This is a genomic window from Shinella sp., assembly GCF_052438155.1.
In the GTDB taxonomy this organism is placed as follows: domain Bacteria; phylum Pseudomonadota; class Alphaproteobacteria; order Rhizobiales; family Rhizobiaceae; genus Shinella.
The window spans coordinates 913153-968924 of record NZ_JBQVPI010000001.1; the positions used below are offsets into that span (position 1 = coordinate 913153).

The following is a 55772-nucleotide window of genomic DNA, read 5'->3' on the forward strand; positions in this document are numbered from 1 at the left end:
ATTTTTTTTTTTTCGCTAATTCCCGGCCCCAAATCCGCTACCCATTTTTGCTTTAATTGATCTTGAGGCGGTGCGCTGCTGTTGCAGCGCACGGCCTTGTCGTATCAGGCGTTTTGTACGCCCTGGATGGCCGAAACCTTCCACTCGCCGCCATCGCGGCGCACGAAGGTCCAGATCTCGACGGCTTCCGTGAGATTGTCCGGATCGCCGGAAACGACCTGGCCGGTAGAGCGCTCGCGCATCACGTCGATGCTTTCGTAGCGCATGGCGACGGTGGCGTATTCGTCCGCACCCTCGCGCCAGGCTTCGGCGACGTCGCCCTGCACGAGATGGATGTCGCGCACTTCGTTTCTCAGGCCCTGCGTGGCGTTGTCGCTGAGCTCTTCCGCGAGATAGGACATGGCCTCCGGCGTGGTGATCTGGCGCAGCGTGCGGAAATCTTCCGTCGCATAGGCCGCCTGTACTTCCTTGAGCATGCTTTCGAACTGCTCGAGATCGGCCTGCTTGATGCCGATCTCGTCGCCGGCCTTCGGCTGTTGCGTTGCCTGGCGGCTACCGCCGCCGATGCGCGGGATTTCGAAATCCGAGCCACCGTTCTGCGGATGGGCGTTGCGCTGGGCACCAGCGCCGGCATAGGCGGGTGCGTTCCTCTGCGCGAACATGCGGCGCAGCAACAGGAAGGCACCGGCGATCAGCAGGACCTGCAGGATCAGGCCGAGGAAGCCGATGCCACCGCCGAGCCCGGAGCCAAGCAGCATACCGACGAGGCCGCCGAGCATGAGGCCACCGAGGAGCCTTCCGCCGAAGCCGCCGAAGAGGCCCGGACGCGGATTGGTGGCATTCGTGTTGCGGCCGGCGGACGGCTGGGCCGACTGCTGGCGGGTCATCGTGCGGTCGATCGGCTGGGCATCGGTCGGCGCGGCGCGCGTGGTCGACGGCGTGGAGAATGTGCGGGTTCCCCGGCTGCCGAAACCACTGCCGGCACGGCGGGCTTCTGCCACGTCCACCAGCGTCATCATCACCATCAGCGCCATTGCCAGCATGGCCAGCCCGCGCCCAAATCCCTGTATCAAAATCATTTTTGTCACTCTCTCCCATGCGTGTTCCGGCATATCGAACCGCATATAGAGGGTAACAGGGCGGATTATAAGGTTTGGGACGTCGAAAAAAGGAAAGTGGGACAATGTGCGCCGCTGCCAGGCCGGATTGGCCCGGCAACGAGGCCTGCCTCTCTCCTTGCGTCTCCATTCCCTTGGCTTGCGAGCCCCCAAAGCAAAACGGCCGCCTTGTCGGCGGCCGTCTTCTGTTCTGTTTCCTATCCGCTTAGCTGAAGCGGCCTGCGGCATGCGCCAGCATGGTGTAGACCTTGCCGGTATCCGAGGTGAGGTAGGTCTGTGTCATCGCCTTGTCGCGATCATTGCGGGCGACGTCGGCGAGCAGCTTCTCGAAGTCCGCGATGTAGCGGTCGACGGCGGTCCGGAATTCCGGCTCGCGCTCGTACTTGCGCTTGATTTCGTCAAACGTCTGCTGGCCCTTCAGCGTGTAGAGGCGGCGGGTGAAGACGTCGCGCTCACCGCGCTGGTAGCGCCGCCACAGGTCGACCGAGGCGTCGTGATCGATTGCCCGGGCGATATCGACCGAGAGGGAGTTCAGCGATTCGACGACATGGCGCGGATTGCGGTTGTCGGCGGGACGGGCAGCCTGGGTATCGCCGCGCGGCTGGGCGAACTGGGCTTCCTCACGCGAGACGGCGCCGCGCAGGAGGTCGCGCATCCAGCCGCCTTCGCCGGCCGTCTTGCTGTCGGCTTCGGCGGGCAGGGGCTGCGCGCGCTGCGGCACGGTGGCCGTTGCGGCTCGCTCAAGGCCTAGGCTTCCGCGCAGCGGCGGTGTTGCCTCTTCGCGGGCGGGTGACACGCGAGGCTGCTGCACCGGTGTCTGGACAACGGTCGCCTGCACGGCCGGGCGGGAGACTTCCAGAGCCGAGGAAGACTTGCCGATGATGTCGGAAAGATCCTGCAGGGCCTTGATCTGCTCGCTGACGGCGCGACGCATCTGGGCGGCGTTTTCCTTGGCTTCTTCCGGCAGATCGAACGCACCGCGCTTCAGTTCGCCACGGGTCTGGTCGAGTTCCTTGCGGATCTCGGTGGCGGCGCGACGGATTTCCTCGGTTGCACCGGAGAATTTGCCGACGGCTTCCTCAACCGCTTCGCGCATCGCATCGCGCATGACGGCCGTGGCGGTTTCGGACTTCTTGCCGGATTCGGTGAGCAGGCGGTCGACATCGGAGAGCGAGGCGCCGACGCTGCCGCGCAGACGGTTTGCCACTTCCTTTGTCCGCTCCTCGGCGCGCACGAAGGCGCCCTCGACGGACTGGCCTGCTTCTTCACCGGCCTTGACCAGCGAATCACGCAGCGTGTTTGCGGCCGCTTCGGCGCGCTTCTCCGTGTCGCCGAGGATGCGGCCGACTTCGGCGAACGAACTCTGGATGCCGCCGCGCAGATTGCCGGCGATCAGGTTCGAGCGTTCTTCAGCGCGGCTGAAGGCACCTTCGACCATGCCTTCGAGCGACTGCATCGTCTTCTCGATCTCTTCCGAGCGCTGCACCAGGCCGATGGACAGCGAGCGCAGTGCATCCTGACGCTCTTCCAGCGTCGAGACGAGGTTCGACTGGGCGGCGGCGAGCAGGTCGGAGGCCTGGGCCAGGATCTTCGAATGATCCTCGAAGCGTCCGACGATACCGCCGATCTGCGAGAGCGTGCCGGCCGAAATATCGGAAAGGCGATCGACCTTGCCTTCCAGCAAGCGCGAGGTGGTGGAGACCATGTCGGAGGCGCGCTCGGCGGAGGCATTGAAGTGCTCGGCCGTGCTCGTCAGGCGGCCGTCGATGGCGCCGAGCGTCTGGCTGGCGGCATCGACCAGGCCGGAGATCGCGCCGTTGCTTTCCGAAAGGCGGGCGATCAGGCTTTCGACATTTGCCTGAAGGCCGTCTTCGATCGCACGCATCGTGCCGGCAGCTTCTTCCGTCCGTGCCGAGATTGCGGCGAGCGTATCGGAGGTGCGGGCCGAGATTGCGTTGATGAGCGCAGCATTCTCGTTGCGCAGGCGATCGGCGCTTTCGCGGGCGACGCCGCTGATGCGTTCGGCGGCTTCCCGGCCGGCAGCAGCATAGTCGTCGATGACCGGGCGGGCTTCCTCGTTGATCAGGCGCGACAGTTCTTCCGTGCGGCTGGCGAGCATCGAGTTGAGTTCGCGGGTACGATCGTCGAGCGTCGAGCGAATGGAGGCGCCACGCGCTTCCAGCGCCTTTTCGGCGTCACCCAGGCCCGCGCGCAGCGACTGCGCCTGGTTGGCGAGACGGCCTTCCGTTTCTTCGAAGCGGGCGACGGCAGAGGTGGTGGTTTCCTCGACGGCGCGGGTAAACGCTTCGTTGCGGGCGGACAGGTTGTCGGCGAATTCCTCGCCGGTGCGGGCGATGTTTTCGGCGACACGCTGGGCTTCCACGCCCATGTCCTGTGCCGCACGGGAGACGGCACCGCGCAGCGACGTGCTGAGATGTGCGAATTCCTCACCGGTTTTGGCGAGCGACTGGGCCGAGCGGATCGCTTCGGCATCCATGTCCTGGGCGGCCTGCGTGACGGCATCGCGCAGCGTTTGGGCGAGCCCGGCAGCCTTGCCGTCGATGGTGCGGTTGACGCTGTCGAGACCGATCGTCAGTGCCCGGTCCATCGTGCCGAGGCGTTCCTCGATGCGGCCGGTCTTCTCGTCGATGGTTGCGGCGATACGGTCGGCGGCCTCGCCGGAAACCCGCTCGATATCGCCGGTCCGGCTGGCAAGCGTTCCGTCGATGCGGTCTGCCGCTTCGCCGGTGACACGAGCAATCTGACCGGCGCCCTCCGTAAGAGTGCCACCGATGCGGTCTGCGGCTTCACCGGTGACACGGGCGATCTGGCCGGCGCCCTCCGCAAGAGTGCCGCCGATGCGGTCTGTGGCTTCGCCGGTGACACGGGCGATCTGGCTGGCGCGCTCAGCAAGGGTGCTGCCGATGCGTTCCACGGCTTCTCCAGAGACACGGGCGAACTGGCCCGCATGCTCTGTGAGCGTGCCATCAATGCGTTCTGCGGCTTCGCCGGAGATGCGGGAGATCTGGCCCGCGTGCTCTGTGAGGGTACCATCGATGCGTTCCGCAGCTTCGCTGGCAACACGGGCGATCTGGCCGGCACGCTTTGCAAGCGTGCCGTCGATGCGCTCGGCGGCTTCGCTGGCAATGCGTTCGATCTGGGTGGCGCGTTCGGCAAGCGTGCCATCAATGCGCTGGGCGGCTTCGCCCGTCACCCGTTCGATATCATCGAGGCGGCCGGAGAGGGCGCCTTCGATGCGATCTGCGGCGCTGGTGCTGACGCGTTCGATATCGGTGATTCGGCCCGAAAGCGCACCTTCGATACGCTCGGCCGCATCCGCGCTGACGCGTTCGATGTCGCCGACACGGCCGGCAAGCGCCGCGGCGATGCGGGCCGTCGTCTCGTCACCGATACGTTCGACTTCGGCGATCGGGCGGGAGAGGGCGTCGGAGACGCGCAGCGACACGTCGCTGCCCACGCGATCGAGATCGGCAAGGCGATCCGACAGGGTATCGGAGATGCGTGCTGCCGCGGTGTCGACGATACCGGAAACGTTCTCGACGCTGTGTTCGATGCGGGCTTCCAGCTTGCCGAGATTTTCCTCGAGCTTGCTGCCGGTCGTGTCGAAACGGGTCGCGACGCTGTCGACCGTCTGTTCCATGCGCGCGCCGAAGGCATTGGCGGCCTCGGCGATCTTGGACGAGGTCTCGCCGAGACGTTCGGCAACGGCACCCGCACTTTCCCGCACGCGGTGGTCGAGCAGGGCGGCGCTGCCGTCGATCGTGCGGCGCAGCGTTTCCTCGTGCTGTTCCAGTGTCATTTCCAGCATGCCGGCACTGGTGGCGATCGAGGTGCCGATGTTGGTCGCCTGATCGTTGAGCGTTTCGGTGAGCTGGTTGCGGCCGTCGGTGATCGCCACGTTGATGGCGTTGATGCGATCGTCGAGCGTGGCGCGGATCTGCTCGTGGGTCGAGACGAGCGAGCCGGCAAGCTCCGAGGCGCGGCCCGACAGGGCTTCGGCGATTTCGGCAGCGCGGCCGGAGAAGGCATCGGCAAATTCCGTGGCCTGACCGTGCAGGACGCCACCAAGCTGCTGGCTGCCTTCGGTGAGCACGTTTTCAACGCGGTTCGCGGCGGTATCGATGGCCGACAGCATGGAGCCGGCGCTGTTGGAGAGCACGGAGGCGAGGTTCGCCGTGCGGCCGGTGATCACTTCGTCGATCTGGCGGGCAGCACCCGTCAGAGCAGTCTCGACGCGGTTTGCGGCCGAGCCGACCGATTCTTCCAACTGGCTGCCGGTCTCGTTCAGCATGGACGACAGGGCGGCCGTGCGCTGGGACAGCGCATTGTCGATGCGGTTATGGCTCGCGGCAATCGTCGAGGTGATCTCGTCGGTACGTGCGCCGAGTGTCTCTTCCATGCGGGCCTGCGCGGCCTGGATATCGCCGGCGATCGTTGCGCCACGGGATTCAAGCGCCTGCGTCAGGCGGCGTTCGCTGTCGGAGATGCTTTCGACCAATGCCTGGCTGCGGGCACCAAGCGCATCTTCCATGCGCGTCTGTGCGGCTTCGATATCGGTGGCGATGGCCGTGCCACGGGAATCGAGCGCTTCCGTCAGGCGGCGTTCGCTGCCCGAAATGCTCTCGGCCAACGCATCGGCGCGCACGCCAAAACCGCTTTCGATACGGTTCTGCACGTCGGCGAGACCGCCGAGAAGAGTGGAGGACTTTTCCGAAAGGATGGAGCTCATGCGCTCATGCGCGCTGCTCGCCGCATGGGTGATCGCGTCGGCATGGCCGGTGACGGCGCTCTCGAAGAGTTCCTGGCCGGTGCCAAGGCTGGTGGCGAGCGCGAAGGACTGGTCGGTCAGCGTGTTGTCGAGGCGCTCGATGCTGGAGGTGAGGATGCCGTCGATCGAATCGCGGCCGCTTGCGACCGTCTCATTGATACGGGCGAGGCTTTCCATCAGCTTGGAGTCGAGCGAGCCGGCGCGCTGGTCGAAGGCCTGGGTGAATTCCTCAACGCGCTGGTCGAAGGCGCCGGCAATCTGGCCGACGGTCGTCTGCATGCGCTCGTCGAAGAAGCCCGTGCGCAGGTCAAGATCCATGACGGTATCGTCCGCCGCATTCTTGAGGCTCTGGCGGAACTGCGCGCCCTTTTCGTCGAGCGCGGCGTTCATCGACTGAATGACGTGATCGAGGCCATTGGTGACGGCGTGCTGGCCGACGGACAGGCTTTCGCTGATTTCGCGGGTGCGGGCAATCAGCGTCTCGTTCAGCTGCTTGGCGCGGTCGTTGAGCGCTGCGTTCAGTTTTTCCGTGTTGGTATCAAGCGAGCTTGCGCGGGTTTCGAACTGCTGAAGCAGATCGCGACCGCGCGAATCGAGGTTCTGGGTGAGCTGATCCAGGCGGGTGTCGAACTCGTTGGCGAGTGCGAGGCCAGACGAGCTGAGCGTCGACAGGAGGCTGTCCGTGCGGGCCGAAAGCATGGCGCCGATCGTCTGCGTGGCGCTGTCGGATTTTTCCATCAGCATGGCCGCGCGGGTATCGAGCATGGAGGCGAAAGCCTCGCCTGAGGTGGCAAGGCGCTGCGTGATGCTCTCGCCGGCACTCGCCAACTCGTCCTTGAGCTGTTCGTGTGCACCGGAAATGGAGGAGCGGACGCGCTCGGCGTGGCTGACGATCGCTTCGCGCTCGGAACCGAGTTCCTGCACCAGCGTGCGCACACGCATTTCGTTGTCCGAATAGCTGCGTTCGAGCGCGTTGACTTCGGAATGAACGAGGGTTTCGAGCTCGGTCGCACGGGCGATCGTGCGCTCGATGCCTTCGTTCATTGCCGACACTTCGCGGCGCACGGCCTGGCCGACGGACATGATGCGATCGGAGGCGACCGTTTCCGGCTCGGAGAGGCGCAGGGCGACTTCGGCCATCGAGCGGGCGGCGTTGCGCAGTTCATGGGCACGGGCGATCATGATTGCGAAAGCGAAGAACAGCATGATCGGCATGATGATGGCCACGACCATGCCGATGGCGCCGGGAAGCGCCACGAGATCGGCGATGGACCGAATCTGCCAGATCTGCGGTGCATAAAGCAGGTTCGCGACGCCGAGGCCGCCGATGACCCAGAGGATGGAGGCGAGGACCGCCATGCGGATCGGCGCGCGGCCCGAGCGTACGTCGAGCGACTTCAGGATCGCGGCCGGCGTCTTGCGGGAACCGTCATTGGCGGGGGTGAAGGCAGGCGTCTTCGGGGCAGGCTCGGGGCTCAGGTTGCGCGCCGTCTCGCCCGTTGCGGGGCGGGTTACGGGCTTTTCCTGCGTCTTGTTCGGAATGCGGCTTGCTGGCTCAGAGACATGGGCCTCCGAAGCGTCCTTCTTCGAGGGCGTCTCTGGCGTTAGATCGTCAAAGTCGATTTTCAGTGCTTCTTCGAGGGCCTGGAAGGCCTTTTCGTCGATCGACTCGATAGACTTGTTCGTCGCCATGCGGATACGCCTCGTTACCATGTCCAGGATCGGGCTTCGTGCGCGCTGCCGCTGCTCAGGCGCATTCGAACCGTCCGGTTGGTGGCCGGTCTTGCTGCATACCCTCATGGCAAGCAGCGTCCAGGCCCCCGTTCATTTCAAATTCGCTCGATAACCCCGAAGGACGAAATGGTGTACTCCGCCCACGGTTTATCCACCGGGAATATCCGGTCGTATCGTAGTGACACATTAGCCTGTATCACACAATTCATTGCCATCTCCCTTAGCCCGAAACTTAACAGGAAGTTAATTTCCAGCGAATCTGTATCGCAATGGAAAACTTGGGAAAATGGCGAATTTTCAGCCGTTAACCATAGTTTGCGATTCATGCCCACTTTGCGCCGTCTTTTAATCGGATAGGCGCGCCGGCGGCGCAGAATAGCTGTCCCATGTTCTTGCGGATACGCGGCGAAAACGCCGGACCGCATCGGCATCTGCGTGCATCACAATGAAACAAGCGTACGTAGCGTAGATAAGGATATTGGCAAATGGCAGCGCTCAACATCGCATTCGAGGCGCCCGATAATGCAGGCGGCATGTGTCCCTCAAATGGACGGCCGATCGATCTGATACACCTCGCCCGACAGACCATGGGCGACAAGGTGCTGGAACTGGAAGTGCTGCAGATGTTCGCGCGCCAGGCCCGCGAGAGCATGAAGGAAATCGCTGGCTCGGAAGGCGCTGCGCGTGCAGCTGTCGCGCACCGCCTGAAGGGCTCTGCCCAGTCCGTCGGCGCCACGGCCGTCAGCAAGGCAGCCGAGGCGCTGGAGGAAAATCCCGCCAATGCCATCGCCCTTGCGAGCGTGACCGCGGCCGTTGTCGAGGCGGAAAACTTCATCCTCAAGCTCTGCCGCTGATCGTCGCAGGCCAGTCGCCGATCGACTGGCGCGGCGGGAAAAGCCGATGCCGCGCCCGGACCAGTGAAGGCCGGGCCGGCCGGCGATGTTGACTGGGGAGGGGTTTTGTTGGAAACGTCCGCCAGAAAGCTGGCGGTGCGGCACCGTCCCTCCGCCGGTCAGCCATTCGCCCGCTCCGGGCAGCCTTGAGGATCCGGAACCCATCATGAGCAAACTCACCATCGTCGCCTTCGATGGCACGCGCCACGAACTCGATGTCGCCAAAGGCTCCACGGTCATGGAAAATGCCGTGCGCAACTCCGTGCCCGGCATCGAAGCCGAATGCGGCGGCGCCTGCGCCTGCGCGACCTGCCACGTCTATGTCGACGATGCCTGGAGCGCGATCGTCGGCCCGCCGGAAGCGATGGAAGAGGACATGCTGGACTTCGCCTATGACGTCCGCCCGACCTCGCGGCTTTCCTGTCAGATCAAGATGTCGGATGCGTTCGACGGGCTCGTGGTTCACGTGCCGGAACGCCAGGCCTGACATCATCCTTTTTTCGGAGCGTTGAATGGAGCCCGCCACTGACACCGATGTGGTTCTGGTAGGCGCGGGACCGGTTGCGCTTTTTTCCGTCTTTCAGCTCGGACTGTACGGCCTGACATGCACGCTGGTCGACAGCCTCGACCGCGCCGGCGGCCAATGCGCCGTGCTTTATCCCGACAAGCCGATCTATGACGTCCCGGGCTTCCCGAAGATCGACGGGCTGGAGCTGACCGATCGTTTGCTTGAGCAGATCGCGCCTTTTTCGCCCCGGTTTCGGTTTGCGTCGACCGTTACCGGCTTCGCGCAGCAGCCGGATGGGCGCTTTCAGGTGGCTTTGAAAGACGGTGCGTTGCTTGGTGCGAGCGTCGTGGTGGTCGCCACCGGTCTCGGCACCTTTGTGCCCAGCGCGGGAGAGCCCTCGCTTGAGGTTGGCCCGGCCCCGGCCTGGCCGCTGGAGCGTTCGGGCGATGCCTTCACCGTGGATCCGGAGCGTTTCGAGACATCGCAGCCGGGTGTCTTTGCCATCGGCGATGCCAGCCAGTATCCGGGGAAACTGCGGCTTATCCTCTCCGGCTTCCACGAGGCGGCGCTGATGACGCAGGCGGTGCGGCGCCTCTGTTTTCCGGGAGGGCGCACGACACTGGAATACACGACCTCGTCTTCACGCCTGAAGAAGAAAATCGAAGGCGCGGGCTCCGGCAAAGAATAGACGAGCAAAAAAAAGCCTCGCCGGTCGATCAAGACGAGCGAGGCCAGTAGGGCGCATCGCAACAGGAGAGGGAGGAGACACCTGCTGCTTTAATGGACGCGCCAGGAGAACCTGTTACAAACTGTTTCATGCTACTGCGGGAAGGAAAAACCCTCTTCCCGTTCACTGTTGACATGAAAATACGGTGATTTGCGGAATTGCGCTATCGCTAAAATTAACCAGTCATTTCATGCATCGAGAACGGCCCGGGCCTTGGCCCGGTCCGAATCCATTCAAACTCTTTCAAGAAGTACATGAACGGCCGCTTGGCCTTTACTGAAGTCTGCTCTTCAGCCGGTGCGTCAATAGCCGCATCATCCGGTCGTTGAAGTTCTTGGACTCGACGCGGTCGAAGCGTGCCTGGTCGGCATCATGCTTGGAAACGGCGTCGGCCGTCACCCGGTCGACGCGGGCCTGCATGCGTTCGCAGTCGGCCTCCGGACGCAGGGTCTTCAGGGTGCGTTCGAGGGTGCGGGCATGGGTGCGGGCGATTTCGGCGTGGCGTTCCTCGTGCCGCTTGATGTCACTTGCCAGCGTGTCCCAGATTAGGGCGAGCGATTCGGTGGCGCGTTTGCGGTTCTTCCAGCGGGGAAGGATGATCTGCGTGGACAGCGTCACCTTCGCCTCACCGACGGCGCAACGGTCGCCGCGGCGCACATAGGTTACCGAGCCGCCCCACTTGATCTTCGTCGCGCCGGGATGGCGTGATCCGCTGTGTTTCATCACGGGTCCGCGCTTGGACAGTTCTTCGTCGAGTTCGGCCGCCGTGCGCCCACCGACGGAAAAATAGGCAAAGGTTTTCGAGGTGATCGTCTCGGCGCGCGCCGGCTGAACGGCGAGGCAGGCGAGGGCGGCAAGGGCCATCAGGTGAGCGATGGTCTTCATTCGGATCAGCATTCCTTTCGCCATCGGGTTTCCCTGATGGTGTGCCAGCCAAACGGCCGGTTGAACTTCCTTTAAGCTTGGGGCATAGGCTCCGCAAGCGCAACACCCTTTCCGGGCGCCGCGGAAGAACCCTAGTTTCAGATCGGTTGATTAAAAACTAAGGTTGTTCACCAGATTCAAGGTGCTACGGCGTTTTTCACACGCCCGGTGCTTTTCTTAACCGTCGAGGGAAACCGCCATGTTTTCGCCGTTCGATCCCTCCCGCTGGGCGCTTGCCCATAGCCGCCACCTGGAGCTCGGGCCGCGTGGCATTCTCATGGCGATCGTCAATGTGACGCCCGATTCCTTTTCCGATGGCGGCCGGTTCGACAGCGCCGATGCTGCGGTGGCGCAGGCGATCCTCTGCCTGGAACAGGGCGCGGAAATCATCGATATCGGCGGGGAATCGACCCGCCCGGGCGCTGCATCCGTGACGGCGGCCGAGGAGCAGGACCGCATTCTTCCCGTCATCGAGGCGCTTGCCGGCACGACCGACGCCATCATCTCCGTCGATACTTACCGTGCCGAAACCGCCCGGCTTGCGGTCGCGGCCGGCGCCCATATCGTCAATGACGTGCATGGCCTGCAGCGCGAACCGGATATTGCCCGCGTCGCCGCCGAGACAGGCGCTGGCCTTTGCATCATGCATACCGGGCGTGACCGGGAAAAACGGCCGGATGTGGTGGAGGACCAGTATCTCTTCCTTGGCCGCTCGCTCGAGATCGCGCGCGAGGCGAACGTTGCCCGTGAGGCGATCGTGCTCGATCCGGGATTCGGCTTTGCCAAGGATACCGATGAAAACCTCGAACTGATGGCGCGTTTCGGCGAGCTTTACGGTTTCGAACGGCCCATTCTCGCCGGAACCTCGCGCAAGCGCTTCGTCGGCACTGTCACCGGCCGTGAGGCGGCGGACCGGGACGCCGGCACGGCCGCGACGACCGCGCTTCTGCGCATCGCCGGCGCGGCGGTATTCCGGGTGCATGATGTCGCAATCAACAGGGATGCGCTTGCCATGGCGGATGCTATGCTCGCCGCGGAGCGCAAGGTGAGGGCGCGCGAGGAGCGTGCCTGATACCCAGCCAGACAGGATGAAACCATGACCACCAGCTACACGATCACGCTCAAGAACTGTGCCTTCTTCGCCCGCCACGGCCTGCACGATGCGGAAGAGTTTTTGGGGCAACGTTTTTTCGTCGATGCCGAACTCGACGTCCGGCCTTTGCAGCCGCTTTCGGACGACGCGATCGAATCGACCGTCGACTACGGCGTCGCTTTCCAGGAGATCGAAAAGATCGTCACCGGCCAGCGCCGGTATCTGATCGAGGCGCTCGCCCAGGAGATCGCCACCGTCCTCTGTGCGCGCTTCCCGCAGATTTCCCGCGCGCGGATCACGGTGAGAAAACCGAACGCGCCGGTACCCGGCGTACTCGACTATGTCCAGGTGACGGTCGATCATGTCGTCTGAGCCCTTCCGCCGGGCCACGCTCGGCCTTGGCGGCAATATCGGCGATCCTGTCCGTGCAATGGCCGAGGCTTTGCGGGCGCTTGACGCGCGGCCGGATTGCCGTGTCGTTGCCGTATCGCGTCTCTACCGGACGCCGCCCTGGGGCAAGACGGACCAGGACTGGTTCTTCAATGCCTGTGCGCTGATCGAAACAAGGCTAGGGGCCGAGCCGCTGCTCGACACCTGCCTTGCCATCGAACGCGACATGAAGCGTGAACGCAAGGAGCGCTGGGGACCGCGCACCATCGATATCGATGTGCTGACCTATGAGGGTGTGGAGCAGGCCGGCGTACGGCTGGAACTTCCGCATCCGCGCATGACGGGGCGCGGCTTCGTGCTGATGCCGCTGGCCGACGTGGCGCCCGGACTGGAAGTGCAGGGGCGCACGGTGGAATCCTGGCTGAAGGATGCTGATGTCGCGGGTATCGAGCCGGCGAGCGCCGGCTCAGAATGGTGGAAGACGATTACTTGATCGAACCGACGGCGATGTCGTCGAGATTGCGGTCGAGCGACACGCCGATGACCGGGATCATCCTGTTTTCGACCTTCACCGAAATGGTGATGTTCAGCTTGTTGTCGCTCTCGAGGCGGGCGATCATCGCGCCGTTCAGCTTCTGGCGGTTGATGCCGACGACGACCTTGTTGCCGCTGACCTGGCCGGAGGTGATATCGAGACCCTTGCCGGAAGCGCCATCCAGGAACTTGCCGGTATAGCCGCTGCCCGCCTTGGTGATCAGCGCCGACATCGGCTGCTTGAAGACGCCGACGCGGCAGAAGCCGTCGAGCTGGATGCCGGCGCTTTTTGCCGGTGCGGTGTCGCCCGTCAGGTCACAGGAGAACTTGGTCCCCTTGTATTTTCCGGCGACGATTTCGCCCTTGCCCTGCCAGTTGCCGGTGACCTGCTCGAAAAATGCCTTGTCGCGCGATCCGGCGGAGGCCGGCAGAGCGAGAGTGGTGGCTGCGAGAAAGGCCGCTACGGAGGCGCGGGCGATCAAAGAGGTGCGCGGGTACATGAACGATCCTTGATAGGCGACGGCCTTTTGGCCTGCTTTAGTGTCACGAGATTTGCGCGAAAATGGTTAATGGACAGTTTCCAGCGGCCTTGCCCCCTGTCATTTGACAGGTTTGTCCGTCCGGGAATCCGGCGTGTTGCTCGTCGGTCACGCTTCGTCGCGACGACGTCCCGAGGCGCCAGGCGTCAGGTCGCCGATGAAATCGCCGATGCCGGGCCGTTTCAGCGAGCGGAAGGGCATGGGGCGGCACAGGTCCATGGCAGCGATGCCGATTCGCGCCGTCATCAGGCCGTTGATGACGCCTTCGCCAAGCCGTGCGGAGAGTTTTGACGCAAGCCCGTGGCCGAGCACCTGCTGCACGATACTGTCACCCATGGCAATCGAACCGGTGACGGCGAGGTGGGCGATGACGTCCCGCATCAGGCGCAGCATGCCGATCTTGCCCGGCCTGCCGCCATAGAGTTCCGCCATGCTGCGCACCAGCCGGCTGCTCTCGTAGACGACATAGCCGAGATCGACCAAAGCGCGCGGGCTGACCGCCGTGACGATGGACACGCGTTTGGCGGCACCGAGGATGAGGGCGCGCGCCTCGCGGTCGAGCGGCGTCATCAGTTCGCGCTCCGCAAGATCGATAAGATGGGCGGCGTCGATGATCTCGCCCTCAGTCTCGGCAAGCCGCGCCCGCCCGCGTGCCGTCTGGGGTCGGGCGGCGAGCAGATGCACGAGGCGGGCGACGATGGCTCGGCCGACTGACGGTGTCGGCGATAAGGCGGCTTCGGCAACGTCGTGCTTGATATCCTGAACGGCGGCGAGCCGGCGCAGGCCGATCAATTCGCGCATGACCATGCCGAGGAGCGCGAGAACGGCAATCGCCGCGGCGGTGATGGCGAGGTAGCCAAGCCAGTCGTTGCGGTTGAAGAGGTCGCGGATCAAAGCATCGACCCACAGGCCGATGGCGAGCGACAGGAGCAGGCCAAGGGCGCCGAAGGCGATCCGGCCGAGTGTGATGCGGCGCGGGCGGGGTGTGGCGACCGGTGGCAGGAGGTCCGGCAGATCTGCCGTCGTTGCGATGAAGGGATCTTCGGCGTCGGGCGTCAGCGTGACCGCATCGTCAAAGGCGGCGGGCGCGCGTGGCGCGGTGCGCTCCGGTTGTTTTGCTGTTGCATCCGGGGGAAGCGAGAAGGCGGCGGGCTTGCGCGGACGGTCGTTCATGCGAGCCGGTCTCCGATCAGGTATTGCAGCGCGCGGTCGAGACGGATGTGCGGCACCGACAATTTCAGGCCGCCGCCAGTCTCCTCGATATGCGGCGGGCGGAAGCGCACGAAGTTCAGAAGATGGGGTGCTTCACCTTCGGACTGTGATTCAAGTGCTTGAAAAAGTGAATCCGGATTCGCCGGCAAGTCGCCGGGAAATATCGCTGTTTTCCGCTCGCCGTCAAAGATTTCGCCATTGATCTTCTCGCCCGCCATCGGCACGCCGACGATGACCGGCAGGTCCTCGCCGTCATGCTTGACGGTCGCCTCGCGGGTGGCGCGCACGGAGGCGAGCGCCATCACCTCGATACCGGCACCGCTCATGCCGATGCGCTCGATGGCGCGCTCCACCAGCCGGCGGGTGACGGCTTCCAGCCGCGGATGGCTTTCATGATGCAGATGATCGGCCTTGGTGGCGGCAATCACGATGCGGTCGATGCGGCGCGTCACGAAGGAGGAGAGAAAGCTGTTCTGGCCGGCGCGGAAACAGTCGAGCACGTCGCCGAGGGCGCGTTCGAGATCATGCACCGCCTCGGCACCGCGATTGATGGCCTGCAGCGCATCGATGAGCACGATCTGCCGATCGAGGCGAGCAAAGTGCTCGCGGAAGAACGGGCGGACCACATGGCTCTTGTAGGCCTCGTAGCGCCGCTCCATCATCGCATGCAGCGAGCCTTTTTCCGGACGGCCGTCGCGCAGGTTCGGCAGCGGGGCGAAGGTCAGGGCGGGCGAGCCTTCGAGGTCGCCCGGCATGAGGAAACGGCCGGGCGGCAGGGTGGACAGCGAGCGTTCGTCGGATTTGCAGGCCTTCAGATAGGCGGTGAAGGCGTCCGCGAGCGAACGGGCGGTTGCCTCCTGCGCGGTCGCGGCGGGATCGACCGTGCTGGACAGTGCCAGCCATTCCCGGGCGAGTTCCGCGCGGATGCCCGATTGCGCGAGCGCCACCGTGTTTGCGCTGAAGGTGCGAAAATCCTGCGCGAGCAGCGGCAGGTCGAGCAGCCATTCGCCGGGATAATCGACGATGTCGATTGCGAGTTTGCCTGGCGAAAACAGGCGGCCCCAGCCGGATGCGCTTTCGTAGTCGAGCGTGATGCGCAGCTGCGAGATGGCGCGTGTCGAATCCGGCCAGACGCGGTCGGCGACAAGCGCGCGGATATGATCCTCGTACTGGAAGCGCGGCACGGCATCGTCCGGTTGCGGTTCCAGTTGGATTTTCGAAACGCGGCCCGAGCGGCCAGCCTCGAACAGGGGCAGGCGGCCGCCGTTCAGCAGATTGTGCACGAGGGAGGAGATGAAAACCGTCTTGCCGGCGCGCGACAAGCCCGTCACGCCGAGACGGATCGATGGATTGACGAGATTTGTGGCGCGGCCGGTCAGCGCGTCGAGCGCGAGCAGGGCTTCGTCGGTGAGGGTGGTCAGGCTAGGCGGCAAGGGTCTCTTTCCAGCGTCGATGACGATATAGGAAACGAAATCCGGCAAAAAAAGAGCGCCGCCGTTTCCTCAGTGGGCGGGGCGCGGCATCATGAAGCCTGCAAGGCAGGCGCCGCCATGGTTCTCTTCCGTCGGACGTTGGTCGAAATCGAGGATGGCAAGACCCGCCGTCGGAAATCCGAAAGGGACAGCCGTTTCGGCAATTTCCTTGCCGACGAGGCGGTGAAAGAATTCCTCGATCATCGGATTGTGGCCGACGATCATCACCGAGGTTTCCGGCCGGTCCGCGAAGGCCAGTTCGGCGTAGGCATCGACGGTGCCCGAATAGAGAGAATCGACGTATTCGATCGACAATTCCTCGCTGACCGTGCGGTGGAATGGCTCGGCAGTCTGCCGGCACCGCACGGCGGTCGATGAAATGATGAGAGCCGGCTTGTAGCCCTGGTCCGCTGCCTCCTCGGCGATCACTTCGGCTTCGGCAAAACCGTCGTCGTCGAGAGCGCGATCGAAGTCAGACTGGCCGGGTTGGGCCCAGGCGGCACGGGCATGGCGAAGGATATAGAGCCGGAAGGCGGGCGTTCCGAGAGATGCCAAGTCTGTCCTCCATTCGCCTGTGGCCGCGGATCTGTACCGCTGTCCCCTGTCATGTCTTTCCTTGCTGGAAAGATCAACCGGTTTTGCGAACAGGCGCGTTCACGATGCTGTCGGACACCGCCTGGTAGGCAAGCGTATCCTCGAGCTTCTGTGGCCGTGCGAAATAGTAGCCCTGCATCATGCGGCAACCGAGTGCGCGCAACGCCACCACCTGCTCCTGCGTTTCCATGCCCTCGACGACGCAGACGCAGCCGATATTGCGAGACAGGTCGACGATCGTCTTGACGATGCTTCGGCTGAGTTCGTTCGTCGTGATGTCGACGATGAAGCCGCGGTCGATCTTGATCTTGGTGAGCGGCAGCTTGTGCACGTAGCTGAGGCTGGAATGGCCGGTGCCGAAATCGTCGAGGGCAATGCCGATGCCGTGGTCTGCGAAACGGCGGATATTGTCCGCGGCGAGCGCGAAGTTGCGCATGACAGCCGTTTCCGTCACCTCCACATCGAGACGCTTGGGGTCGACACCGCTGTCCGCGATGATATCGAGAAGGGCATCGACGGTCTTGTTGGAGACCACGTCACGGGCCGACAGATTGATGGAAAGACGGATATGGGCCGGCCAGGTCTGCGCCGCCTCCAGCGCCTTGCGCATCAGCACTTCCGTCAGGCGCCCGATGATGCCCGCGTGTTCGGCGGCGCGGATGAAGACGCCGGGCGGGACGGGGCCTAGAGCAGGGCTTTCCCAGCGGGCGAGCGCCTCATAGGCGAAAATGCCGTTGGTGTCCGCATCGACCATCGGCTGGAAGACGAGATGCATTTCGCTTTCGAAATCGGCCCCCAGCAATGCTTGCTGGACGCGTCCCTGCTCGTTGATCTCGGCCTCGTGTTCTGCGGAGAAGACGACCGTCGTGCCGCGAAAATTCTGCTTGGCAAGGTAGAGTGCGAAATCGGCCCGGTCGAACAGCCGGTCGGCGGTCGTGCCGGCATCACCGAGGATGGAGATGCCGAGCGAGCCGGAAACGCGCGGCGTCTGCCCGTTGAAGGCGTAAGGTTCCTGGAGCGCCGTACAGATCTCTTCGCCGAGCAGCCGCAGCCTGTCCGGGGTGGGCGTGTCCGCAAAAATGATGCCGAACTCGTCACCGCCAAGGCGTGCGGGAAAAACGCCCCTGTCGGCAAAGGCGGAGAGCCGCTCGCCGACCTCGACGAGCAGTTTGTCGCCGATGCCGTGGCCGAATGTGTCGTTGACCGGCTTGAAGCCGTCGAGATCGATGAGGCCGAGGGCCAGGCCCGTTCGGTTTCTTTCGGCCGCGGCGATACGCCCTTCGAGTTCGGCGCGGAACTGGCGGCGGTTCGGCAGATTGGTAAGGCTGTCGAGATTGGCGAGGCGGTGGTTCTCGTCACTGAGCCGCTGGGTTTCCGCCTGGCGGACAGTCAGTTCCTTCTGCGATTGTATGAGGGCGCGGAAATCCCGGTAATAGGTGAGAAGGATGAAGACCATGGCGACGGTCACGAGCGCGACGTTGAGCGCGAGCGCCGTGAAGACCGGGTTGCCGGACGCGGCGAAGAACACGGTGAACGGTCCGAGCACGATCGCCGTCAGCGTCAAGGCGGCGGCGCGCAGATGCATGAGGCAGAAGATGCAGCCGATCACCGTGTTGGCAATGTAGAAGGCAACATGGGACTGCTGGTAGGCATCGCCATAGGGAAACAGGCTGAGCGACCAGGCGCAGAAGCCGGCGCCGAGAAGGGCGGTCAGGCGGTAGGTCGAGCGCAGCCGACCGACCGCCTCGTCATGCGTATAGCGCCGGCCGCGGCTGAACCACCAATGGACCAGCCGGGTGAGGCTGACGGCATAGAGCGCCGAAGGGATATACAGCGTCAGATAGGCGGGGGCGGCGTTGAAATGCGTGACGGTGAGGGCGACCGTATTCGTCACCAGCATGAAATAGAGCAGCGGCACCTGCTTGGTAAAGGCGACAAGCTGCGCCTGGACGAGCTCCGGGTTGCCGGATTCGATCGTGAGAATGGCTTTCGCCTTGCTGAACATCCAATGCGTGCTCCTGCCCTGGAGGAAGAGAAGCACGAGTTGCTAAAATAAGTCTGAATCAGCCGATGGGACAGCTTCGTGAAAGAAAATCGCTTTAGCATCCATAATAGTCGAGAATCTCGTGCCTATATTTGGGGCAGAGCGGCACGGCGGGCGGGCCATCTGGCCCGGCGGCATGCGGCATACGATGGGGCATCGGCAGACAGGTTTCCCCATCCCGGTGTAATTTTGATGAAATATTAGTCTGGCATGGTTCAAAATAGAGGCAGACGCGAAAACCGTGGGTAAGTTTCAGCAGGCTTGAATCAGCTTACCTGTAGGGATATACAGCGCGCCTTGAGATGTTCTTCAGGAGAATCGCGTTGAGTGAGAAGATCGATCTTAGCAATTTCGTCCTCAATGAGGGCGATGAATTCATGAGTGCAAACCAGCGGGCTTACTTTCGAGCAAAGCTGAACGCCTGGAAAAACGACATTCTGCGCGAAGCGCGCGAAACCCTTGGACATCTGGCGGAAGAAAGCGCCAACCATCCGGACCTCGCGGACCGGGCTTCCTCTGAAACCGACCGTGCGATCGAACTTCGAGCACGCGACCGCCAACGCAAGCTGATCTCCAAGATCGATGCGGCGTTGCAGCGTCTCGACGAAGGCACCTACGGTTATTGCGAGGAAACAGGTGAACCGATCGGCCTCAAGCGTCTCGACGCCCGCCCAATCGCAACGCTTTCGATCGAGGCGCAGGAGCGCCACGAGCGTCGGGAAAAAGTGTATCGCGACGAGTAGCCGTTTTCTGCCGGTTTGAAGAGGGCTGGCGGAAGAGGACGTGATCTCAAGCATCGGATTTTCCGGTGCCGGTCGGTTGCGGATTGCGTGATGTAAAGACTCTAATAGCTGAAGCCGCCGGAAACATGTTTCCGGCGGCTTCTTTATGCGTTTCAGCTCGTGCGCGAGGTGTTCGGGTAGCTTGGCAGGGATTGGGAAATCTGTGCCCATCCCGCCGCGCTTGGCGCTATGCCTTCCTGCTCGCTGCAATCTCACCAAGCAGGCGGGTCATTTCCGCTTCGGTTTCTTCACGGCTCTTGGCCACAGGCTGTGCCTGCCCGATGGTGATGGCTGTCTGGGTGGGATTGGCAGTTGTCTGCGCGGTGGTGCGGGCGGCCGCGGCGGCACCACCGGTGATTTCCGCTTCGAGAATCTTCTCGAACTCGCTGACAAGCGCCGGATTGTCGATTGCAGCAACTGGCTTGGCGAGGGGCTGTGTCGTCACCGGGCGCTGTCCGACCTGCCCGGTCGCTGTCTGTGTCGTCGTTGCTGCCGGCTGCTGTGTGAGCACACGCTGGCGGCTTTGCTCCAGAACTTCCTCGATACGGTGTTCGGGCGTGCGCTGCTGGGCACTCGTCTGGGGCTGCTGGCTTGTTGCCACGGGCTGCGTGGCGGTGCGTGCCGGAACGGCGCGTGCGGCGCCGCCGCCGTCATCGCCTGCATAAAGCACCTTGCTCATGGCGGAGACCCCTTCCGGCGTGGCGGCTGGGCGACGGTCTGTGGCGGTCGCGGCAACTGTCGCCGCGCGTGCCACTGCAACTGTCTCGACTGCCGCCTTGGCAGGTGTTTCGTGCAGCACGGGCGTCGGCTCGGCCCGCTCGATCTTCTGGGGCGGTTTCTCCGCGGCCTGGGCATTTTCGGCAGACGGGATGGCGATGCGGGTTTCAATCACGATGTCGGTCGGGCCACCGATCATCAGGAGGTGTTCCACGTCGTCGCGGCGCACCAGCACGAGCCGGCGGCGCGTATCGATCGCGGCGGCATCGAGCACGGCAAGGCGTGGCGTGCGGTTTCTCCCGCCACGAATGAACGGCGAGGAGGGACGGCCGCGAATGATCCAGAGCACCAGCGCGAGGCAGACGAGGCCGAGCAGCACCACCACGGCCGCGATGGCGAACTTCGTGCCGTTCTCTGTGAGAATCTCCTGGAACATGGCGCGCTCACTCCTTTTCTGCAGATTGGCTTTTCGCCAAACCGGCTGCATTTGACGGCTTTTTGCGTGGACCTACAAGCGCCTCGCCGTGCTTGTCCAGCACCTATTGCCGCCGTCATCGTCGCCTAACTATGGCATCCTATGGAAATTGCGATGGTTCAGGCGGAATATTCCCTGTGAATTCGTGATCTTGCTTCCCCTCGATGGCTTTCTGCGCTTCCCTCTGGCGGATAAACATGATTCTGGCATCGGGTGCGGGCGAAGCGCAAGGCCGGACCGTTGCAGATGAGGGATTGATGACGACGATGAAGCGGCCGGGCGAGGACAATCTGCCGATCGTGGAGCGTGGCGTGCGGCCGGCTGTGGCGGTTCGCGTCGTGCTGCTTGCCGTCGTGCTCGCGGCTTCCGCCGGCGCTTTTATCGTCTTCAAGAACCAGCTCGATAACGAACTCGTGCTTGGTGTGCTCGGCGTGCTTGCCATGGCTGGCATCTTCTTCGTCGTTTCTGCGCTCATCGGCCTCGTCGAATTCATGCCGCAGGCGACGGGCTCCGACGATCTCGCGCGCTCGTTCCTCGATTCCCACCCGGACGGAACTGTCATCACGGACCGCAAGGGGCGGATTGTCTACGCCAACATGGCCTATGGGGCGCTGACGGGTGCAAAGGGCGGCGCAGAGGTGCAGACGCTGGAGACGCTGCTGTCGCGCAACCGCGACGCCACCGAATCGGTCTATCGCCTCACGAACGGCCTGCACGAGGGCAAGGAGGGGGCCGAGGAGTTCCGGGTCCAGAAGCCGCTCAACCCGTCCATGTCCTCCGGATCAGGTGCCCAGTGGTATCGCCTCAAGGCGCGTATTCTCCCGAACAGCGAGAAGGCCAAACAGCCGCTCTACATCTGGCAGATTTCCAACATCACCTCCGAACGGGACGATCAGGAGCGCTTCTTCAAGGAGTTGCAGAACGCGATCGACTATCTTGACCACGCGCCGGCCGGTTTCTTCTCCGCCGGCCGCAAGGGCGAGATCGTCTATCTTAATGCCACGCTTGCCGAATGGCTCGGCATCGATCTTGCGAAATTTCAGCCGGGATCCCTGTCGATTGCCGATGTGGTGGCGGGCGAGGGGCTTTCCCTCATCCAGTCCGTCCAGGCCGAACCGGGCCTGAAGCGCACCGAGACGCTGGATCTCGACCTACGCAAGACGAACGGTCAGAGCCTACCCGTGCGCATCGTGCATCGCGTGACGTCCATGCGCGACGGTGCACCCGGCGAAAGCCGTACGATCGTTCTGGCACGCGAGGAGGGCGGCGACAGCGATCAGTCCGCGTCGATCGCCTCCATGCGCTTCACGCGCTTCTTCAACAACACGCCGATGGCGATCGCCTCCGTCGATGGCAACGGCCGCATCCTGCGCACCAACGCGCCCTTCCTGAAGCTGTTCTCCGGGGTCGTCTCGCGCGACGATATCGACCGCGGCGCAAAGCTCGAAACCATCGTGCACGACACGGATCGCCTGCGCCTGCAATCCGCGCTCGATGCCGCCAAGGACCGCCAAGGCGATATTCCGCCGCTCGATTCGCTCCACCCCGCCGATGACGGCCGGCATTTCCGCTTCTATGTGAACGCCGTCATCGACCAGAGCGACGAGGCGCCGGAAGAGGCCGCCATCGTCTACGCCGTCGAGATCACCGAGCAGCGGGCGCTCGAGACGCAGATGGCGCAGACGCAGAAGATGAATGCGGTCGGCACGCTCGCCGGCGGCATCGCACACGACTTCAACAACGTGCTGACGGCGATCTTGCTGTCCTCCGACCATCTGTTGCTGTCGGCGCGCCCGGCGGATGCAAGTTTTGCCGATCTCATGGAGATCAAGCGCAACGCCAATCGCGCCGCCGTGCTGGTGCGCCAGTTGCTCGCCTTCTCGCGCAAGCAGACCATGCGCCCGACGGTGCTGAACATGACCGATGTCATCGGCGACCTGCGCATGCTCGTTGATCGCATGACCGGCACGAACGTCAAGATCGAGGTCGCGTATGGCCGGGACCTCTGGGCGGTGAAGACCGATCTCGGCCAGTTCGAGCAGGTGCTGATCAACCTTGCCGTCAACGCCCGCGACGCGATGCCGGACGGCGGTACCATCACCTTCCGCACCCGCAATGTCGAAGCGGAAGAGGCTGCCGCAAGGAACCTGCGCGATCTGCCACCGGGCGACTATGTGGAAGTCGAAGTCGCTGACAAGGGCACCGGCATTCCGCCGGAAATCATCGACAAGATTTTCGAGCCGTTCTTCACGACCAAGGAAGTCGGCAAGGGCACCGGTCTTGGCCTCTCCATGGTCTACGGCATCGTCAAACAGACCGGCGGTTACATCTATCTCGATTCCGAAGTCGGCAAGGGCACGACTTTCCGCATCCTAATGCCGCGCCATATCGAAGACGTCGTGACGGTGGAGGCCGCGGCCGTTGCCAGTGCAGCGCAGCTGCCGGCCGTGCAGGTCGTGGAAAAGGAACCGCGCGACCTCACCGGCGGCTCGGCCGTCGTGCTGCTCGTCGAGGACGAGGAGGCGGTGCGGCGCGGTGGCAAGCGCATGCTGGAAACTCGCGGCTATACGGTGCACGAGGCCGGCTCCGGCGTCGAGGCGCTCGAAATCATGGAAGACCTGAACGGCGCCGTCGACATCGTCGTCTCCGACGTCGTCATGCCCGAAATGGACGGCCCGACGCTCTTGCGCGAGCTGCGCAAAACCTATCCCGACATGAAGTTCATCTTCGTCTCCGGCTACGCCGAAGACGCCTTCGCCCGCAACCTCCCGGCAGATGCCAAATTCGGCTTCCTGCCGAAGCCGTTCTCGCTGAAGCAATTGGCAGAGGCGGTGCGGGAGATGCTGGACGCGTGAGGCGGGTGTAGCCCGAACCCAAGCTGAGCTGAGCTTTGTCTTCTACAATGCTCAATCCTCGTCATGCCGGACTGTGTCCCTTCATGGAACGCGATTTTATCGACGTCTTCGCCGATGGCTCTTTCAATCCCCGACTATCGGTTGGAGGCTGGGCGTTCGTCGCGTTTCAGGCAGGGCGTGAAATCCAGCGCGATCACGGCTCTGCCCCGGGAGATTCGAACAACACGTTCGAAGTGCTGGCTATCCTGAAGGCTGTGATCTGGATCAATACGGAATGGCGTGGCGCACCTGCCACGATCTGGACCGACTCCAGCCGGGCAGAAGAAGGCTGTCGGCGTTTCAGGCCGATCTGGCGAAACAACGATTGGCGACGGATCGAGCCGAATTTCCGGAAGAGGAAGCGGGCGATACCGGACGTTGCCCTATGGCAGGAGCTCGACCGCCAGCTCAGCGCTAACCCCGGCCTTCGCGTTGAATGGTGCCGAGGGCACGATGGCATCGAAGGCAACGAACTCGCAGACACGATCGCCCGGGCCGCCGCCAACCTTCGTACACTAAAGCAATTCCGGTAAAATCTGGCTCACCGGAATTGCTTTAGATTCTTGTTTTTCCCGCATTATCCAACGCCGAAGCGATGCCGCTTCGGCTGGAAATGCTCTAGGTACGTGACAGCGCGCCGAATCCTGCATCAATCCTTTTTGTCGTTTTAGGAGGGGGCAAGGCACCCAACGCAGCCAACCGCTCGCACTTGCATGATTTCCCGCAGGGTTCGTCAAAAGAAAATCCCGCCGACGTCTGGGACATCGGCGGGATCCATGTTTCAGTACAAAGCAGTGTCGTGAGGACTTAGCTGCACCCGCTCGTGGCGCCGCAGGTGTCGCACTTCTCGCAGGTGCCATTCCGCACCATCGTGAAGTTCTGGCACTCGGAGCACATGTTGCCGGTGTAGCCCTGGGCGATCGAGCGCATGCGGCGTTCGGCTTCGAGCTTCTTGGCGTCGGCCTTGGCGCTGGCGGCTTCGGCGGCGGCCTTGTCGGAGAAGAGGGCGGTGACGCCCTGTTCTGCCTCGTCGGCGATGCCTTCTTCCGCGATTTCCTCGGCAAGCTCGGCGGCGCGTTCCTCGTAATCGCGCTTGAAGGCGACGATTTCGTGGGTGGAGATGGCGGTCGCCGGCTCCAGCTTACGGGCAGCGTTGCCGGCAAAGGAGGTGACGTTGCTGCCCGACGATGCCTTGGCGGGCGCTGCCGTTGCGGCGCCCTTCGGCTCGCCGAGCGGACGATCACCCATCTGGCCGCCCTGGATGAGCGTCGGCTTGTGGCCGCGTGTCCAGCCGGTCGAGAACGGGTTGGTCTTGCCTTCCTGGATGCCCTTGCCGAGCGCGGTGTTGGAGAAGTCCGACTGGTCGACATGCGCGAGGTCATGACGGCCGAGATAGGAGACGGCGAGTTCGCGGAAGACGTAATCGAGGATCGACGTGGCGTTCTTGATCGCGTCGTTGCCCTGGACCATGCCGGCCGGCTCGAACTTGGTGAAGGTGAAGGCCTCCACAAATTCCTCAAGCGGCACGCCGTACTGAAGGCCCAGCGAGATGGAGATGGCAAAGTTGTTCATCATTGCACGGAAGGCGGCGCCTTCCTTGTGCATGTCGATGAAGATCTCGCCGATGCGGCCATCGCCGAATTCACCGGTGCGCAGATAGACCTTGTGACCGCCGACGACGGCCTTCTGGGTGTAGCCCTGGCGGCGGTTCGGCAGTTTTTCACGGTCGCGCGAGACCCGTTCGATGATGCGTTCGACGATCTTTTCCGTGATGGTGACGGCCTGGACGGCAGCCGGGGCTGCGACCAGCGCCTCGATTGCATCGTCCTCGTCGTCCTCGTCCTCGATCAGCGAGGCATTGAGCGGCTGGGAGAGCTTGGAACCGTCGCGGTAAAGCGCGTTGGCCTTCAGCGCGAGCTTCCACGAGAGCATGTAGGCGTTCTTGCAGTCCTCGACGGTCGCCTCGTTCGGCATGTTGATCGTCTTGGAGATGGCACCCGAGATGAACGGCTGGGCAGCCGCCATCATGCGGATGTGGCTTTCGACCGACAGGTAACGCTTGCCGATCTTGCCGCACGGATTGGCGCAATCGAACACGGCCAGGTGTTCGGCCTTGAGGAAGGGCGCGCCTTCCAGCGTCATCGCACCGCAGACGTGGACGTTGGCGGCTTCGATGTCCTTCTTCGAGAAGCCGATATGCTCCAGCAGGTTGAAGGACATGTCGGACAGCTGCGCATCGGAAACCTTCAGCACGTCCTTCAGGAAGTCGGCGCCGAGCGTCCACTGGTTGAAGGCGAACTTGATGTCGAAGGCTGCCTTGAGACCGGCGCTGACCGCCTCGATCTTTTCGTCGGTGAAGCCCTTGGCCTTCAGCGAGCCGGGGTTGACGGCTGGCGCCTGGTTGAAGTTGCCGTGGCCGACCGCATAGGCCTCGATCTCGGCGAGCTGGCTCTCGGAATAGCCGAGCGTGCGGAGCGCTTCAGGAACGGCGCGGTTGATGATCTTGAAGTAACCGCCGCCGGCGAGCTTCTTGAACTTCACCAGCGCAAAGTCGGGCTCAATGCCGGTCGTGTCGCAGTCCATCACGAGGCCGATCGTGCCGGTCGGCGCGATAACGGTCGTCTGGGCGTTGCGGTAGCCGTGCTTTTCGCCAAGCGCCACAGCCTTGTCCCACGCGGCCTTGGCGTGGACGATCAGGGTCTGGTCCGGGCACTCGTCATGGATGAGCGCGACCGGGTTGACCGAAAGCTGCTCGTAGCCAACCGTTTCGCCATAGGCTGCACGGCGATGGTTGCGCATGACGCGCAGCATGTTGTCGCGGTTCGGTGCAAAGCCCGGGAACGTGCCGAGTTCGCCGGCCATTTCGGCCGAGGTGGCGTAGGAGACGCCGGTCATGATCGCGGTCAGCGCGCCGGCAATGGCGCGGCCTTCCGTCGAATCGTAGGGGATGCCGGACGACATCAGCAGGCCGCCGATATTGGCGTAGCCGAGGCCGAGCGTGCGGTATTCGTAGGAGCGTTCGGCGATCTGGCGCGACGGGAACTGCGCCATCATCACCGAGACTTCGAGCACGATGGTCCACAGGCGGACGGCGTGTTCGTAATCGGCGATGTTGATGTTCTTGGTGGCAGCATCCTTGAACTGAAGCAGGTTCAGCGAGGCGAGGTTGCAGGCCGTGTCGTCGAGGAACATGTATTCCGAGCACGGGTTCGAGGCGCGGATCGGGCCCGCGGCCGGCGAGGTGTGCCAGTCATTCATCGTCGTGTTGAAGTGCAGGCCCGGATCGGCCGATGCCCAGGCGGCGTAGGAGATCTGCTCCCAGAGGTCGCGGGCCTTCAGCGTCTTCATGACCTTGCCGTCCTTGCGGGCGGTCAGGTTCCAGTCGCCGTCATTTTCCACCGCGCGCAAAAAATCGTCCTTGAGCGAGACGGAGTTGTTGGAGTTCTGGCCGGAGACCGTGAGGTAGGCTTCCGAATCCCAGTCCGTGTCGTAGGTCTTGAACTCGAGGTCCTTGTAGCCCTGCTTGGCGAACTGGATGACGCGCTTGACGTAGTTTTCCGGAACCTGGCTCTTCTTGGCAGCGCGGATTTCGCGCTTGAGCGCCGGGTTCTCAGCCGGGTCGTAGCACTTGTCGCCGTCGGCCGAGCAATTCACGCAGGCCTTCATGATGGCCTTGAGGTGGTTGGAGACGATCTTCGAGCCGGTGACGAGGGCCGCCACCTTCTGCTCTTCCTTGACCTTCCAGTTGATGTAGGCCTCGATATCCGGGTGGTCGATATCGACCACGACCATCTTGGCCGCACGGCGCGTCGTGCCGCCCGACTTGATGGCGCCAGCGGCGCGGTCACCGATCTTCAGGAAGCTCATCAGGCCGGAGGAGCGGCCGCCGCCCGAAAGCTTTTCGCCTTCGCCGCGCAGATAGGAGAAGTTGGAGCCGGTGCCGGAGCCATACTTGAAGAGGCGGGCTTCACGCACCCACAGGTCCATGATGCCGTTCTCGTTGACGAGATCGTCCTCGACCGACTGGATGAAGCAGGCATGCGGCTGCGGGTGTTCGTAGGAGGACTTCGACTTGGTCAGCTTGCCGGTGAAAGGATCGACATAGAAATGGCCCTGGCCGGGGCCATCGATGCCATAGGCCCAGTGCAGGCCGGTGTTGAACCACTGTGGGCTGTTGGGCGCGACGCGCTGGGTGGCGAGCATATAGGCAAGTTCGTCCTTGAAGGCGGCAGCGTCTTCTTCGGAGGCGAAATACTTGCCCTTCCAGCCCCAGTAGGTCCAGGTGCCGGCGAGACGGTCAAAAACCTGGCGTGCGTCGGTTTCCGAGCCGTAGCGCTCACCCTCGGGGAGCGTCTTCAGGGCTTCGGTGTCGGCAACGGAACGCCACAGGAAGGAAGGAACGTCGTTTTCCTCGACCTTCTTCAGGCGCGCAGGCACGCCGGCCTTGCGGAAGTATTTCTGGGCAAGAATGTCGGCGGCGACCTGGGAGAACTGCGCCGGCACGTCGATATCGGCGAGCCGGAAGACGATCGAGCCGTCCGGGTTCTTGATCTCGCTGATGGCCTTGCGGAATTCGATTTCCGCAAAGGCCGACTGGCCGGGTTTGGTGAAACGACGTTCTATGCGCATTGTCCGTTGTCCTCTGCTGCCGCAACCTGCCTTGAAAACAGGGCGCAATTAGTCCCGTCCAGCCGCAATAGCTTGCAGCCAGCTCAAATCTTCAGTCCGTGCGGGAAACCCGATCAATCTCGGGATCCTGTATCTTGTGCTGAGTTTAGCTGCAAACACTAAATATAGTATCAACAGCTTCTTTTTTCCAGCCCCATGATCGCGGTGGCGTTCCAAGAAATCCTGCGCGAATACCCTCGTGCGGCGAGCGGATCATCCATCCGGCCACATGCGCATGACAACGCGATTTCGTGAAGAGAACCGACCTCGTAACAATACGGTCCAGCCGCCGCCGCAACTTGGATTTCATTAACCTCATCAGGGCGATTCCCGTCAAGGGCTGGTTTGTGACTGAAGTTTGAACCCTATATCTTGTGGCTGTTGCCTGTGGAAACTGGGGACATCGTGGGATGCCTGAAGAATCAGCGGCTTCGCGTCGAAAGGTGAGGTGGCGCGACACGCCACTGTGGAAAAACGAAAAAAATCACAGGTGAAAAGACGGAGTTTTTTCGCACCCCGACATCAAGCAATAGCCAGCGAGGGCGAGTTGTGATCCGTGGATAAAGTGATTCTCTTACGTAACGTCAAAGCGCGTCCAGATTGACGCCGATGGTGATGGTGCCGATGACGGCACCGGTGCGCGGATCCCTGATCGGAAGGCTTGCCTGCGCCTGCATGAGCTGTGTGGACTCGTCGCGCTCCGCTTCCTCGATATGAAGCGCACCGTCACCAAAGCTCGCCTGCCACTTCGCCTCGTCGCCCTGCCAATAGTCGGAGGTGATGTCGCTCTGGCCGACATTGAGGCCGCGATTGTCCATGACGAAGATTTCGGTGATCAGTCCTCCAGCGGCACGCTGCTGGCCCTTCAAATAGAGCGATAGGGGATTGGACAGCTGCGCCTCGATCATCGGCCGTGCGGCGCGGGAAAGTTCCGTCCGCCAGCGGGCATCGAGGTCGTCGATCGCGGCCTGGCTGAGGTGAGTATGGGCTGCGTTCTGCGCGATGATGGCATTGAGGATTGCCGGTTCATCGAGCCAAGGACGGACATTGTCGTCGATGAACTCCGCGACGGCCGAGATGCGGATATCCTGCTGCGCTTCCGCCTGGCTCCAGAGAAGCAATGCCGCGACGAGGGCTGCCGCAAATGCCGGCTTTTCAGAATGCATGTCGTATCCGGCCTCCCTTCACCGCTGTTAGTCGGCGAATGTAAGCACTATCTTTTCAAGGAATTGCAGAAAGATTAAGCCGGCGGGCGCATTTCGCACATCCGCCGGCTCCGGGTGAAACAATCGGCAAATCAGCGCGTTGCCGCACTGCATTGACCCTGTTTCAAACCGCGTTGCTGAAGATCAGCCTTGCGTGCCCTTGGCGATTGGCTCCTGGTAGGTAAAGCCCATGTCCCAGGGGAAATAGATCCAGGTGTCCTGGCTGACTTCGGTGACGAAGGTGTCGACCATCGGGCGGCCCTTCGGCTTGGCGTAGACGGCGGCGAAATGCGCCTTCGGCAGCATGGCGCGCACTTCGGCGGCCGTCTTGCCGGTGTCCGTCAGGTCGTCGACGATGAGGATGCCTTCACCGCCTTCTTTCGACAGTTCGGGCGAGATGCCCTTCAGCACATGCATTTCGCCCTGTGAGACATAGTCGTGGTAGGAGGCGACACAGACCGTCTCGATGACGCGGATATTGAGCTCGCGCGACACGATAGCCGCCGGCACCAGGCCGCCGCGGGTGATACAGACGATGGCACGCCATTCCCGCCCGCCATCTGCCAACCGCCAGGCGAGTGCACGCGCATCGCGATGAAACTGGTCCCAGGAAACGGGGAAGGCTTTGTCGGGCAACGACATGTCAGGCTCCTGATAGGCGAAAAAGAAGATTCCTTCTCTCTAATGCACTTTGCCCCTCAAGGAAATCGCCGCCCGGCCCCGTAGACCGGGCGATCCACAGCCCTGTCGCGTCTAGCGCGACATCAGCACCGGCACGCGGGCGCCCCGCATCATGGCGCTCGTGACGCCGCCGAAGAGGCGTTGGCGCAGCCGCGAATGGCTGTAGGCGCCCATGACGATAAGGTCGGCGTCGATTGCGGTCGCGCGTCGGTTCAAGGCCTCGGCCACGGAATGACGATCGGAGGCACCGGAGGTGGCGGTCATCTTGATGCCATGACGGGCGAGGGTGGCTGCCAGCTCGGCGCCGCAGAAGTCGCGAGACTGCATGGCATTTTCCGGCGGGTCGACGGTGAATATCTCGACCTCTTTCGCCGCGGTCAGGAAGGGCAGGGCATCGAAGGCGGCGCGCGCCGATTCGCGCGAACCGTTCCAGGCTAGCAGCACGCGCTCGATCGGCTCCGGGCCAGCCGGGGCGTTGGAGACGAGATAGACTGGCCGGCCGCTCTCGTAGAGCAGGTCTTCGATATCTTCTCGCGCCGGGCCATCGGCATCCGGGTCGAACTGGCCGGCAAGCACGAGATCGGCGCCGCGGGCGCTGTCGATGATGCCCGCCGAGGCGTAACCGGCCGTGCCGGTGAAGAGGCGCCATTCATAGGAGATGTCGTCGCGCTCGCAGCGGGTCTTGAAGGCCCGCTCAACGTCGCGCGACTGGCGCTGGGCGCGCTCCTGCAGATCCAGCACGGCATTCGGATCGGGATATTCCATGGGCGCGATGAGCGTGACCACGACCGGTGATTCCGCATGAATGCCGATGACATGGCCGCCCGTCTTGCGGGCGAGCATGAGTGCATGGTCCGTCACCTTGCCGGCGTCCTCAGTGGCGCTCAGCACAGCCACGATGGTCTTGTAGGTCATTTCGGCCTCCTGTCCTCATCACAGTGCCGGCGTCACGGCGGCGCGCAAAGCACATTGTAGAATATGGGTCAGCCGCACCATTCTGCAAATCGGAAAGATCAACGGAATGTGCGGCTGCGGCGAGTATGAGCCAGCCGTGCCGTCAAAACCTTGATACGGATCAAGAGGCCACCTTGGCTGTGGCGATTGCGGCAATCATCGCCATTACATCGCGCTCCGCTGCTTCCGCTGGGGCTTCCTCGCGGCTGCGGATGACGATCTCCGTCGAGAACCGGTTTTCGGAAAAACGCGGATAAGAGCCAATGCTGGTCTCGGGGTGGTTCTTCTGTATTTCGGCCAGCGCGCTGCCGATATCGCCTTCACCGAAGGGCGAGGCGACGGAGCGCGAGAGTATCGGTACGCCGCCTTCAAGTGTCGGCACCACGGTGCTCAGCATTGCGGTAAAAACCTGCGGCACGCCGGCCATGACGTAGACATTGCCGATATTGAAACCAGGCGCCGTCGAGACGGCGTTTTCGATGTGCACGGCCCCCTCGGGCATGCGGGCCATGCGCTGGCGCGCTGCGTTGAACTCCACGCCGCGCTTTTCGTACATGGCGCCAAGCAGTTGCATCGCAAGCGGATCGTAGAGACAGGGCACGCCGAACGCCCTTGAGATCGCATCCGCCGTGATATCGTCATGCGTCGGGCCGATGCCGCCGGAGGTGAAGACATAGGTGTAGCGTTCGCGCAAAGCATTCAGCGCTTCGACGATCGCCTCCTCGTCGTCGCCGACGATGCGCACTTCCTTCAGATCTATGCCGGCGAGGAACAGCATATCGGCGAGCTGGCCGATATTCTTGTCCTTGGTGCGCCCGGACAGAAGTTCGTCGCCGATGGCGAGCATGGCAGCGGTGGCGATAGGACGGGAACTCATGGGCGCTCTCTGAAGTTCGGACGGAAATGCTGACCGTAAGGGCGGCATTGTCAATGGCGGGTGAACAGTCTGTCGACCGGGCGGCTCATGTCGCCGTCACCTCAAAGTGCTACATCCAAGCCGACGCCGCGATCAAGCGGAAAGGTCCCTTCGACACTCAGGAGATGACGATGGCAAAAGTTCTGGTTCTTTACTACTCGGCCTATGGCCACATCGAAGCCATGGCCTATGCCGTGGCGGAAGGCGCGAAGTCGGCCGGTGCCGAGGTGACCGTGAAGCGGGTGCCGGAACTGGTGCCGGAAGAGGTCGCAAAGTCCTCGCACTTCAAGCTCGACCAGAAGGCCGAGATCGCCACCGTCGGCGAACTTGCCGACTACGACGCGATCATCGTCGGCGCCGGCACGCGCTTCGGCACGGTCGCCTCGCAGATGCGCAATTTCTGGGACCAGACGGGTGGCCTGTGGGCTGGCGGCAAGCTGGTCGGCAAGGTCGGCTCGGTCTTCACGTCCTCCGCCACCCAGCACGGCGGCCAGGAATCGACCATCCTCGGCTTCATCCCGACGCTACTCCACCACGGCCTCGTCGTCGTCGGCCTGCCTTACGCCTTCCAGGGCCAGATGGGCGTGGAAGCCGTCAAGGGCGGTTCGCCCTACGGCGCCTCCACCATCACCGACGGCGACGGCTCGCGCCAGCCCTCCGAAATCGAACTGGAAGCCGCCCGCTACCAGGGCGCCCATGTCGCCAAGATCGCCGGAAAGCTTTCGGCCTGACGTTCTCCTGAAACGTCACTGAAAAGAGGGTGTGGCCACCATCAGGGGCCGCACCCTTTTTTGTTTTCGGATCAATTCCGCTGGCCCCTTGATCCCGTCTGCACTGTCGGCTACGCACGGTTTCAGCGCGGGCGTGGCGAAACTGGTAGACGCAAGAGACTTAAAATCTCTCGGCCTTGGCTGTGCGGGTTCGATCCCCGCCGCCCGCACCATCCCATTTTTTATGAATTCGTAGAGCCCGGTTCCTTCAACAATGAGGAGGGCGCTGTAAAAGTTAAGGGTCAACCTTTTATACAGGTTGTAATTTTCGACGGGCAAATTACACCCTGAGGCTTCTAAAAGGGGCGACGGGGAATGGAAGAATTTGCTTTTGCTTTTGCAAACAGTGGCGAGTTTGTCCCGGTTTGCACCGCGTTCGCGGCGTTATTTATCGGGGGATATCTATACGCCCGTCGCCCACAATTTAATTTCGTGCTCAAAAGATCGAGTTACGTGCTGCTCAGCGGCCTCTTGTATATCTCAGCAATGGCAGGTGGGTTTATTTATCTCGCCTCTCCCGAAGCGATGGCTGGAGCCTATTTTTTCTGGATCGTTGTGGCGAGCCATGCCATTTATCTAGTGGTAGGTTATATGAACGGTGCCATCGCAGTTGCTCGGTCGTTAGACGCTTATGGCAACAAATCCAGGTGGTATTTTGGCTTCATACCACTCATATGTTTGTTGCTCATCTTCAAACCATCGCTTGAGAAGCGCAAAAGAGGTGCTCTGTCGTGGATCGGAGCAATCTCTATGGTCTGCTGTGGGGTTGTCTTCTTTGGCGTTGGTCGCGCTATAGAGAATGATTTGGAGATAAAAATGTTCCAGCGCTTTAGAGATGCGACCGAGAACACGTTTGTTGCTGGTAAGATTGCGGAATGGACGTTTAAATCACAAGGGTTGGCAGCTTCCCTCGAGCAAACGGCACGAGATACCAAGACACCTCAGCGCGTGGATGAGCAGACGATTTTGACTGCCATCAAGGCGACAGAGACCAGCCTTGAATATACGTATACCGTCAGTGGCGACCTCGAAAATATTGCGGACGCCCTCAAGAAGGGCATTTCAAAGCACCTTTGTGATAGTGCGTTGCAACCGCTTATCAACATGGGCGCTCTCATAAAGAGCACCTACAGCAGCGCTGATGGCAGGCAGGTCGTCGATATTTTGGTAGACGAGGCACGCTGTGCCGACGTCGCCGACCAGGCTTAGCCTATATTGGATCGCTCAAGCGTCACCCGGCAAAAGTACCCACCACTACATAAAACAGCGCCGAAATCGCCGCCGCGGGCCACAGCGCGGTGATCCCTGCCCAAACGATTTTGCCGGCGATGCCCCAGCGCACCGCGGTGACGCGGCGAGCGGCGCCGACACCAATGATGGCGCCAGTGATCGTATTGGGTGGTCGAGACCGGAATGCCGAGCCAGGTTGCGGCGAAGAGGGGGATGGCCCCAGTGGTTTCCGCGCAGGATCGATCCCTGCACCGGGTTGAGGGGGGCGAGCCCATCGTTTGCACGATACGCCAGCCACCCATCAGCGCGCCGAGTGCCATGGCCGCCTGGCAGCTGATGACCACTAATAAGGGCACGTAGAATTCCCCGCCAGCCTTGCGAATAGAGCAGGACCGCGATGATGCCCATGGTCTTCTGGGCGTCGTTGCTGCCGTGGCCGAGCGAATAGAGCGAAGCGGAGATGAACTGCATCACGCGGACGGTGGGATCGATGGCAAACAGCGTCTGGCGCACGAAAAGCCAGGAAAGGATCAGTACGAGCACGAGCAGGAAGCCGACGACGGGTGTTTTGCAAAGCGATTTCTAGCTTTGCAAAACGTTGGCTCGATGCTGTTCTTCTTGCGGCGGTTGTTATGCTGTTGATCGTCGATGGATCACTTGACCGGCCGCACGAGCGAGATGACCCGCGGCTTTGAGGGCGCGTCAAGCCATTCGATCCACTTGTCCCGCTCCTCTATCGTATCGAAGAAGCGCCAGAGCTTGAACTCCTCTTCAGTGGTTTCCAGCATCTCGCCGATGGATGCGAGCTCCAGCGGCAGCGCCACTTCGTTGCCGTCGAAGCGTATGAAGTAGACCCCTTCGGCCGCGAGACGGACAACTTGGCCGGTGCCGTAACTTCCATCGGGATCGTCGACGGTGAAGTACATTCCGGTCAAAGTGTCAAAAACTTTGTCGTTCATAGGTTTCCAATGCCAGTTCAAAAAAGACGCACGCCTGATTTCATTTAATCGAATGCACCGCTTCGTCAATCGTTCGCTTCTTCCACACCGTTCCTCAACGCGGAGCGGCGATACGCTTAGCCCGAGAAAACACTGAGCGTCAGATAGAACAGCGCCGAAATCGCTGCTGCCGAGGGCAGCGTCACGATCCAGGCGATGACGATATTGCCGGCGATTCCCCAGCGCACCGCCGTGACGCGGCGAGCGGCACCCACGCCGATGATGGCGCCGGTGATCGTGTGGGTCGTCGAGACGGGGATGCCGAGCCAGGTGGCGGCGAAGAGGGTGATGGCACCGCCGGTTTCCGCGCAAAAACCCTGCATCGGGTTGAGGCGGGTGATCTTCGAGCCCATCGTGTGCACGATGCGCCAGCCACCCATCAGTGTGCCGAGCGCCATTGCCGCCTGGCAGGTGATGACCACCCAGAAGGGCACGTAGAATTCGCCGCCGAGATAGCCCTGCGAATAGAGCAGCACGGCGATGATGCCCATGGTCTTCTGCGCGTCGTTGCCGCCATGGCCGAGCGAATAGAGCGAAGCGGAGATGAACTGCATCACGCGAAACGTGCGGTCGACGGCGAACGGTGTCTGGCGCACGAAAAGCCAGGAGACGATCAAGACGAGGACCAGCGCCAGAAAGAAGCCGATGGCGGGAGACAGAAAGATGGCGCTCGCCGTCTTGATGAGGCCACTCCAGACGACGGCGTCGAAGCCGGTCTTGGCAAGGCCGGCACCAACGAGGCCGCCGATCAGCGCGTGCGAGGAGCTTGATGGAATGCCGAAAATCCAGGTGACGACATTCCAGATAATCGCGCCCATCAGGGCTGCGAAGATGACGAGCGGGCTGACGATGCCGGGATCGATGATGCCCTTGCCGAGCGTTTCGGCGACATGCAGGCCGAAGAACAGGAAGGCGATGAAATTGAAGAACGCCGCCCACATGACGGCATATTGCGGGCGCAGCACGCGCGTCGAGACGATCGTGGCGATGGAATTCGCTGCGTCGTGCAGGCCGTTCAGGAAATCGAAGAGCAGCGCTATGCCGACGAGGCCGACGAGCAGCGGAAAGGCGAGGGTGGCGTCCATCAGACGTTCTCGATCACGATACCGCTGATTTCATTGGCGACATCCTCGAAACGGTCAACGACCTTTTCCAGTTCGCCGTAGATCTCGCTGCCGATGATGTAGGCCATCGGGTCGGACTTGCCGTATTGCTTGAAAAGGTTCTTCAGGCCCTGGTCGTGCAGCTCGTCGGAGCGGCCCTCGACGCGGGTGACCTCTTCGGCAATCGCGCTGAGGCGGCCGGCATGCACGCCGACCTTGTCGAGCAGCGGGATGGCCTCGGCGATGAGGTGGGCGGCCTTGACGACGACGTCGCCCATTTCCTGCATGCCGGGCTCGAAGCTGGTCTGCTCGAAGAGGCGAATGGTTTTCACCGTCTTGTGCATCATGTCGATGGCATCGTCCATCGACTGGATCAGGTCCTTGATGTCGCCGCGGTCGAAGGGGGTGATGAAGCTGCGGCGCACGGCGAGCAGCACTTCACGGGTGATATCGTCGGCCTGGTCTTCCAGCGCGACGATGCGGTCGCAGTGCTTTTCCATGTCGGGGCCGCCGGCGAGCACCTGCTGGAGGGCTTCGGCAGCGCCGACGACGGTGCGGGAATGCTGTTCGAAATAATCGAAGAAGCGATCTTCACGCGGCATAAGTTTGCGAAACAGCGAGAGCATGGATGCCCCTTACATGGCTGGGGTTGTCATGCGGCTGTCATAATTGACCGTCAACGCGCTGGAAAGCGCCGATTCCGGCTTGTCACAATTCTCTGCTGGCCTGTGGATAAGCCGTAAAGCGGATCACGGCACGATCTTGAATGGCTGCTCGCTGACGGCAACAGCACCGCTTGCGGCATCGCGGAAACGGTAGCGCAGCACGTAGTCGCCGGGTGGCGGGCTGGTGAGGTTCAGCGTCAGCTTGGCGAAGACTTCCTGGTTGCGCACGCTGCCCTTGAAGTCGAACGAGCCGAAGGCTTTCTGCTCGGCGAGCTTGGTACCCTTGGGATCGAGCAGTTCGAGATCGACCGTGAAATGCGATTCCAGCAGGCCCGCGTCGGCTGGCCGCCAGGTGAGGCCGACCGGCTCGACATAGGAGATCAGCGCCTCGCCAGCCTTGAAGCTCGCTTCCGGCCGCGCCGTATACATGCCGTAGCCTTCCGGGGGCGCGGAGACGAAGACGGATTTGCCGATCGAAAAGGGCAGGGTGGCGGCGAAAGCGCCGTAAGCGTCGCGGATCGTGCTATGCGCGCCGACCGTATCGCCGGCGGCGGCCTGTTCCTCCGCCTTTTTTGCTGCGTCCTGAAGCGGACCGGCAAAGGCCAACGTGGGCAGAAGCGTGCCGATAAAGCTCAGACGCAACAGGGACTTCGACACAAACATTCAGTCTTCCTCCAGCCGGATGGCGGCAGGATGCGAATTAGCGTGGCAACAGTCAAGAACGCCTGACGGCAAGTGCTAAATCAGCTCTTCCAGAACAGCGGTGTCAGGATGACGAGAACCGTGAGGATTTCGAGACGGCCAAGCAGCATGAGGAAGGAGAGAAGATAGAGCGCTGCATCGTGGAAGCCAGCGAATGAGCCGGCCGGGCCGATCGCCTGGGTGACGCCGGGGCCGACATTGGAGAGCGAGGTGGCGGCTGCCGAAATCGCCGTCAGCACGTCATAGCCCATCAGGCCGAGCAGGATGGCGCCGATGGCGGAGATCGCCACATAGGTGATGAAGAACAGGAAGACGCCGCGCTGGAGATCGATATCGACGGTCATCGTCCCGTAGCGCACGGCATGAATGCCATCCGGATAGATGAGGCGATAGAGTCCCGTGCGGATGAAGTTGAACAGGATGATCAGGCGGTAGGCCTTGAGGCCGCCGGCGGTCGAGCCCGAACAGCCGCCCATGAAGGTCGCGACGAAGGCGAGCGCCACGATGAAATGGCCCCATTGCGTATAGTCGTCGCTGGCAAAGCCGGTCGTCGAAAGGATCGACGAGACGGTGAAGAAGGAATGCGCCAGGGCCTCGCGGAAATCGACGCCGTTTTCAAGTCGCTGGAAGACGCTGGCTGCCACGGAGAAAAGCACCAGATAGCCGAGGAACACGCGGATCTGCGGATCACGCCACGCATCGACGCGGCCGCGCACGACGATGAGGATCAGCACCGAGAAGGGCAGGCTGGAGAGCGTCATGAAGAAGGTGGCGGCCCAGAGCAGCGGCAGGCTTTTGAAATAGCCGAAGGAGGCGTCATGCGTCGAAAGCCCGCCGGTCGCGACGGTGGACATGGCATGGTTCAGCGCGTCGAAGCGGCTCATGCCGAGGGCAGCATAGGTGATGGCGCAGATCAGCGTGATCGCCACGTAGATGGCGAGGAACGCTCGGGTATAGCTTGCGATGCGGGCGAAGGGCTTGTCGGCGGTGTCGGATGATTCGAGCTTGAAAAAGGACATGCCGCCAACGCGCAGATACGGCATGATGAACAGCCCGAGCGCGAGAATCCCGATGCCGCCGAGCCAGTGCAGCAGCGAGCGCCACATCAGGATGCCGGGCGGCGCGTCGTCGAGGCCGACGATGACGGTCGAGCCCGTCGTGCTGATCGCCGAGACCGATTCGAAAAATGCCTGCGCGAATGTCAGCTTCATCGAGGATAGCCAGAGCGGCATCGCGCCGATGAAACTCGCGCTCAGCCAGAGCATGTTGACGACGAGGAAGCCCATGCGCTTGTTGAAGGGCGGCGGGCCGGCGCGGGTAGCGGCGGCCGTGGCGAGCGACAGGCCGCCGGTCATGAAGGCGGAGAGAAAGAAGACTTCCGAATCGGGATGGCCGTAATAGACGTCGATAAACGCCGGGATGAGCATCGCCACCGAGAGATAGATGCCGCTGATGGCGGCAATGTTGATGGCGGACCGGAAGATGGTGGCGTTCAAGGAAAATCGTCCTGCGTGCCGGCCACCGCATCATTGATGCGGTATATTCAAAAATTCTACAGCGCCCTTTGCACGTCATGAATGACGTGCGGTACTGTAGGCTCAGTCAAGTCTCGAAAGGCCGCGCGGCCGGGACGGGTGGTGTCTGTCGCTGCGATATGCAATAGCCTTTGCATTGTACAAACTCAAGGATGGCATCGAACGGCATGAAACCGGACGTCGACGCAGCCCGTGACGCATTGCGCGGGCTTTTTCCCGAAACACCCCTTCAGCTCAACGAACATCTCTCCGCCCGCTATGGCGCGGATATTTACCTGAAGCGCGAGGACCTCTCGCCGGTGCGTTCCTACAAGATCAGGGGCGCGTTCAACTTCTTCCGCAAGGTTTTGGCGAAAGAGGACGGGGCCCGCAGCTTCGTCTGCGCGTCCGCCGGCAACCATGCTCAGGGCTTTGCCTTCGTCTGCCGCCATTTCGGTGTGCCGGGCGTCGTCTTCATGCCGGTGACGACGCCGCAGCAGAAGATCGACAAGACGCGAATCTTCGGCGGTGAGTTCGTGTCGATCAAGCTCGTCGGCGACTTCTTCGACCAGTGCTACAAGGCGGCCCGGGACCATGCTGCGGAGACTGGCGCGCTGATGGTGCCGCCGTTCGACCATGAGGATATCATCGAGGGGCAGGCGACGGTGGCGGCGGAAATCGTCGAGCAGCTCGGTGACAAATTGCCGGATCTCGTGGTGCTCCCCGTTGGCGGGGGCGGCCTTGCCTCAGGCGTGACGGGCTATCTTGCCGACAAGCTCGGTCCCTCCAGTTTCCTGTTCTGCGAACCTGCCGGTGCGCCGAGCCTCAAGCGCAGCCTGGAAGGCGGCGCCGTGGTGACGCTCGACCAGGTGGATAATTTTGTCGACGGTGCCGCTGTCGGGCAGATCGGCGCGCTCAATTTTGCTGCACTCAGCCGGTTTTCCGCCGATCAGGTCATGCTGCTCTCCGAAAACGCGATCTGCGTGACGATGATCGACATGCTGAATGTCGAGGGCGTGGTGCTGGAGCCGGCCGGCGCACTGTCGCTGACGGCGCTGGATGCGCTCGGCCGCGAGGCGCTGGAGGGCAAGACGGTGGTCGCCGTCGTCTCCGGCGGCAATTTCGATTTCGAGCGTCTGCCGGACGTCAAGGAACGCGCCATGCGGCATGCGGGCTTGAAGAAATACTTCATCCTGCGCCTGGCCCAGCGCCCCGGCGCCCTGAAGGACTTCCTCAACATGCTCGGCCCGGACGACGACATTGCCCGCTTCGAATACCTGAAGAAATCCGCCCGCAATTTTGGATCGATCCTCATCGGCATCGAAACCAAGGCGCCGGAGAATTTTGCGGCGTTGAAAAAGGCCTTCGACGGCGCGGGCATGCGCTATCAGGACATCACCGAGAACGAAATTCTCGCAAACCTCATCATCTAGGGGCACGACGGCCGGCAGTGCTCTCCTCTTGGAGGGCGTTGCGGCCTGTGTTAGCAATCGATCATGGCATCATTCTTCTCAAAACTCTTCGGTCGCAGCGGCGGCTCGGCTCCTCCGGTGAAAATCGCGGAGGAAACCGAGGCCTACAACGACCTCACCCTTATCGCAGCTCCCATTCCGGAGGGCGGCCAGTATCGTCTTGCCGGACGGATCGAAAAGCGGGATGGCGACCGGGTGTGGACCCGTTCCTTCATCCGCGCCGATCTCTTCTCCTCGCGGGACGACACGGTCGCCTCGACCTTCCGCAAGGCCAAGCAGATTGCCGACCAGCATGGTGCGTCGCTTTTCAGCGACGGCGTGGACAGCCGGCAGGTCTGAGGCGGGGCGAAGCAAAAGCCGCTTCGCTTTGTGAAAAATCATACAAACAGCATGAAGACGCTGGAGAACCAGCGCATTTGCCTGTATCCGCAGGAAACGACTTGTTGCGACCGTGCCGGTGCTGTTAGCTGCTGGCACGAAGAATCTGCGGACCGATCATGGGTACTGAAAATCTGATCCTGCTTCTCATCGAGGCCGGGTTCTATTTTGTCTTCATGGTGGGCATCCTGCATCTTCGCCATCAGTTGGGCATCGGCGTTTTCGTCGCCGCGCTCGGGGTGATGCACTTCCTAGAAACCTACCTGGCGGCTGTCTTCTACGTCGAATTGCCCTTCGGTGTCATTTCGCCGGGTTCCTCCGTGCTTTTTTCCGGCAAGCTGATGATGATCCTCCTTCTCTACGTGAAGGAGGATGCGGCCGTCGTGCGGGCACCGATCTACGGCCTGCTTGCGGGCAATTTTCTGACGGTGGGCCTCGGTTTTCTCCTGCGTCACCACCAGACCATCAGCGTCGTACCCGGTCGTCTTGCCGACCTCGCCTTCATCGACGAGATGGGGTGGCTGATGCTCTGGGGCACGACGCTGCTCTATATCGATTCGCTTGCCATCATCCTGCTCTACGAACGCCTGGGCCGGGTCTTCAAGCGTAGCACGGCCATGCGCTTCTTCGTTTCCGGGGTCGTGGTTTTGACCTTCGACCAGATCGGCTTCTTCGCCGCTCTGCATTTCCTGAACGGCGCGCCGACCGAAGTCTTCTGGGGCGGCTGGCTTGCCAAGATGATGGCGGCCTGCGCCTACGCCGTGCTGATCACCATCTATCTCTCCTATTCGCGTATTTCGGCCATTCCGGTCTCGCCGCGGCCGATTGCGGACATCTTTGCCGATCTCACCTTCCGGGAGCGTTACGAGGATCTGCTTGACCGGTCCGGCAGGGACGCGCTGACCGGTGTCTATGATCGCAGCCGCCTGGAATTCGAAGCGCCGCGCATGCTTTCGGCGATGCTGGTGGAGGGCAAGCCGCTGGCCCTCATGATCCTCGATGCTGACCACTTCAAGGACGTCAACGACCGTTTCGGCCATCTGGCCGGCGATGGTGTGCTCAAGGATATCGCCGCCTGCCTGCAACGCGCGGTGCGTGGCAACGACAAAGTCTTCCGCTTCGGCGGCGAGGAATTCGTGATAATCTGTGAAGATATAGCCCCCGATGTTGGGGCCGAGCGGGCGGAAGCGCTGCGCCGCGCGGTGGAGACGGAAATCCTCCGACCGGACGGTGCGCCGGTCACGGTCAGCATCGGTATTGCCAACAGCTACAATGACGGTACGACGCTGAATGCCCTGCTCTCGGCCGCCGACGCCCGGCTCTATGCCGCGAAGAATGCCGGACGCAACCGTGTGATTTCCAACTAGTTCTTTGCCTTGACGCCTGGATTTCGCTTCCCAAGCCCAAAGCTGCAAACGGTTCTTGCCTTTTGCCCCGCAATGCGACCGATCCGTACTCGATCCCGTCACAAAAGGTTCACGCGGGCTTTCTATACGAATTCAAGGACGTCCTGAACACGCAGCAGATAGTCAATACGGATATCGATCATGTTCGAAGACACCCATCTGAATCGCATCAAAGCGGAAATAGCCGACAGCTTCGATGAGGAGCTGGAAATGCAGATCGAAGAGGAGCGGCTGGACGACCTCGTTGCAGAGGGCATGTCCGGACCTGCACTGCCGACGCTGGAGCGCCGGGTCTATTTCCGAGAACTGTTCCGTCTCCAGCATGAGCTGGTGAAGCTGCAGGACTGGGTGCAGCACAAAAAGCTCAAGGTCGTCGTGTTGTTCGAGGGGCGCGATTCCGCCGGCAAGGGCGGTGCCATCAAGCGCGTGACCCAGCGCCTCAATCCGCGTGTCTGCCGCGTCGTTGCCCTTCCGGCACCGACCGAGCGCGAGCGCAGTCAGTGGTATTTCCAGCGTTACGTCTCGCAGCTGCCGACGGCCGGCGAAATGGTGCTGTTCGACCGCTCCTGGTACAACCGGGCGGGCGTGGAGCGCGTCATGGGCTTCTGCACGCCGGACGAGCTGGAGGAATTCTTCCGCTCGGTGCCGGAATTCGAGCGCATGCTGGTACGCTCCGGCATCATCCTCATCAAATACTGGTTCTCGATCACCGACGACGAGCAGGAATTCCGCTTCCGCATGCGCATCCATGATCCGCTGAAGCAGTGGAAGCTCTCGCCAATGGACCTGGAAAGCCGGGTCCATTGGGAAGATTACACCAAGGCCAAGGAAGAGATGCTGGCGCGCACCCACATTTCCGAAGCGCCATGGTGGATCGTCGAGGCCGTCGACAAGAAGCGGGCACGGCTCAACTGCATCGCCCATCTTCTGGCGCAGGTGCCTTACGAGGACGTGCCGAAGCCACCGATCGACCTGCCGCAGCGTGTTCGCAACGACGACTATATCCGCCAGCCGCCGCCGGACGAGATGTACGTTCCGGATGTCTATTGACGCTGGGCGCGCATGTGAACCTGCTGGAGCAGCTGGACAGAGAACACCCGCCGGGCCTCGTTGGCGCCTGGCGGGGCACTGCCGACGGCCGGGTGAAGCTCATCGCACCGGTGCAGATCGACGAGGCCCTTGCTGCTGAAGACGGCTGGGTCTGGCTGCATGTCGATCTGGTCGATCAACGCATGCAGGGCTGGCTCACCGGCCGATGCACGTTGCCTGTCGCCGCACGCGCCGTTCTCGACGGGCACGATGAAAGCCTGGTTCTCGGCCATGAGGCCGGCACGACGCATGGTGTCGTCGTCGATTTGCAGCAGGACATGGAGCGCACGTCCACTGCGGTCGGTCGGCTGCATTTCGCGGTGACCGACCGGCTTCTCGTCACCGCGCGGCGACATCCGCTGGCGGCCGTGGACAGGGTGCGGCGCTCCTTTGCCGAAGGTTTTTGCCCGGCGACGGCTTACGAGCTTTTCGAGGCTATCGTCGCGGCGTTCTGCAAGAACACCAATCTTCGGCTGAAGGAAGCGGCATCTCTTCTCGATGCGGTGGAGGATCGACTTGTCACCGAGCGGCTGAGCGACGAGCGTCGCAGCCTCAAGGAAATCAGGCGCTTGGCCGTCTCGCTGCACCGGCCCGTTGGCGGAATGGTGGCGCTGTTCGAGGAAGAGGACCGCGACGGCTGGATGTTGTCGGAAACGGCGCACGCCACGCTGCAGCGGCTGTCGATCCGGCTTGAAAGACTGGATCGCGAGATCGTCATGCTCAACGATCGCGCGCGCCTTCTGCAGGAGGAAATGGCGGCGGAACTGGCGGACGAGTCCAACCGCAGCCTGAAGGCGATGGCTGTCATGAGCGCCTTGCTGTTGCCCGGCACGCTGGTTGTCGGTGTCTTCGGCATGAACACCGCCGGCTTGCCGTTCAGCCACGGTGAATCCGGCTTCGGCTGGGCGGTGATGCTCGGCGTAGCTGCCACCGCGCTCTTCTATTGGCTGTTGCGGCGGGCCGGCGTCAGCCTGCGTTTTTAAATGCCAACATTCGGCCGGTCGATGATTTCGCGTAGCGCGAAGCTCGAATTGATCTTCACCACATGGGGCAGGGCAGACAGCCAGTCGCGGTGAATGCGCTCGTAGTCCTCGAGATCCTTGGCGGCGACGCGCAGGATATAGTCGTATTCACCCGACATCAGGTAGCAGACCAGCACATTCGGGCAGAGTTTCACCGCCGATTCGAACTCGTTGAGTGTCTTGGCGAACTGGCCGGAGAGCGAGATGTGCACGATGGCGATCATCTTGTAGTCGAGCGCCTTGGGCGAGACGCGGGCGTAGTAGCCGTTGATGACGCCGCTTTTTTCGAGAATGTCGAGGCGACGCGAACAGGCCGACGGCGACAGGCCGACACGCTCGGCAAGGTCTGCATTCGAGATTCGGCCGTTCTGCTGAACTGCCTTCAAGATCGCAGCATCAATTGCATCTCGTTGCGCCATTCGAATATCCTTCGAAATTTCTGCTGATATTCGCTGAATATTCGAAAATCGCGTGTTTCGCAAACCGGCTTTGCAAGGACATTGCACGTCTCCTCTGCTTCCATGGTGCTCCCCGCCGAAAGCGGGGCAAAGAGACGGGAACAGGACTGTGAAAGGAACGCGAATGCGTGTCGGTTGTCCGAAGGAAATCAAGAATCACGAATACCGGGTGGGTTTGACGCCAGGGGCCGTGCGTGAATATGTGGCCCACGGTCACGAGGTCATCGTCGAGACCAAGGCCGGTGCCGGCATCGGCGCGGATGATGACAGCTACCGCGCCGCCGGCGCAAAGATTGTTGCCACTGCCGCGGACATCTTCCAGAAGTCCGACATGGTGGTGAAGGTCAAGGAGCCGCAGCCCTCCGAATGGGCGCAGCTGCGTGACGGACAAATTCTCTACACCTATCTGCATCTTGCGCCCGATCCGGAGCAGACCAAGGGCCTGCTCGCCTCCGGCGTGACGGCGATCGCCTATGAGACGGTAACGGACGAACGTGGTGGTCTGCCGCTTCTGGCACCGATGTCCGAGGTGGCTGGGCGTCTCTCCATCCAGGCGGGCGCCACGGCACTCCAGAAGGCCAATGGCGGCCGTGGTATCCTGCTCGGCGGCGTGCCGGGAGTGCTGCCGGCCAAGGTGGCCATCATCGGTGGCGGCGTCGTCGGCCTGCATGCAGCGCGGATGGCCGCCGGCCTCGGCGCGGATGTCTCCATCCTCGATCGTTCGATCCCGCGTCTGCGTCAGCTTGACGATATTTTTGGCGGCCGCATCCACACGCGCTACTCGACGATCGACGCGCTGGAAGAGGAAGTTTTCGCGGCCGATCTCGTCATCGGCGCCGTGCTGATCCCCGGTGCCGCGGCACCGAAGCTGGTCACCCGCGAAATGCTCTCCGGCATGAAGAAAGGCGCCGTTATCGTCGATGTCGCCATCGACCAGGGCGGCTGCTTCGAGACCTCGCATGCGACGACCCATTCCGACCCGACCTACGAGGTCGATGGCGTGGTGCACTATTGCGTTGCCAACATGCCGGGTGCCGTACCAGTCACCTCTGCCCATGCGTTGAACAACGCGACGCTGCACTACGGCCTCCAGCTTGCCGACAAGGGCCTGAAGGCGATTGCCGAGGACCGTCATCTGCGCGCAGGCCTCAACGTACACAGAGGGCGCGTGACGAACCGGCCGGTCGCCGAGGCGCTCGGCTACGAGTCCTACGCGCCCGAGGCGGTGCTGAACGTCGCCTGAGTGATCAGTATGCAGACAGAAGGCCCGGAGCGATCCGGGCCTTTTTCATGCGCGCTCGACGCGGCACTGATAGCAATTGTTGCGCGCGGAGCGGATGTGCAGATACGCGACATCCGCGCGAGCCAGCAGGCTCGCCGCGTAGGCGGGAATCTCTGCATTCGCAACCACCGCGCCGGTGCCGTAGAGGATGCGGTTTCCTTCGGAATAGCCGCGCACGATGTAGTCGCGGCTGGTCAGCATTGGCGGCATGGCGTCCGATGGCGGATGGGCATCGCAGGGTTCGGCATGGAGGAAGATCGGTCCGGTTTCCGCATAGGGCTGGAGTGCCGGGAAGGGGCGGTGGGCGAGAATGAAGTAGGGTTCCCCCGCTCCGACGAGCCGCAGGCAGTGGCGGCAGGGCACACCGTCGCCGTCGGAGATATGGCGCTCCGGCGTCATGCCATAGGCATCGTTGCCGCCGCTCCAGCAAGCGGTGGCGGTTTCTGTCGGTAGGGGCAGGAAGCGGATGGACATGACGCTGACTCCATTTGTCGTGCCGTGACGATCCATCGTTTTGTGGCGCTGCGACACCCGTTTCTTGCCGCCCTAAGCAAAACCGCCGGCACGAAGGCCGGCGGCGAAGGATTGGCTGGCGGGACTACCGCACGAACTCGTCGATGCGGCGGAGCGTGACGCGGCGGTTGCGCCATTCCTCGTTCTGGGTCGGCACGAGCAGGTATTCCTCGCCATAGCCGACCGTTTCCAGCGCGCGCGACGGGATGCCGAATTCCTGCACGAGAACCCATTTCAGCGATGCGGCGCGACGTTCGGACAGAACCTGGTTGGAGGCGGCGGAGCCGACGGCGTCCGTGTGGCCCTCAATGAGGAAGACGGCGCGGCGGCGACGGCTGAGGATTTTTTCCATGGCGCGGGCGATCTGGCGCACTTTGCGATATTCCGAGCGCGGGATGTCCGCCGAGGCAAAGGCGAAGTTGATCGACTGGATATCGATCGAAGGCGCGGTGCGGCGCAGGTCCGCCCGGCGCTTGAACTCGCGCACGGTGACGCGTTCGTTCTCCGGCATGCGGCGGGCGGGTGCTGCGTCGAGGCGGCGCAGGATCATGTCTTCGGACGGCGTTTCCTGCGCAAGCGCGAGGCCGGAAAGGGCCGGAGTGGCGAGGGCGGCGGCAAACGCGGTCAGAAAGGCGCGGCGTTGCATGGCGATATTTCCTTCTCGTTTCGTCATTCGTGCGGAAACTGCCACGAACGATCTGAAGGAAACATGAACCGGCGGTTGGGTGCCGTTCAGACTGTTTAACGGCCCTCGGCAGGCAGCAGGCAGTCGCGCTTGGCCAGGTCCAGCAATTCGGCATCGGAGAGGGGAACGACCTCCGCATCCCGCGTGCCGACCGGCGAGAAGCCGAACATCTGATAGAGCTGGAGGGCGCGAGGATGGTCGAGATCGTTCGTCGTGACCGTCACGCACTTCGGCCCGAGCGCCCAGGCGGCATAGAGGGTCTGGAGCAGGAACCACTTGCCGATGCCGAGACCGAGCGCCCGTTCGAGCAGGCCGAAATGCGAAAGCTCGATGACGTCCCCATCGACCTGCAGCAGTTCGAAGAAGCCGGCCGGCGCGCCGTTGACGTACAGCACGGTGACGCTGTTGCGCTTGTCGTTGAGTTTTTTCGCCAAGGTCTCGTCATTCATCCGCAGCCGGTCGACCCAGTGCCAGCGGCTGCCGACCTGCCGGTAGAGGAAGCGGTAGAAGGCGAGCGGGATTTCCGGCGCGCTGAGGATGGCGGTATGCACGTTGACCGGCACCGGCAGGCTCTGTTTCGGCGGGCTCGTCATTTCAAGCGCGGTGATGTGCACCTGGATCGGTGTCGGCTGGACTTTCTTCGCCATCAGTCTTTTCCCGTCACGACCGGCGTATCGTCCCGGCCACCCCATTGCGACCAGGAGCCGTCATAGAGCGTGTTGTTTTCATGGCCGAGCGACGCGAGTGCGAGTGTGATGATCGCAGCCGTGATACCCGAGCCGCAGCTTGTCACGACCGGCTTGGAAAGGTCTATCCCCGAATCCTCGAAATGCTGGCGCAGGCTTGTTAGGTCCTTGAACTTGCCGTCGACGGAGAAGGTGCCGGAGGGCATGCTCTTCGCGCCCGGCATATGACCGGAGCGCATGCCGGCGCGCGGCTCGGCTTCCTCGCCGGTGAAACGGCCTGCACCCCGGGCATCGGCAATCTGCTTGGACTTGGTCGAGACGACGCCGCGCATTTCCTCGAACGAGGTGACGGCATAGGGATTGAAATTGGTGTGGAAGACGGCGGGTGCCGGTTCTGGCAGGTCGGTCTCGAGCGGCCGACCGTCCTTCTTCCAGCCGTCGATGCCGCCATCCATGACGTAGACGTTCTTCGCTCCCATGGTGCGGAACAGCCACCAGACACGCGGCGCGGTGAAAATGCCGGGGCCGTCATAGACGACGATGGTATCGGTCTCGGAAATGCCGAGCTTGCCGACTTCCGTGGCAAAGAAGGCCGGCGAGGGCACGGTGTGCGGTAGCGGGCTGGAATGGTCGGCGATCACGTCCTGGTCGAATAGAACCGCACCCGGAATGTGGCCGCTCGCATATTCGGCCGCACCGTTGCGGTTCTGCGCGGGAAGATACCAGGAGGCGTCGACGATGCGGAACTCCGGTGCGCCAAGCTGCTTTTCCACCCAATCCGCCGAGACGACGAACTTGCTCTTGTCGTTGGACATGGTCTTCTCCTCAAAGCAATTCCAGCAAAAGTGCGCAGCGGTTTTGCGTGCCGCGAATTGCGCAATACAAATGGCTTTAGCCTTCGGAACCGGGCGCCCCGAAACGGATGCGGAACCGGCGGTTCTCCTTGCCCTTCTTCTCGATCTTGGCGATGTGGATGGCGCCGACCTCCTGCGTTTCGGACACATGCGTACCGCCGCAGGGCTGGCTGTCGATGGACGAGTTCTCACCGATGCAGACGAGGCTGACCCGACCGAGACCCATCGGTGGGCGCACGTTCTTCGATTTCACGATGCCGGGATTGGCGGCAAGCTCTTCGTCGGTGATCCATTGCACGAAGATCGGGTGGTTTTCCGCGACGAGCTTCATCAGCCTCGCCGTCACCTCGTCCCTGTCGATGGTTTCCGTCATGTCGAAATCGACACGGCTGTCGTCCTCGCCAACGGCAGCGCCGGTGATCGGGAAGGGGCAGACGACGGAGAGCAGGTGGCAGGCGGTGTGCATGCGCATCAGCTTGTAGCGCCGCACCCAGTCGATATGGGCGACGACGATCTCGCCGACGATCGGCGAGGTCTCGCCTTCCAGCGGACGATGAATGACGATTTCCTTGGTGGCGCCCGTCACGGCCGGGCCGAGGGTTATACGGCTGCCGTCGGCGCGCTCAAGAAAACCCGTGTCGCCCGGCTGGCCGCCGGATGTCGCGTAGAAACAGGTCTGGTCGAGCTCGATGCCGCCGTCTTCGTGCACCGCAGTCACCACCGCCTCGTTTGTCGAAAGATAAAAATCGTCGCGAAAGAGGGCAGTGGTGGGTAGGGACATGAGACCTATTCGACCGGCTGATAAGGGACTTTGATCCCCGATTTCGCCTTCAGCCAGCCTGGAACCGGCAGGCCCTTCGAATCGAGGAAGTCCGCGTTGAAGAGTTTGGACTGATAGCGGTTAGCATAGTCGCAGAGGATCGTCACGATCGTGTGGCCGGGGCCGAGGTCCTTCGCCAGACGGATCGCGCCGGCAATGTTGATGCCCGATGAGCCGCCGACGGCAATGCCTTCGTTCTCGATAAGGTCAAAGACCAGCGGAACGGCCTCGGAATCCGGGATGTTATAGGAATAGTCCGGCGTAAAACCTTCCAGATTCGCCGTGATGCGGCCCTGGCCGATGCCTTCGGTAATCGAGCTGCCGGCGGACTTCAGTTCGCCATGGGCATAATAATTGTAGAGCGCTGCGCCATCGGGATCGGCAAGGGCGATCTTGATGTTGGGATTTTTGGCCCGCAGGCCCGCTGCAACGCCGGCCAGGGTGCCGCCGGAGCCGACGGCGGAGACGAAACCGTCCACCTTGCCATCCGTATCGCGCCAGATTTCCGGGGCAGTGGTCTCGATATGGGCATCGCGGTTGGCGACGTTGTCGAACTGGTTTGCCCAGATCGCGCCGTTCGGTTCCGTCTTGGCGAGTTGCTCGGCCAGACGGCCGGAGAGCTTTACGTAGTTGTTCGGGCTCTTGTAGGGAACGGCAGGCACTTCGACGAGCTCCGCGCCGAGCAGGCGCAGCGCGTCCTTCTTTTCCTGGCTCTGGGTTTCCGGAATGACGATGACGGTGCGGTAGCCGAGCGCCTGGGCGACGAGGGCCAGCCCGATGCCCGTATTCCCGGCCGTGCCCTCGACGATGACGCCGCCAGGACGGAGCGCGCCAGAGCGTTCCGCAGCCCGGATGATAAAGAGTGCCGCACGGTCCTTGACCGACTGGCCGGGGTTCAAGAATTCCGCCTTGCCGAGGATTTCGCAGCCCGTCGCCTCCGAGGCGCCCTTGAGGCGGATCAGCGGCGTATTGCCGATTGCATCCAGAACGGACGGGAGAATGGACATGGGGACGAGCCTCGTTTTATGTGCCTAGAGTAGGAAGCGTCTTTTCGGCCGGCAAGCGTTGCTTTGCAAGAAATCGTGTTTCTCGAGAGGGGCCTTAGATAGGGATTTTTTCTACCATGACATGTCAGGCGAGGGGGCGTGTGTAAACCACCTGCCGAACATCGATGTTCCTTGCCCGAAAACCTGCCTCGCAATAGTAGAAATAGAATTCCCAGAGCTTTCGAAAACGCTCGTCGAAACCGAGGGGAACGATACGCTCCCACGCCCCCCAGAAGCGGTGACGCCATTCGGCAAGGGTGCGGGCATAGTCCTGGCCGAATCCGATATCCGACGCGGTCGACAAGCCGAACTCGCGGCCGAGCGACGACAGGTGCTCGCGCGTCGGCAGCATGCCGCCGGGGAAAACGTATCTCTGGATGAAATCCGGGTTCGCCCGGTATTCGGCATAGGCTTCCTGAAGAATGGTGATGATCTGCAGGCCGGCGCGCCCGCCGGGTTTCAGGCATTCGTGCAGTTTTGAAAAATAGGCCGGCCAGTATTTTTCGCCCACCGCCTCGAACATCTCGATAGAGACGATGCGGTCATAGGTGCCGGTTTCGTCGCGATAATCCTGGAATTTTAGTTCGACGCGGTCGGCGAGGTTGGCTTTCGCCATGCGCTCGCGCGCAAAGGCCAGTTGCTCGCGGCTGATCGTCAGGCCGGTAACCTTGCAGCCGATCTCGCTTGCGGCGAATTCGGCAAAGCCGCCCCAGCCGCAGCCAATTTCCAGCACATGATCATTCGGGCCGATCCCGGTTGCGTCCGCGAGCGCGCGGTATTTCGCCACCTGCGCGGAGGTGAGATCGTTGGCACCGTGTGAATAGAGCGCCGACGAATAGGTCATCGTGGGATCGAGCCATTCCGAATAGAAGGCGTTTCCGAGATCGTAGTGGGCGGAAATGTTGCGTTGGGCGCCGCGCTTGGTGTTGGCATTCAGCCAGTGGCGGAATTTCTCGAAGAGGAGGAAAAGGCCGCGCGGGCCGTTGGTATAGTTGCGCACGACATTCGTGTTGACGAGGATGAGTTCCAGGAAAGCGCCGGCATCCGGGCTTTCCCAGTCGCCGTCGATATAGCTCTCTCCAACGCCGAGTGCGCCCTCGCTGACGGCGCGGTGCAGGAGGCTCCAATTGTGCAATTTGACGACAGCATGCGGGCCGGGCGCCTTGCCGCCGATCACGAAGGTTTGTCCCGTGGGCACAGTCATGGAAAGCAGACCGGTTTCGAGGCCGAGAAGGCCGCGCAACACCATCTGCGCGCGAAACGGCAGTCCTTTCGTCCTCTCCGCGAAATTGGCTCCAGTGAGGATATCGCGGTCGGAATGTGCCTTTTCTGAACTCATTTCAGTCGTCATCGATTGCCCCTCTGCCAACCCGACGTAACGGAAAGCTAGCGCCAATATTTCCGAACGCCAAGACGTGAATCATGACAGTCCGGATCAAAAAGTTGCGGGAGGCGGCCGCAAAAGGGCCGGCCTTTAACGGCCTGTTAGCAAACATGGTTAATTTTGCGTCTATGCGTGCGGCGCCGGGAACGAAGTTTCTTCTGGCCGTTCGAGCGGAAACTGGAGGTACCATGATGTTTTTCGGGCTTTTTCACGCCACCCCGACCGGCGACGACGATATCGCCACCGGCACCTACGCAGACGGGGTGGTCGGAACGCTGCCGAACGACCCCTCCGCCCGCCCGCGCGATCGCAGCCAGTCCTTCCGTCGCACGGCCTATGACCGGGATTACGGCGCGGTGCGGGTTGCTGGCCAGGCAGGCGCCGGCATGGTGCCCTGACCGGCGAAACGCCGGGAACAAAGTGTTACCCGGCGTGTTTCTCTCCTCGTGCGAATGGAGGAGCCCGCCATGACCCATCACGTCGACGACCGCCAGTTTAGCCCGCGGGAGACCCGCAGCGTTCTTGATGTTGCCGAGCACTGCCGCAAGAACGGGCTCGACAAAGCGGAAGAACGCAAGCTCCTTCTCCTTTTCGGTCGCTTCGCCAGCCGCCATGAGCTGCAGATGAACATAAAGCCACCGCCGCAGAATTTCAGATAGAAGTATTGGACGAACGGGATCAGTCATCCGCCGAAAGCGGGTGAGGGGACGTCGGTGAGACTGACCTGCGGTCCTCTCGGTCATGCGGCGCGTACATATTGTAGCGACGTGCCGCATCTTCCCGTCCGCCACGGTTTCGGGGCCCATGGCGTCAAAGGATAACGTCACCGGCTTTGAAGTTGATTCAAATTTGAAGGCGAAGGGATCCGCGCCTCACCGGCATGTGTCGCGCCGAAGGAACAAAAAAGCCCCATCGACGACCGGCCAAAGCGCAAGCGGTGAGTACGGTTCATCAACCTCGTCAACCCGCACTCATATCTGCACCCTGAACCATGTAACGCTGGTTACACCTGCATGTTGGGCGCTGTTGGTAACCAGTCGTTCCAACCTCACCGAGGGTTTTGGCGCCAACGCCACTCTCGCCGCCACAGGGACAACCAACAATGCCGGTTCGGCCGCAGATTATTTTCGATGTCGTCACCAAGACGGTGGCTATTGTGTTCGGTGACGAGATCCTGACGCTCCATGGTCCATTCCCCACCCGCACGGCTGCGATGGCGGCTGCAATGGACGAGTGTGCAATTCGGGGGTGGCTTGGCGGTTCGGCTGACGAGGCGGCACTCGCGGCGAAGGCCAAATCCTAGCTCGCGCCCCTCGTGCGCATGCCGGTGACCCTAGCGCGCCCTTGTCGCTAGATCTTTGCCAGGAGGTTGTCGCAGAACCAGGAGGCGAGAATTATGACCCAGCGGTTCGATGAACTTTTCATTCCACGCGGCGAGCATCAGCAGGTGGTTGCGTACGACAAGAAGCTCGTGGTGCCATGTATCGGAAAATGTGGACGATGCAGTGCGAGGCGACTGCGCCGCCCGTCGAGAAGAGCTGCGATCGCACTACGAAGCCAAGTCCGCAACACACGTGGCCGGCAGACCGGCCAGCAGATTTATGCAACGTGGTGAGAACCGATTTTCGCCTGCGGCGCCCTTTGGGTGAATAGCGCGCTGGCGTCAGTGCAGACGCATCTGCTCAAGCGGCTCTGACCGCATAAGGATCGCTGATGTATACATCTAGCGCGAGGAGGCCGGAACAACCGTCCTTCAATTGCGTTCGGGCTGCACTAACCAATGGAGCCCTGTCATGAACCGCATCATCTACATCGTCGGTCTGGTCGTCGTCGTTCTCGTTATCCTGTCCTTCCTGGGGCTGCGATGAGCATCATGATCGACGAACGCGAGAGACGCATCAAGCAACGCGCCTTCGAGCTCTGGCAGCGAGAGGGCTCTTTGGACGGCCGGTCGCTTGGCCATTGGCTGCAGGCGGAACGGGAAATCGAGGAAGAAGCGGATGAGGTGGTGGCAGAGGACGCGCCGAATCCAAATGGTCTGAGCAGATACGCCAATCCGAGCCGATAGGCGGAACTAATCATCCATTGTGGAAAAGCGGATTGGGCAAAGAAATTAGGAGCCGGCTCAATCAAGAACCGGCTCCTAAAATAAAATCAGCGTGTTAGCTGAAGAATTTGGCTCCCCGGGCCGGATTCGAACCGGCGACCTGTCGATTAACAGTCGAATGCTCTACCGCTGAGCTACCAGGGATCATCCGCTCGCTGCGGAATGAGCGCGTAATACAAATGCCTGATCGATTTGCCAAGCGATTTTTGACAAAAAAATGCACAAAGCTTGATTGATTGTGGAGAAGTCTCCACTTGGACAGCGGGCAAACCTTGGAAAATCAGGCTTTACAGCAGAATGAGCGGTTAATGAGCACGCGAAAAAACAATATGCATTTCGGCATCGATCCTCGTACGCGGGAGATCGTGATCGGCACTTTCCGTTTGAAACTGCCGGAATCGCGCTGGCTGCGCACCACGATCGGTGTGCTGCTTGTCTGCGGCGGTGTACTCGGCTTCCTTCCCGTCTTGGGATTCTGGATGGTTCCGCTTGGTCTTCTCGTTCTTTCTCACGATTCCCATGTCGTGCGTCGCCAGCGCCGCCGCTTCTCCGTCTGGTGGGCCACGCGCAAGATGCGTCGCAACGCGCGCTGACCGCCGCCATTCTTGCACGGGTATCCCGGACCTGATCTAACCGCCCGGCAGCATTTTTGGGTGAGGGGAATCGATGGGACTTTTGGCGAAGGGTATCGTGGTGGGGTTCGGTGCCACGGTGCTGATGGATGTCTGGGCGATCATTCTCTGGAAGGCATTTGGCCAGGCCCGGCCGAACTGGGCAGCGGTCGGCCGCTGGTTCTGGCATTTGAAGAACGGCGTCATTTTTCACGACGACATCGGCAAGGCGCAGCCCTACGCCCATGAACTGGCGCTCGGCTGGGTCAGCCACTATGCCGTCGGCATTCTCTATGGTGTCGTTCTGGCGCTGATCGTGGGTGAAGGCTGGTTTGCTACGCCGACCTTCCTGCCAGCCTGGATACTCGGCATCGTCACGGTGGGTGCCGGCTGGTTCCTGTTGCAGCCCGGCCTCGGCATCGGCGTGGCAGCCTCGAAGCTGCCGAACGCCAACAAGGTGCGCTTGCTCAACTTGGTCTCGCACACGGTCTTTGCGCTCGGTCTCTTCGGCACGGCGTTGCTGATGCGCTGATCGCCAGGCACGAAAACGCCACCACGGGGCGGTGGTGGCGTCTGTCTCATCCTATCGGGTCGCATTCACGCCAAGAATGATACCGGTGGCGATGCTCATCAGAAGATAGCTGTTGTCGACCTTTACCCACTGTTCGCCGCGTGCCGGCTTGCGCAGGCCATGACGGTGATAGTGGCGCACTGCTGGCCGGCGTTTCCAGTCGGAGACGCGCTCACCCTGACGCCAGTGATGGCGCTTGTCTGTATCGCGCTTCTTCCAGGAAGAGGAATAGCCGGACTTGCGGTCATGACTATAGGTCTGGGCTTGTGCCATAGGCGCCGCAGTGAAGGAGAGCGCGATAGCTGCCAGAAGGGTTTTAGCGAAGAGTTTCATTGGTGGTTCCTCGTTGTTGATACGAGGAGCCTAGGGGCGTCTCGATGAACCGCAACTGAATAAAAAATTACAATTTTGTAATGAAAACAGCATGTTAATATATCGCGCCGGAGGCGCAGAGGCGGCCCGATGGGCCGCCTTGTTCCTTTCGCAGTACCGGCTGCTTTATCGATTGTACATGCCCGTCACGCGTACGGCGACCTGCTGGTG

Annotated in this window: 53 protein-coding genes, 2 tRNA genes and 1 pseudogene (1 of these 56 running past the window's edge); 24 read left to right on the forward strand and 32 right to left on the reverse strand. The window is 62.1% G+C overall.

Annotated elements, in window-relative coordinates; all coding sequences use genetic code 11:
• Positions 1–104 precede the first annotated feature (104 nt).
• The 3 genes from ACT6VE_RS04295 to ACT6VE_RS04305 all read right to left on the reverse strand — a co-directional run bounded on the left by ACT6VE_RS04295 (position 105) and on the right by ACT6VE_RS04305 (position 8066).
• Entirely contained in the window at positions 105–1079 is a 975-nt protein-coding gene (locus ACT6VE_RS04295; RefSeq protein WP_444797362.1) for a Tim44 domain-containing protein, read from the reverse strand.
• Between the two features lie 244 nt (positions 1080–1323).
• Positions 1324–7599 (reverse strand): apolipoprotein A-IV repeat region-like domain-containing protein, encoded by a 6276-nt coding sequence (locus ACT6VE_RS04300; RefSeq protein WP_444797363.1) that lies wholly within the window; start codon positions 7597–7599, stop codon positions 1324–1326.
• Between the two features lie 137 nt (positions 7600–7736).
• Positions 7737–8066, reverse strand: a complete 330-nt coding sequence (locus ACT6VE_RS04305) for a hypothetical protein (RefSeq protein WP_444797364.1) — start codon at positions 8064–8066, stop codon at positions 7737–7739.
• A 60-nt stretch (positions 8067–8126) separates the two neighbouring features.
• Here ACT6VE_RS04305 and ACT6VE_RS04310 point away from each other — a divergent pair, with 60 nt between their 5' ends.
• The 3 genes from ACT6VE_RS04310 to ACT6VE_RS04320 all read left to right on the forward strand — a co-directional run bounded on the left by ACT6VE_RS04310 (position 8127) and on the right by ACT6VE_RS04320 (position 9730).
• Positions 8127–8495, forward strand: a complete 369-nt coding sequence (locus tag ACT6VE_RS04310) for an Hpt domain-containing protein (protein ID WP_069058569.1) — start codon at positions 8127–8129, stop codon at positions 8493–8495.
• 205 nt (positions 8496–8700) lie between these two features.
• Entirely contained in the window at positions 8701–9021 is a 321-nt protein-coding gene (locus tag ACT6VE_RS04315; RefSeq protein ID WP_069058570.1) for a 2Fe-2S iron-sulfur cluster-binding protein, read from the forward strand.
• A gap of 25 nt (positions 9022–9046) precedes the next feature.
• A complete protein-coding gene (locus ACT6VE_RS04320; protein ID WP_444797365.1) occupies positions 9047–9730 on the forward strand; it encodes an NAD(P)/FAD-dependent oxidoreductase in 684 nt (227 codons plus the stop codon).
• 312 nt (positions 9731–10042) lie between these two features.
• On the opposite strand, the gene ACT6VE_RS04325 is transcribed toward ACT6VE_RS04320, so the two are convergent.
• On the reverse strand, positions 10043–10654 hold the full coding sequence (locus ACT6VE_RS04325) for a DUF922 domain-containing Zn-dependent protease (protein WP_444797366.1): 612 nt from the start codon (positions 10652–10654) through the stop codon (positions 10043–10045).
• Between the two features lie 238 nt (positions 10655–10892).
• Here ACT6VE_RS04325 and folP point away from each other — a divergent pair, with 238 nt between their 5' ends.
• From folP to folK, 3 genes are read left to right on the forward strand one after another with little or no spacing between them, the layout of a single operon-like run.
• Positions 10893–11765, forward strand: a complete 873-nt coding sequence (gene folP / locus ACT6VE_RS04330) for a dihydropteroate synthase (RefSeq protein ID WP_444797367.1) — start codon at positions 10893–10895, stop codon at positions 11763–11765.
• A 24-nt stretch (positions 11766–11789) separates the two neighbouring features.
• Positions 11790–12158 carry a dihydroneopterin aldolase gene (gene folB, locus ACT6VE_RS04335; protein WP_160856613.1) on the forward strand — a complete coding sequence of 123 codons (369 nt, stop codon included), beginning with the start codon at positions 11790–11792 and terminating at the stop codon, positions 12156–12158.
• Entirely contained in the window at positions 12148–12669 is a 522-nt protein-coding gene (gene folK, locus ACT6VE_RS04340; RefSeq protein WP_444797368.1) for a 2-amino-4-hydroxy-6-hydroxymethyldihydropteridine diphosphokinase, read from the forward strand. The genes folB and folK overlap by 11 nt, the downstream gene beginning before the upstream one ends.
• Here folK and ACT6VE_RS04345 read toward each other — a convergent pair.
• The 5 genes from ACT6VE_RS04345 to ACT6VE_RS04365 form a co-directional block, all read right to left on the reverse strand.
• Complete coding sequence (locus ACT6VE_RS04345; RefSeq protein ID WP_444797369.1) at positions 12662–13210, reverse strand: hypothetical protein; 549 nt, start codon at positions 13208–13210, stop codon at positions 12662–12664. The two genes, folK and ACT6VE_RS04345, sit on opposite strands and share 8 nt — an antisense overlap.
• 147 nt (positions 13211–13357) lie before the next feature.
• Complete coding sequence (locus ACT6VE_RS04350) at positions 13358–14422, reverse strand: YcjF family protein (RefSeq protein WP_444797370.1); 1065 nt, start codon at positions 14420–14422, stop codon at positions 13358–13360.
• Positions 14419–15894, reverse strand: a complete 1476-nt coding sequence (locus ACT6VE_RS04355; protein WP_444797371.1) for a YcjX family protein — start codon at positions 15892–15894, stop codon at positions 14419–14421. Before ACT6VE_RS04355 ends, ACT6VE_RS04350 begins: the two co-directional genes overlap by 4 nt.
• 69 nt (positions 15895–15963) lie before the next feature.
• The gene (locus tag ACT6VE_RS04360) at positions 15964–16488 is read right to left on the reverse strand and encodes a SixA phosphatase family protein (protein ID WP_444797372.1); all 525 of its coding nucleotides are present in this window, start codon (positions 16486–16488) and stop codon (positions 15964–15966) included.
• Positions 16489–16561: 73 nt separating this feature from the next.
• Complete coding sequence (locus ACT6VE_RS04365; RefSeq protein ID WP_444797373.1) at positions 16562–18532, reverse strand: putative bifunctional diguanylate cyclase/phosphodiesterase; 1971 nt, start codon at positions 18530–18532, stop codon at positions 16562–16564.
• 362 nt (positions 18533–18894) lie between these two features.
• On the opposite strand from ACT6VE_RS04365, the gene dksA reads away from it, so the two are divergent.
• Positions 18895–19314 carry an RNA polymerase-binding protein DksA gene (gene dksA, locus ACT6VE_RS04370; protein ID WP_444797374.1) on the forward strand — a complete coding sequence of 140 codons (420 nt, stop codon included), beginning with the start codon at positions 18895–18897 and terminating at the stop codon, positions 19312–19314.
• A 226-nt stretch (positions 19315–19540) separates the two neighbouring features.
• Here the strand turns inward: dksA and ACT6VE_RS04375 are convergent, their stop codons facing one another.
• Complete coding sequence (locus ACT6VE_RS04375) at positions 19541–20506, reverse strand: flagellar biosynthetic protein FliO (protein ID WP_444797375.1); 966 nt, start codon at positions 20504–20506, stop codon at positions 19541–19543.
• Between the two features lie 296 nt (positions 20507–20802).
• Between ACT6VE_RS04375 and cckA the strand changes: the two genes are divergently transcribed.
• Entirely contained in the window at positions 20803–23400 is a 2598-nt protein-coding gene (gene cckA / locus ACT6VE_RS04380; RefSeq protein ID WP_444797376.1) for a cell cycle histidine kinase CckA, read from the forward strand.
• 83 nt (positions 23401–23483) lie between these two features.
• Complete coding sequence (locus ACT6VE_RS04385) at positions 23484–23972, forward strand: RNase H family protein (RefSeq protein ID WP_444797377.1); 489 nt, start codon at positions 23484–23486, stop codon at positions 23970–23972.
• Positions 23973–24246: 274 nt separating this feature from the next.
• Here the strand turns inward: ACT6VE_RS04385 and ACT6VE_RS04390 are convergent, their stop codons facing one another.
• The 5 genes from ACT6VE_RS04390 to ACT6VE_RS04410 form a co-directional block, all read right to left on the reverse strand.
• Complete coding sequence (locus ACT6VE_RS04390) at positions 24247–28068, reverse strand: vitamin B12-dependent ribonucleotide reductase (protein WP_444797378.1); 3822 nt, start codon at positions 28066–28068, stop codon at positions 24247–24249.
• 623 nt (positions 28069–28691) lie between these two features.
• Positions 28692–29273 carry a hypothetical protein gene (locus tag ACT6VE_RS04395; RefSeq protein ID WP_444797379.1) on the reverse strand — a complete coding sequence of 194 codons (582 nt, stop codon included), beginning with the start codon at positions 29271–29273 and terminating at the stop codon, positions 28692–28694.
• A 183-nt stretch (positions 29274–29456) separates the two neighbouring features.
• A complete protein-coding gene (gpt, locus tag ACT6VE_RS04400) occupies positions 29457–29954 on the reverse strand; it encodes a xanthine phosphoribosyltransferase (RefSeq protein WP_444797380.1) in 498 nt (165 codons plus the stop codon).
• Positions 29955–30065: 111 nt separating this feature from the next.
• Positions 30066–30908, reverse strand: coding sequence for a universal stress protein (locus tag ACT6VE_RS04405; protein WP_444797381.1), 843 nt, complete (start codon positions 30906–30908; stop codon positions 30066–30068).
• Positions 30909–31068: 160 nt separating this feature from the next.
• Positions 31069–31824 carry a competence/damage-inducible protein A gene (locus ACT6VE_RS04410; protein ID WP_444797382.1) on the reverse strand — a complete coding sequence of 252 codons (756 nt, stop codon included), beginning with the start codon at positions 31822–31824 and terminating at the stop codon, positions 31069–31071.
• A gap of 170 nt (positions 31825–31994) precedes the next feature.
• Between ACT6VE_RS04410 and wrbA the strand changes: the two genes are divergently transcribed.
• From wrbA to ACT6VE_RS04425, 3 genes are all read left to right on the forward strand, one after another.
• Complete coding sequence (gene wrbA / locus ACT6VE_RS04415; protein WP_444797383.1) at positions 31995–32594, forward strand: NAD(P)H:quinone oxidoreductase type IV; 600 nt, start codon at positions 31995–31997, stop codon at positions 32592–32594.
• A 127-nt stretch (positions 32595–32721) separates the two neighbouring features.
• Positions 32722–32806, forward strand: a tRNA-Leu gene (locus tag ACT6VE_RS04420).
• 142 nt (positions 32807–32948) lie between these two features.
• Positions 32949–33842: a hypothetical protein gene (locus tag ACT6VE_RS04425; RefSeq protein ID WP_444797384.1), complete on the forward strand. Its 894-nt coding sequence runs from the start codon at positions 32949–32951 to the stop codon at positions 33840–33842.
• A 22-nt stretch (positions 33843–33864) separates the two neighbouring features.
• On the opposite strand, the pseudogene ACT6VE_RS04430 reads toward ACT6VE_RS04425, so the two are convergent.
• The 6 genes and pseudogenes from ACT6VE_RS04430 to ACT6VE_RS04455 all read right to left on the reverse strand — a co-directional run.
• Positions 33865–34427: pseudogene (locus tag ACT6VE_RS04430) on the reverse strand (anion permease); the annotation flags it as partial.
• 89 nt (positions 34428–34516) lie between these two features.
• A complete protein-coding gene (locus ACT6VE_RS04435; protein ID WP_444797385.1) occupies positions 34517–34822 on the reverse strand; it encodes a hypothetical protein in 306 nt (101 codons plus the stop codon).
• Between the two features lie 116 nt (positions 34823–34938).
• Positions 34939–35946, reverse strand: a complete 1008-nt coding sequence (locus ACT6VE_RS04440) for an anion permease (RefSeq protein ID WP_444797386.1) — start codon at positions 35944–35946, stop codon at positions 34939–34941.
• Positions 35946–36590: a DUF47 domain-containing protein gene (locus tag ACT6VE_RS04445; protein ID WP_444797387.1), complete on the reverse strand. Its 645-nt coding sequence runs from the start codon at positions 36588–36590 to the stop codon at positions 35946–35948. The genes ACT6VE_RS04440 and ACT6VE_RS04445 overlap by 1 nt, the downstream gene beginning before the upstream one ends.
• Before the next feature lie 123 nt (positions 36591–36713).
• Positions 36714–37292: a hypothetical protein gene (locus ACT6VE_RS04450; protein ID WP_444797388.1), complete on the reverse strand. Its 579-nt coding sequence runs from the start codon at positions 37290–37292 to the stop codon at positions 36714–36716.
• A gap of 80 nt (positions 37293–37372) precedes the next feature.
• The gene (locus tag ACT6VE_RS04455; protein WP_444797389.1) at positions 37373–38827 is read right to left on the reverse strand and encodes a TrkH family potassium uptake protein; all 1455 of its coding nucleotides are present in this window, start codon (positions 38825–38827) and stop codon (positions 37373–37375) included.
• Positions 38828–39033: 206 nt separating this feature from the next.
• Between ACT6VE_RS04455 and ilvA the strand changes: the two genes are divergently transcribed.
• The 5 genes from ilvA (at position 39034) to ACT6VE_RS04480 (ending at position 44173) form a co-directional block, all read left to right on the forward strand.
• Positions 39034–40278, forward strand: a complete 1245-nt coding sequence (gene ilvA, locus ACT6VE_RS04460) for a threonine ammonia-lyase (protein WP_444797390.1) — start codon at positions 39034–39036, stop codon at positions 40276–40278.
• A gap of 63 nt (positions 40279–40341) precedes the next feature.
• Positions 40342–40656, forward strand: coding sequence for an HlyU family transcriptional regulator (locus tag ACT6VE_RS04465; protein ID WP_444797391.1), 315 nt, complete (start codon positions 40342–40344; stop codon positions 40654–40656).
• A gap of 155 nt (positions 40657–40811) precedes the next feature.
• Positions 40812–42062, forward strand: a complete 1251-nt coding sequence (locus ACT6VE_RS04470) for a diguanylate cyclase (protein WP_444797456.1) — start codon at positions 40812–40814, stop codon at positions 42060–42062.
• Between the two features lie 180 nt (positions 42063–42242).
• Positions 42243–43151 carry a polyphosphate kinase 2 gene (gene ppk2 / locus ACT6VE_RS04475; RefSeq protein WP_444797392.1) on the forward strand — a complete coding sequence of 303 codons (909 nt, stop codon included), beginning with the start codon at positions 42243–42245 and terminating at the stop codon, positions 43149–43151.
• On the forward strand, positions 43148–44173 hold the full coding sequence (locus ACT6VE_RS04480) for a CorA family divalent cation transporter (RefSeq protein WP_444797393.1): 1026 nt from the start codon (positions 43148–43150) through the stop codon (positions 44171–44173). Before ppk2 ends, ACT6VE_RS04480 begins: the two co-directional genes overlap by 4 nt.
• On the opposite strand, the gene ACT6VE_RS04485 is transcribed toward ACT6VE_RS04480, so the two are convergent.
• Positions 44170–44631: an Lrp/AsnC family transcriptional regulator gene (locus tag ACT6VE_RS04485; RefSeq protein WP_069058597.1), complete on the reverse strand. Its 462-nt coding sequence runs from the start codon at positions 44629–44631 to the stop codon at positions 44170–44172. The two genes, ACT6VE_RS04480 and ACT6VE_RS04485, sit on opposite strands and share 4 nt — an antisense overlap.
• Before the next feature lie 163 nt (positions 44632–44794).
• On the opposite strand from ACT6VE_RS04485, the gene ald reads away from it, so the two are divergent.
• The gene (gene ald / locus ACT6VE_RS04490; protein WP_444797394.1) at positions 44795–45913 is read left to right on the forward strand and encodes an alanine dehydrogenase; all 1119 of its coding nucleotides are present in this window, start codon (positions 44795–44797) and stop codon (positions 45911–45913) included.
• A gap of 45 nt (positions 45914–45958) precedes the next feature.
• Here ald and ACT6VE_RS04495 read toward each other — a convergent pair whose 3' ends face one another.
• The 7 genes from ACT6VE_RS04495 to ACT6VE_RS04525 all read right to left on the reverse strand — a co-directional run bounded on the left by ACT6VE_RS04495 (position 45959) and on the right by ACT6VE_RS04525 (position 51907).
• Complete coding sequence (locus tag ACT6VE_RS04495) at positions 45959–46426, reverse strand: DUF1203 domain-containing protein (RefSeq protein WP_444797395.1); 468 nt, start codon at positions 46424–46426, stop codon at positions 45959–45961.
• 124 nt (positions 46427–46550) lie between these two features.
• Entirely contained in the window at positions 46551–47111 is a 561-nt protein-coding gene (locus ACT6VE_RS04500; RefSeq protein WP_444797396.1) for an OmpA family protein, read from the reverse strand.
• 95 nt (positions 47112–47206) lie between these two features.
• Complete coding sequence (locus ACT6VE_RS04505) at positions 47207–47797, reverse strand: GNAT family N-acetyltransferase (protein ID WP_444797397.1); 591 nt, start codon at positions 47795–47797, stop codon at positions 47207–47209.
• Positions 47797–48651 (reverse strand): 3-mercaptopyruvate sulfurtransferase, encoded by an 855-nt coding sequence (gene sseA / locus ACT6VE_RS04510; protein WP_444797398.1) that lies wholly within the window; start codon positions 48649–48651, stop codon positions 47797–47799. Before sseA ends, ACT6VE_RS04505 begins: the two co-directional genes overlap by 1 nt.
• A gap of 76 nt (positions 48652–48727) precedes the next feature.
• Positions 48728–49471: an alanyl-tRNA editing protein gene (locus ACT6VE_RS04515; RefSeq protein WP_444797399.1), complete on the reverse strand. Its 744-nt coding sequence runs from the start codon at positions 49469–49471 to the stop codon at positions 48728–48730.
• A 5-nt stretch (positions 49472–49476) separates the two neighbouring features.
• Positions 49477–50517, reverse strand: coding sequence for a cysteine synthase A (locus tag ACT6VE_RS04520; RefSeq protein WP_444797400.1), 1041 nt, complete (start codon positions 50515–50517; stop codon positions 49477–49479).
• 124 nt (positions 50518–50641) lie between these two features.
• On the reverse strand, positions 50642–51907 hold the full coding sequence (locus tag ACT6VE_RS04525) for a class I SAM-dependent methyltransferase (protein WP_444797401.1): 1266 nt from the start codon (positions 51905–51907) through the stop codon (positions 50642–50644).
• Positions 51908–52128: 221 nt separating this feature from the next.
• Here ACT6VE_RS04525 and ACT6VE_RS04530 point away from each other — a divergent pair, with 221 nt between their 5' ends.
• From ACT6VE_RS04530 to ACT6VE_RS04545, 4 genes are all read left to right on the forward strand, one after another.
• Complete coding sequence (locus ACT6VE_RS04530; RefSeq protein ID WP_444797402.1) at positions 52129–52338, forward strand: hypothetical protein; 210 nt, start codon at positions 52129–52131, stop codon at positions 52336–52338.
• Positions 52339–52407: 69 nt separating this feature from the next.
• The gene (locus ACT6VE_RS04535) at positions 52408–52599 is read left to right on the forward strand and encodes a hypothetical protein (protein WP_444797403.1); all 192 of its coding nucleotides are present in this window, start codon (positions 52408–52410) and stop codon (positions 52597–52599) included.
• A 443-nt stretch (positions 52600–53042) separates the two neighbouring features.
• A complete protein-coding gene (locus ACT6VE_RS04540) occupies positions 53043–53243 on the forward strand; it encodes a hypothetical protein (protein WP_444797404.1) in 201 nt (66 codons plus the stop codon).
• Between the two features lie 561 nt (positions 53244–53804).
• On the forward strand, positions 53805–54008 hold the full coding sequence (locus ACT6VE_RS04545; protein ID WP_444797405.1) for a DUF2934 domain-containing protein: 204 nt from the start codon (positions 53805–53807) through the stop codon (positions 54006–54008).
• Between the two features lie 108 nt (positions 54009–54116).
• Here the strand turns inward: ACT6VE_RS04545 and ACT6VE_RS04550 are convergent.
• Positions 54117–54191 (reverse strand) — tRNA-Asn (locus tag ACT6VE_RS04550).
• A gap of 164 nt (positions 54192–54355) precedes the next feature.
• Between ACT6VE_RS04550 and ACT6VE_RS04555 the strand changes: the two genes are divergently transcribed.
• Together ACT6VE_RS04555 and ACT6VE_RS04560 are read left to right on the forward strand one after the other, a co-directional pair.
• Positions 54356–54640 (forward strand): hypothetical protein, encoded by a 285-nt coding sequence (locus ACT6VE_RS04555; RefSeq protein ID WP_444797457.1) that lies wholly within the window; start codon positions 54356–54358, stop codon positions 54638–54640.
• A 73-nt stretch (positions 54641–54713) separates the two neighbouring features.
• Positions 54714–55190, forward strand: a complete 477-nt coding sequence (locus tag ACT6VE_RS04560) for a DUF2938 domain-containing protein (RefSeq protein WP_444797406.1) — start codon at positions 54714–54716, stop codon at positions 55188–55190.
• Positions 55191–55241: 51 nt separating this feature from the next.
• Here ACT6VE_RS04560 and ACT6VE_RS04565 read toward each other — a convergent pair whose 3' ends face one another.
• Both ACT6VE_RS04565 and ACT6VE_RS04570 read right to left on the reverse strand, forming a co-directional pair.
• Positions 55242–55562, reverse strand: a complete 321-nt coding sequence (locus ACT6VE_RS04565) for an RcnB family protein (RefSeq protein WP_444797407.1) — start codon at positions 55560–55562, stop codon at positions 55242–55244.
• A gap of 165 nt (positions 55563–55727) precedes the next feature.
• Positions 55728–55772 carry the final stretch of a class I SAM-dependent methyltransferase gene (locus ACT6VE_RS04570; protein WP_083242830.1) on the reverse strand. Its footprint extends 675 nt past the window's final position, so 45 of the gene's 720 nt are visible here — the last part of the coding sequence; its start codon lies beyond the right edge, outside the window — the gene reads right to left on this strand; the stop codon is at positions 55728–55730.

Coding starts and splice junctions, on each gene's coding strand:
- ACT6VE_RS04295 (WP_444797362.1), bottom strand. CDS start 1,079: ATGATTTTGATACAGGGATTTGGGCGCGGGCTGGCCATGCTGGCAATG.
- ACT6VE_RS04300 (WP_444797363.1), bottom strand. CDS start 7,599: ATGGCGACGAACAAGTCTATCGAGTCGATCGACGAAAAGGCCTTCCAG.
- ACT6VE_RS04305 (WP_444797364.1), bottom strand. CDS start 8,066: ATGCGGTCCGGCGTTTTCGCCGCGTATCCGCAAGAACATGGGACAGCT.
- ACT6VE_RS04310 (WP_069058569.1), top strand. CDS start 8,127: ATGGCAGCGCTCAACATCGCATTCGAGGCGCCCGATAATGCAGGCGGC.
- ACT6VE_RS04315 (WP_069058570.1), top strand. CDS start 8,701: ATGAGCAAACTCACCATCGTCGCCTTCGATGGCACGCGCCACGAACTC.
- ACT6VE_RS04320 (WP_444797365.1), top strand. CDS start 9,047: ATGGAGCCCGCCACTGACACCGATGTGGTTCTGGTAGGCGCGGGACCG.
- ACT6VE_RS04325 (WP_444797366.1), bottom strand. CDS start 10,654: ATGAAGACCATCGCTCACCTGATGGCCCTTGCCGCCCTCGCCTGCCTC.
- folP (WP_444797367.1), top strand. CDS start 10,893: ATGTTTTCGCCGTTCGATCCCTCCCGCTGGGCGCTTGCCCATAGCCGC.
- folB (WP_160856613.1), top strand. CDS start 11,790: ATGACCACCAGCTACACGATCACGCTCAAGAACTGTGCCTTCTTCGCC.
- folK (WP_444797368.1), top strand. CDS start 12,148: ATGTCGTCTGAGCCCTTCCGCCGGGCCACGCTCGGCCTTGGCGGCAAT.
- ACT6VE_RS04345 (WP_444797369.1), bottom strand. CDS start 13,210: ATGTACCCGCGCACCTCTTTGATCGCCCGCGCCTCCGTAGCGGCCTTT.
- ACT6VE_RS04350 (WP_444797370.1), bottom strand. CDS start 14,422: ATGAACGACCGTCCGCGCAAGCCCGCCGCCTTCTCGCTTCCCCCGGAT.
- ACT6VE_RS04365 (WP_444797373.1), bottom strand. CDS start 18,532: ATGTTCAGCAAGGCGAAAGCCATTCTCACGATCGAATCCGGCAACCCG.
- ACT6VE_RS04375 (WP_444797375.1), bottom strand. CDS start 20,506: ATGTTCCAGGAGATTCTCACAGAGAACGGCACGAAGTTCGCCATCGCG.
- cckA (WP_444797376.1), top strand. CDS start 20,803: ATGACGACGATGAAGCGGCCGGGCGAGGACAATCTGCCGATCGTGGAG.
- ACT6VE_RS04385 (WP_444797377.1), top strand. CDS start 23,484: ATGGAACGCGATTTTATCGACGTCTTCGCCGATGGCTCTTTCAATCCC.
- ACT6VE_RS04390 (WP_444797378.1), bottom strand. CDS start 28,068: ATGCGCATAGAACGTCGTTTCACCAAACCCGGCCAGTCGGCCTTTGCG.
- ACT6VE_RS04395 (WP_444797379.1), bottom strand. CDS start 29,273: ATGCATTCTGAAAAGCCGGCATTTGCGGCAGCCCTCGTCGCGGCATTG.
- gpt (WP_444797380.1), bottom strand. CDS start 29,954: ATGTCGTTGCCCGACAAAGCCTTCCCCGTTTCCTGGGACCAGTTTCAT.
- ACT6VE_RS04405 (WP_444797381.1), bottom strand. CDS start 30,908: ATGACCTACAAGACCATCGTGGCTGTGCTGAGCGCCACTGAGGACGCC.
- ACT6VE_RS04410 (WP_444797382.1), bottom strand. CDS start 31,824: ATGAGTTCCCGTCCTATCGCCACCGCTGCCATGCTCGCCATCGGCGAC.
- wrbA (WP_444797383.1), top strand. CDS start 31,995: ATGGCAAAAGTTCTGGTTCTTTACTACTCGGCCTATGGCCACATCGAA.
- ACT6VE_RS04425 (WP_444797384.1), top strand. CDS start 32,949: ATGGAAGAATTTGCTTTTGCTTTTGCAAACAGTGGCGAGTTTGTCCCG.
- ACT6VE_RS04435 (WP_444797385.1), bottom strand. CDS start 34,822: ATGAACGACAAAGTTTTTGACACTTTGACCGGAATGTACTTCACCGTC.
- ACT6VE_RS04440 (WP_444797386.1), bottom strand. CDS start 35,946: ATGGACGCCACCCTCGCCTTTCCGCTGCTCGTCGGCCTCGTCGGCATA.
- ACT6VE_RS04445 (WP_444797387.1), bottom strand. CDS start 36,590: ATGCTCTCGCTGTTTCGCAAACTTATGCCGCGTGAAGATCGCTTCTTC.
- ACT6VE_RS04450 (WP_444797388.1), bottom strand. CDS start 37,292: ATGTTTGTGTCGAAGTCCCTGTTGCGTCTGAGCTTTATCGGCACGCTT.
- ilvA (WP_444797390.1), top strand. CDS start 39,034: ATGAAACCGGACGTCGACGCAGCCCGTGACGCATTGCGCGGGCTTTTT.
- ACT6VE_RS04465 (WP_444797391.1), top strand. CDS start 40,342: ATGGCATCATTCTTCTCAAAACTCTTCGGTCGCAGCGGCGGCTCGGCT.
- ppk2 (WP_444797392.1), top strand. CDS start 42,243: ATGTTCGAAGACACCCATCTGAATCGCATCAAAGCGGAAATAGCCGAC.
- ACT6VE_RS04485 (WP_069058597.1), bottom strand. CDS start 44,631: ATGGCGCAACGAGATGCAATTGATGCTGCGATCTTGAAGGCAGTTCAG.
- ald (WP_444797394.1), top strand. CDS start 44,795: ATGCGTGTCGGTTGTCCGAAGGAAATCAAGAATCACGAATACCGGGTG.
- ACT6VE_RS04495 (WP_444797395.1), bottom strand. CDS start 46,426: ATGTCCATCCGCTTCCTGCCCCTACCGACAGAAACCGCCACCGCTTGC.
- ACT6VE_RS04500 (WP_444797396.1), bottom strand. CDS start 47,111: ATGCAACGCCGCGCCTTTCTGACCGCGTTTGCCGCCGCCCTCGCCACT.
- ACT6VE_RS04505 (WP_444797397.1), bottom strand. CDS start 47,797: ATGGCGAAGAAAGTCCAGCCGACACCGATCCAGGTGCACATCACCGCG.
- sseA (WP_444797398.1), bottom strand. CDS start 48,651: ATGTCCAACGACAAGAGCAAGTTCGTCGTCTCGGCGGATTGGGTGGAA.
- ACT6VE_RS04515 (WP_444797399.1), bottom strand. CDS start 49,471: ATGTCCCTACCCACCACTGCCCTCTTTCGCGACGATTTTTATCTTTCG.
- ACT6VE_RS04520 (WP_444797400.1), bottom strand. CDS start 50,517: ATGTCCATTCTCCCGTCCGTTCTGGATGCAATCGGCAATACGCCGCTG.
- ACT6VE_RS04525 (WP_444797401.1), bottom strand. CDS start 51,907: ATGACGACTGAAATGAGTTCAGAAAAGGCACATTCCGACCGCGATATC.
- ACT6VE_RS04530 (WP_444797402.1), top strand. CDS start 52,129: ATGATGTTTTTCGGGCTTTTTCACGCCACCCCGACCGGCGACGACGAT.
- ACT6VE_RS04535 (WP_444797403.1), top strand. CDS start 52,408: ATGACCCATCACGTCGACGACCGCCAGTTTAGCCCGCGGGAGACCCGC.
- ACT6VE_RS04540 (WP_444797404.1), top strand. CDS start 53,043: ATGCCGGTTCGGCCGCAGATTATTTTCGATGTCGTCACCAAGACGGTG.
- ACT6VE_RS04545 (WP_444797405.1), top strand. CDS start 53,805: ATGAGCATCATGATCGACGAACGCGAGAGACGCATCAAGCAACGCGCC.
- ACT6VE_RS04555 (WP_444797457.1), top strand. CDS start 54,356: ATGAGCACGCGAAAAAACAATATGCATTTCGGCATCGATCCTCGTACG.
- ACT6VE_RS04560 (WP_444797406.1), top strand. CDS start 54,714: ATGGGACTTTTGGCGAAGGGTATCGTGGTGGGGTTCGGTGCCACGGTG.
- ACT6VE_RS04565 (WP_444797407.1), bottom strand. CDS start 55,562: ATGAAACTCTTCGCTAAAACCCTTCTGGCAGCTATCGCGCTCTCCTTC.